Raw genomic sequence first — 57,671 nt, forward strand, 5'->3', positions numbered from 1 at the left:
TGCCAAGGCTATCGGAGATCTCTCTCGCAACTTTGGGATTTTTCGGTGCAAACACAATTTGCAGCGCATGGTTATCCATTAAGGTTTCAGCGCCATCGTGACCGTAGATTTCTCGCAGCTGGGCTGGAGATTGAATAATGGTGAGTAGCCGTAATCCATAACCTGCGACATAGCTAATGCCTTTGCTTAAGATGTTGACTTTGCCAATGGCTGCAAACTCATCGAGTAGCAATAATACTTGATATTTCAGCTGTGGGTTTTGCTCTGGTAGTTCTCTAGTGTTGAGGTCAATCAGTTGTTGAAAGAACAAATTAATGAGTGGCGATAAGCGACTTAAATCATCAGGGGTGACGCCCACATAAATCGACATTTTTTGTTGGCGTATTTGGCGTAAATCAAAGTCATTAGCTGCGGTAACCGCATCTATCACAGGGTTGTAAAATAGCTCTAATGCCGAGCTGAAACTTTTACGCACTGAGCCGCGAGTACGCTCTGGTGTATCGAGATATTCTTTAAGGGCTAACAGGCATTGACTGGATAAGCTGACATTAGAATCCAGTCTTAATTCTAATTGTTGAGCCAGATATTCATCGCCTTGGGTCAGTAATCGTAGTACTTCTCCCATGGTTACTTGCAAAGGCGGTGATTCAATTAGATATAAGACTAAGCCTAGCCACAATGATCGAGCTGAGGCTTGCCATACTGGGGCTTCGTTATCGATATTGGGAAACAGCATTTGGCCGATTTTCTGAATATCGTTAATGCGAAAGCTTGGATCATTAGAAATGTAATACAGTGGATTCCAGCGATGGCTTTGGTAGTTTCTTGGAGCAAGATTTAACAAAAAACATTGCTGGCCGTGGCCGTTACGAAAGCCTGCGCTGATGTGCCAGTTTTCTTGTTTGATATCTAACACTACTACAGAGTCTTGCCAGCTGAGCAGATTAGGGATCACCACTCCTACGCCTTTACCACTTCGTGTTGGTGCAGACATTAATACATGCTGCTGGCCTGCAAACTGTAGATATTGCTCTGACAAGCCAAAGCGTTTTTTACCCACAACAATGCCGGACTTAGCCAGTAGCCCTGCCTGTTTGATTTGTTTAGTATCGGCAAATTTTGCATCACCATAAAGTGGCTGCTTTTTTGTTTTGAGCTTCTTGGCAATAAAACCGATAACAGGTGCAAAGCCGATGATAACGGATAGAATGAGGTAGAACTGAGTGATGTGTTGATGGCCAAAATAATAAGCGTATTTGAAAATGGTTAACGGACTGGATTCTTTGACATTAAGGTTGGCAAACCACAAGAACAATACACCACTGAACCATAGGCTTGCGATTAACACGCTAATGATACTTGATAAAATAATCCAGCCACGTTTGCTCATTCTGCTTTCACCTCCTTTGGGTTAAAGAACACTTCGCTGACAAAGCGCCTGCCGTTAGCTACCTGCAACTGCACAATTACATCCACACAAAGATGCAGAAGTTGTTTAATGTCTTCTCTGGATAATGACGACCCTGCTTGGCTTTCTTTTAGCAGTAACATCAACTGCTCTAATGCCAACTTAGGGCTACCAGCGTGCATGGTGGTGATGCTACCCGGATGCCCTGAATTGATATTGCGAAGAAAGTAAAAGGCTTCATCACCACGAATGAGTTCTGCGACAAACATCCTGTCGGGCTTCATACGAAGGCTTGCTTCTAATAGTTGCTTTTGAGTGATATTGGCGATGCCTTGATTTCCAGCTGAATAGAACAGACTGACGGTATTGGTATGAGTGTTATACAGCTGCAATTCGTCAACGTTTTCTATGGATATTAGGCGTTCTGAGTCTGGAACTTGTTGCAGCAATGACCGCAAAAAGGTGGTTTTACCTGAGCCTGTGGCACCAGAGACGATGATGTTCTTTCTAAGCTGAATAGCCAGTTTCAGAAAGGCAGCTATGTCACCTTGTTGTTTGAATTCAATCAGCTGTTGTTCGCTTTGATGCTTGCTATCCACTTCGATATGTTGAGCATTGAAATATCCTTGTTTCTGATAATCATCCAAGCTGAACACCACACTCGATGGTTTGCGAATAGTCAGGCTAATTTTGCCGATTAAGGTCACAGGTGGAATGGCGATTTGGACTCGCTCACCATGAGGCAAGGTGGCTGATAAAATGGGGTGTGCGGCATCCAGATTTTGCCCTGAATAGGTCGCAATCAATTTGCTTAAGCGTTGACAATACTCCAATGAAATAGCATTGGATTTATGTTTATTCCAGCCTTTGTTGGATTCGGTTAATACTTGCTTAGGCTGATTAATCACAATTTCGGTAATACTGGGCTGCATCAAGAAAGCATTCAGCAATTTCAAATGTTCGAGCAATGCCAAAGAGCGACAAGCTTCGATTTTGTTCTCAGTTTTAGGCTCACGACTAGGCTCTTGAGTCGGGTTTCTATCACTGGCTAAGTTTAAGGTCATAGACACTCCTAAAATCTAAGTCTCTGGCCACAAACACATTGATGTGTTCCCCTTGGTTTTTATATAGCGTCGGTTTGATATGAATCGAATCTTGCAAAGCAATGGAGGCTAAGTCTTTGGTGCCGCCGATAGTGTCTCCGAATTGGATTTTGTTGTTATTTCCCTTAGATTTATTGGCGTAATACTTACCGATGTCACCGACCAGACTGAGTAACATGGCACTGCCAAATCGCTGGCCAAAATGACCATCAACATAGCCACTGTGACCACTCCGACCAAGACTGTCGGTTCCCGGTGAAGCTAAATCCAAGATCACGCCCGTTGGGGTTTCAATGCGATCCCACAACACAAATATTCGAGCCTGCCCTTGCTCTAATCCAGCTTGATACTCACCAACAATATGACTGCCTTTTTCGAGTAGTAGTACCTTGCCGTTGGTGGAGTAGATATCTCGACTTAACTGGCAACGGGTCATGCCTGCCACATCACTGCTGATAGCGGTTTCTAAGATGCAGTCAAGAAATGCGCCTTTGGTGATAAACAAGTTAGGGTCGATGATTCGACTGGCGATACTGCCTTGGATTTTAGTAGCTTGAAGTTGTTGATTAAGGGAATGACTATTGGGTTGTGTTTGGTTTATATCAGGTAATGATTCTTGTTGCTGAGTATTACTTTGAACCGACTGGTGTGAGGTGTTATTCAGTACCAATAAACCATCCAACTGTTTACGCTGCTGTGGCGTGAGTGTTTTTTTATGTCCGCTTAATCGAGCTAGGTGACCAAACTGCGGTGAGTTAGGTTCATCCAATTGCCCTGTATGAATGATTGAGCTTTTATCTGCGGTTGGTGTTGTCGCTTTAGTGGGGTTTGAGTGCTTATCAGGCTCAGGTGGCGCACCTAAATGATCAGCAATGGTGTAATGATGATGGGTTGCGTCTGTGTCTGATTGGGCATGGCTAAAACCGCCATTAATCGCCACTAACAGCACAATCATTAAGCCAGCAATGATAATCATAACGGCTTTGGTGAGCCATGAGCTACTTTCCACTCGATTACCTAACTCTGGAACGGGATTAGATGACAGTTCTTCAACTTGATTTGATGATGATTCAGCCATGCGAACCTCCACGCCTTTTAGCAATTCGCTTCACTTGTGGAATCTGCGTTTTGTGATAACTCGCAGGTTGTTCAGCATCAAAAGATTGGTTAAACAAACACAGAACTAATCGGCCTTGTCGTAGTACCAACCTTCTGACCATTCGCCTGATCACTATGGTGCTGGGAAAATCTGGATTGATATTGCTGTTAACCAAGCTCTCGCTGTTATCACTATTGACGGTATATATCGCAGGCAAGTCTTGTTTGGGATTAAACTTGAGGTAAGTAAAGCGGCCATCATCAAAGACCGTTACAGGCAATAAGGATTTATCACCTTTATAGAAATAATTCTGGTTGTTCACCTGTGGTGAGGTGTGACTATTAAGTTGATCATCAAGTAGCTGCTGTTGATTGTGTTGGTGTAACTGGGCTTTAAGATCATCAGGATAGATAAAATCTATCACAAACATCATATTGCGGCTTGTGGCTTGGTTACTGTTTTTTAGTTGCGAAGTATTTAACTCAAACTGATACACATGGCGATTAGTCAGCACCGTCATATTGGTGATGGCCTGCTGAGCTTTAGGTTTAATAAAGATGTGATTATCGACGGGAGTCACACTCCATCCAGCACTGTCGCCCATTGCAATCTGTTTGATGGTTTCTCCGTTGGCAAAAGCAATATCGGTGGCAAAACCATAATGACCTACCAATTTCACCACTTGCTGCGGATTGAAATTGATATGGCGAACTCGTTTATCAAAATGACCCATATGAGGGGTTTCAAGAGCTTGAGTTACAGAAGACAATAAAGATAACGTCATGCCTGCAAAGGCAGGCATCCAGTGACTTTTCTTTGTTATCTTAGATAAAAAGACGCTAGATCCCTGCCTACGCAGGGATGACCAGAGAGAAATTCTGATACCTTGCATCCTAATCCCCTCCCGTGGCTTGATCATTGCGATAACTCAGCACCTGAAAACCAAGCGGGTTCAGTTGTCTGTCGGCTACCGACATAGGCGCATTACGGTAAGTGAATGTGATGGTAGCAACCCAATGAGTCAGAGGATGGTCTTCACCAATTTGTTTGAGCTGTTTGCTGTAACGCACTAACGCAGTTGTGGTTGATTCCCCATTGTTTTTATCGTGAGCGATAAAGCTGATGGCATTAACCTTGATAAATAGCTCCGTTGATTGCCCATAAAGATTAATGGGCGCATTGGGAGTGGATTTGGGATCGGTTTGTAAACCGTACTCTTGTTGAACGTTTTCATCAGACATCAAGCCAATAAGTTTTCGGTCATAACTGCGAGTTTGCCACTGGTAGCCTTCTCGATGGCGCAGGTATTGAGCTAAAAAATATTTATCTAGCACTTCCTGAGCCTGTTGTTTGACTTGTCCTTTGCTACTTAAAGTCGATACCACATCCACAAAACCTGTGTTGTTATCGACTCGAATCACAAAGGGTTCGATGGATTTTAGCGGCATTAAGGTAATTAAGCTGATAGCCAAAAGAATGGCAAGTAGAGCCAATAACAAACAGCATTTCCAAGCACGTTGCTCCGATTGTTTGATTTTGACATTCAGCTCAGCGTCCCAACCTCTGGCTTCGGCAAAGTATTTTTGAAGTAGTTGCTCATCGGTAAGTTGCTGCTCAAGCTCAGCCATGACGTACCTCGACCGGAAGCACTTTTACTGGCAGAGTATTTACTGGCTGTAAGCCTTTACCATCATCTTTGCAGTGTGGTGGTTTGGGCATACTTGAGCAATGGGTTAGAAATAATATCAAGCACACAGATACCAGCCTTTTCATTGTTCAGACTCTCCCGAAATACTGTTGCTATTAAAGCGTTGTTGATAGGCTCGATAACCTGCGCCCACAGGTTTCATGGGCATGGATAACGCTTGCCCGGTGTAGTTCATGTCTCGTCGGATATTGCGATACTGATTACGCAGCGTAGTCGGACGCATCGCATTAACGCTGTTGGCAATTGCACCATGAGCCGCAATTGCGACACCGCCACCGAGAGCAGAAGCCATTGCCGGGATTTGCTTCATCACTAAAATGCATAACCCTAACACCACACACAGCATTGAACTGTCACTGAGAGTGGTTAACGTGGCGTGATTTTGAGAGATTTGTGACAGATACTTGGAGGCTACCGTAGTCATCAGCTGTCCAGAAGACACTCCTAGTAGCAAGATAAAACCAAAGTTGAGTACCATTCCCAACCAGCTTTCAAAGAATCGCTGAGTCGCTTGAAACAGAAGCAGAACAAAGAAGGCCGGACCGATGGCCAACAACACACTGACCATGACTTTGCTGAGCAAAATAAAGAAGGCGACTAGTAAGGTGAGGCAGCTGCCAATGATCAGTAACGCCATGGCTAAAATGTACATACCAAAGTTGCCATTCATCACCCCACCTTGTCGCCACGCATTATCGGCAAGAATGAAAATTTGCCCGTAAAGGTGATCTAACAGCTGTGCGGCATTTTGGGTTTTGGTGCCAGAGACAATGGCGGCCAAAAATTGCGGTGTTTCACTTAAAAAACGCACTACAGTTTGATTGTAATGACCAACGCTTAATCCAAGCGTCAGAATGAAACCAATGCGCAGTATTCGAAAAAAGCCTTCTTGTAATGGCTCCTGACTGCGGCCAAACATCGTTGAATAACCCCAAATCACTACCCATAAGATCATCATGCTGGTAAATACGGGGATCAGATATTGAATTAGCCTTGCAGAACCTTGTTGCACATAATTGTGCAAAGCTTGATCCACTAAGCTGAAAATACTGCGATACAAATTACTGGTGGCCGCCATTCTAATCACTCTTTGGGATGATCAAAGGTGATACGTGGCGGTACGGGATCACCTGCCACAATGTCATTCGCCGCTTGCTGAGCGTTGATGCATTCTGGATGCTTTCGAAATTTAGCCGGATTGCTACTGCATTGGGTTAAGGTTTGCATCAATATTTTCTGATGCTTTTTGAACCAAGCCACATCGTGAGCTTGGCTTTGATGGCTATGGTGATGACTCATTTTTGAGCAGCCTGTCATGACACAAAACAGGCTTGAAATTAATAGGATATTGATAAGTTTCATGCAGAGTCCTCATACGATAAGAGTTGTTCTGCCATCCGTGGTGGGTTAATTCCAATTCACATTAATCGGGTGTAACTCGCCAGCCGACTCAATGGCCATTTGGGTGATGCGCTGCTGTGCTAACGCATCACTGGCTTGTGCTTGAGTTTTCAGTAGTTGCAGTTTGGCTTGCTCATTAGCAAGCATGGCGTTTTCGGCTTGAATTCGGGCTTGTAAATCTTGAATGTCTTTTTGTTTTGGTGCTTGAGTGATCTTGTTGATAAGCCTAGTCAGTTGGTCATATCTCACTTGAGTTTCTTGTAGCGATAATTGGGTTTGGCCTAACCAACGTCCACGGTAGCGATTGATGTCATCAAACAAACTTGCGCTGTCACCGCCAAGCTTGAGCCATTCGCTGTTATGTAAGCCTTGTTGTTTAAGCGTGAGATTGGGGTCGACCTTAACCGCTACGTCATAAACAGAATCAATGGCATCACTCATTCCAGTAATACCGTTGATACTACTGAGTTGACGTTTAGCGGTATCGAGTTGCTGTTTTAGCGTGTCGATTTCTTCCAATAGGTGACGTATTTCAATGATTTTTTGATGCAGGTTAGCAATATCAATCACTGGGAAAGCGAAACAAGGTAATGGCAGTGATAACGTCATCAACAGCAATAATCGTTTCATGCTTCACCTCGTTGTTCATGCAAAGCATTGAAGTACTCAGGTAGCCAGTCTTTGGGGGCGCTGCCAGCGGTTTCTACAATCCGATACATCAAATTCACTTTATCGGTAGTGCCAGAGATCACCGCCAATTCATCATCAAAGCCATTTAAGTCTAATTTAGCGACGATACTTTCATGACCTTGCTTGATGATGAATTGACGAGAGTTAGGTTGTAGATCAGTGCTGATAAGCTCAAATTCACGTTCGGTAAGATGAAGACCGTCCATATAATCATCACGTCTAGCTTTAGGATTGGGCATCAAAATCAAAGTGGCGCATTGTTCAATTAAAGTATGAGCAATGGGAGAACTCAGAACATCTCTAACTGATTGAGTGCCATACACCATAATGCCATTTTGTTTACGAATAACTTTCTGCTTGTTTTGGGCTAGATCTTCAAAGTATTCATCAGCCAGTAACTTCCAAAATTCATCCATGAAGATTTGCAGCTTGCGACCATCTATCAGCTTTTCTATACGATAAAACAGATACATCACAATGGGTGTGCGGATTTCTTTAATATCCAAAAACTCAGTGACATCAAAGCCAAACAAAGTTTGGTTGGTAATAGATAGCTCATCAACCTCATTATCTAAAACCCAGGATAGTTCACCACCACAACACCACTTTTGTAGCCTTGAACTACAACCTTGTGGATCAACGGGGTCAAGAAATTCCAAACAACGACTTAAGCGGCGCTGAGGTTTAGGTAAACTCATTACGCCTTTAACTGCATCAGCCAAATCTTGTTGATGTTGGTGCAGTAGTTCGCCACCGCATAGTTTGGAAATCAAGGCTGTAATAAACAGAATATTGTCGGTGGTGGGTTCAAGCTGAAACGGATTAAAGCCTGTAGGTTTGCCCATTTGCATTGGTAGATATAATCCTTGAGTGGCACGAACGTAAATCTCTAAACCACGGTCTTTATCAAAGATAATTTGAGTCGGCTCATACTTTTTACTTTGGGAAATCAAAAAGCCTTGCAGCACCGTTTTACCAGAGCCAGAAGCACCAATAATTAAGGTATTACCTAGAGCGTGATGCTCATCCTTAAGCTTGTCATCCTTACCCGTTTCACGATTTTCATGAGCCTTAAGGACTTGGCTATGCGTATTAGACTCATGGAAATTAAAGTAATAGGGAGCACCAGAAGCGGTTTGTAGCACAGTTACGGCATTGCCCCATTGGTTACCGTTCAATTGACCAGATGGATAATTATGAAAACCGCAAAATCCGGCGAAATTGCGAGAAGATATTCGGGCTGGACGAGGACGAAAGCGACTATTTGCAGGAAGCTGTGAGTAGAACGCTGACTGAATCGATAAATCATCTCTGGTGAGAATAATGGCTTGATCGGCTAGCTCAGATTTTAGTGCTGAAAGATGCTTATCAAGGGCTTCTGTCGTGTCAGTCAATACGGTTAGCACCAAATGATGTTCACCATAAACCATGCGACTAGCGGTTAAATCATCAAGACCAATATCAATGGCATCCACTTGAGAATGGGCAAAGTCACCAGTAGCTGTCAGGCGTTTTTGTTGGCGTAGTAAAATTTCTGTAGCCACTGGCTTTGAGAGAAACTGAAAGCTCTGTGTTAACACCAACTCAAAGGGTGCCGATAAAAGTGCATTAAGCAAACCCGCTTCGGTGTGTTCAGGGTACTCCTTAATACTTAAACACGCGCCCAAACGGGTTTGCGTAATGCCTTTCAGTGCAAAGGTGTTATCAGAAAATAACGGTCTGTTTCTTGGCAACGAAACAGAGATATCTTTGGTGGTTATAGCTCTGGGTTGCCACTCACCATTAACGAGATAATCTAAAAGTGTTAATAGCTCACTGTAGAATACTTTCCCTTTTACTTTCACTTTTCCTTTATTGATAACGTCCTTGGTGTAGATCCCTAACCGTTGAGGCTGATAGCTTTCCAATGATGATATAACCGTACTAACAACGTCATTTAACACTGATATCACTTGCTTTTGTTCGGCAAGTAACTGTTCAACAGTGAGGGACTTGACCTTTAACTTTGATTTAAGCGGCACATTGGCATCACGGTAGATAACGGTTAGGTAAATCTCATTCACCATCAACTGACTCTGGCAGATCTTATCGATGTACTTCTGATTAAGCTGCTTATCAAAATTAGCTTTAAACTCGCCTTTGGGAACAATTTTGGATTCACGACGAATAAGATGCGTCCATAAGCACACATGAGGGCTGGCGATATTTCGCAGCATCAAATTGAATTGCTCCTTCCAGAGATTGACTTGCTCAGGATCAGCAGATTCATGTGCCATACCTTGCAGCTTGATAATCTGTAAGTAATCACCGCTATGAGTTTTGATGGTGTGTTCATCCACATGCGTTTGGTAAGGAATAAACTCATCGACGGAATTTTCTCGTTGCCACTTCTTAGTGATCTTTTCGATGGCTATTGCACTCATAACATTAGCTCCTTGTTGCGGGTATTAGCAACAGGACTGGCACTAGCGAATCCTAAATCATGCCAACATACTGACTTGGCTTTGGTATTCATCCATAACTTGAGCAAGCGAAACATCATAGGATCACGTAAACACAGTGAATACATCAGTGCATGAAGGGGAAAATACAGTAATAAAGCAAAGGGGTTTTTAGTGGCTATCATCAGTACTGTAACAACAGCAGCAACAATGATAATGCCGTCTAAAGTCACGCCCCATTTCATCGCCGGGCGAGTAACAGCGACCAACAAATGATCTCGAAATTCAGTTGAAGACATAACTATCATTCCTCTACTTCACGGCAGAAATGATCAGGTCAACAATAGTCGAACCACCAAAGACCAGCACGATTCCGGCAATATACTTACCGCAAGTCTCACCTGTAATGCGTCCAAACCATGCTAGATAACCCAAAATCGCAATCCCAATAATCGCGGCACTACGAGCAATACCATTGGTGAGTAATTGCATCACCCAATCTACACCTTCAGAAATGGGATCGGCAAAGGCAACTTCTGGAGCTAGCAGCAAAATAGAAATCAAAAAAAGATGGGCGACCAGCGCCCGAGATCTGCTTGATTGAATCGAATTAGTAGCAGTGGTGTTGAGTGAATTTACTTTCATTGTCTACTCCAAACGTATGCCCTACATGAGGGCTAGAGCTGTTTATGAAAGACACTTCACGTCCTTGAAAGCATCAGATATACAAAACTAATGCTGGCAAAATCACACACGTAAAATCATGTGTAAATACTTGTCATAAAATATATTTTCAAATGAGCTATTCTCGATTCAAATGAGCCAAAATGAATCAAAATGAGCCAATGCGGTATGATTATGTGTAGAAATTGTCTGCGTAAGAATGAACATCAAGACGATATCTGCACCAAGATAAACTGTAACTAGGTTACTTTACTGTTACACATATAATTACAGTTTTATTGGTTGCTAAAAACCATTTCTAATCGTTTACAGAAGCCGTTAGAATCTCTGGTTACACAAGTTACGCTTATACCGCAGGTGGATATGTTCTGTGATACCAAACTTTCGGAAATCATTGCTTCAGAAGAACTCTTGATGGAAGGGCTTGAGAAAAACTTTTGGAGGCTCATCAAACTTTATCAAGCTGAAATTTGGGAAAATATTGATGAAAGTGGTGATGAATACCTTTGGGTTATCGCAATTTTTGGAGAATACTGTATTGTGAAAACAGCAACAGGCATTGGGTTTAAGCTCGCCCGTTACGATAATTTTGGTGAGGTCGACGCTGAAACGGATAAGCCAAAACCTCTGGGCGATATTGTGTCACATATTATCAATTCCAGATTTAAAATCTGACTTTGTTGATTTTGGCATTAAGCGACAATAAGGACTGCTTTTTAATACCTTATTGTCCACTTAAAGATTCAGCTAGATACCGTCTACCATATTAAAATTATTCATTGGCCATTGTACGTTTACTTTGAATTTGTAAACAATGAGATGAATATCAGTAACATGAACGGCAAACGGACTTTGGACTTCTTTTTTCTTTAATTGAGCGAATTTTTCTAAATCAAAGCCTTGGTAAGCAGGAAAAATCAAATGCACGATTTTTCCTTCAAACTGGCATCGACCATTTTTATTAACCAGAAAATGGGTATGAGGCCTCTTCAGTTGATTAACTTCTATTTGTGCATTGCAGTTAAACCTTCTTCCATCAATGTTTTTGCCATTATGTGAGGCTGCGTGAGCAGGAACAATTGAGGTTAAGAGTATAAGTAAGACCTGTGACACTTTCGAATTGACCATAAAAGGTCACTCCCTACAGCAATATTGGAGTTGATCAATATATAGTAAACTCCCTGACACCAGTAGCGCTTTGTCTAAACAACTACTGCACTCGCACTGATGCAGGCCTAGATTACTTATCAAAGAATAAGTAATTCGTTTTAGGAATAGAAAACTTATTGTGTATGACGCAGTGTATGACTGGATTCCCACAAAACATTAAAATCTATATAAATCAACAGATTAAATCACAAAGCAGACTCCCACCTTCACCGCCAAATTCAAACCCTAGCAGAAATGCTGGGGTTTTTTCGTTATAAACCAATGGAATAGTGACTTTCCTCACAATTCTAACCATGGTTTCGTACCGAATTGTACCCGCTTAACCCCGAAATTTGGTACAAAATCTAGGTCCAAAGCTATGGTATTAAGAATGTCTTCTCCAGTAAAAAATTCCAATGGTGTTTACAATGCACGATTGGGTGTTCCTGCCGCACTCAGAGGCATAATCGGTAAATGTGAACTCAAACGTTCGCTTAAAACTAGAGACCCAGAAGAAGCCAAATATAATTATAACGGCGTAATGTCTGAACTTCGTTCTCAAATAAAAGTTGCACGTATTAAGTTAGAGAGTGAATCCAAACTGACTGATTCGATCATCGACTGCATTATTTTTGAATGGCGTAGACAGGTAGCGATCAAGTTAGGCTCTGCTCCACATGCAGCTAATCCGTATCTAATACAAGGAGATGGTCTCATTGAAGAGAACAACTACCCTGTAATGATGCTTCTTGATGATCTAGAAAATATGAAATCGGACAAATCGTTGAAAAACGATAATCCACGCTTAGTCAAGAAGTACGAGCAACTTGAAAGCTTGTTGAAAGAGCTTTTTCAGCCCTCGCTTGATAAGTACCAACTTGATCCTTCACTAGATGGCTCTCAATACAGAAAACTACTGACCAAGTTTGCTATTGCTTATCTGGATATGACTCGTGCTGCTTTATATAAGAAGACATCTGACATTCAATTAGCCAAACATGGTTTCGATGCTAACGCTGAGACCGTACAGGAATCAGAAGAAATTATCGAAGAAGGCACTACGATGAAAGAATTGTGGAAATCATACTCTGATGCTGTGAAGTTGAGAGAACCAGATAAAGCCAAAGTAAGACTGATGGATTACGGTACTGCAATTAATCGCTTTATCGCCATGTTCCCTAATAAACCTGAGATCTGGTTAAGCCAGCATTAAATTATTACTTTCAAGTAAGTTGAACTCATCAGCAGTTAAATCTAATGTTGGCTTATCATGTTTCAAGCAATAGGCAATCAGTCCGCCTAATAGATTGAGCATAAACCCATGCATACTACGGTGTCTGGAGTGTTCTATATAAGAGATGTTTTTAAGTTGGTCATTCACCGTTTCGATAATAAAACGTTTCTTAAGCATGGCTCTATCCCATAGAGACAAGAATTTTTTCTTCATGTTTTTTCGAACTGTAGTGATTAGTTCAACCCCTTTATCTAATAATTCACCTGATAATGCTTTGCTAATGTAGCCCTTGTCACCGTAGAGCTTTCCAAAAATGGACTCTGCCATTTCAGTAACTGGTTGGCGGTCATCAACATTACCTTTGGTAAGTTTAAGGGAAAGGATCTCCCCTAAATGATTGATTATCAAATGAAGCTTAAAACCATATGACCAGCCCATTGTACCTTTTCCATGCGTTGCTACGTCTTTGAAAACTTTATTTCTTTTGGCTCGGATGATATGGCAGACTTCGATTTTTGTTGAGTCAACAAACTGAATCCCAGTTGGCTTTCCAAGCCTTGCCGTCAGGTAACTGCACATGGGGACAAGCACGCTTTCAGTCACGCCTAAAAACCTTGTGTAGCTTAATAAATTTGGGAAATAGCTTTTGAGATGTTTGCAAACATAGTGGAGATAATAGTTTTTGAAATCTCGATAATGAGATTGATGGAAGTGTATGATAAACGTCATTATTTCAGCAGGTGATAAGCGGCAAGCTCTTTTACGTTTTTTGTCCCCATTTTCAATCAAGGTTTTTTGCCATTGGGCTATGAAAAGCTTACAAAAATCATCGACATCACAGAAGGTTTCAACTAACTTATCAGACATGCTCGTTCCTTTTGGATAATTCTTTCTTGGTCGAAAGATCTGATCTTGGAACGAGCTATTTGTTCCCTAAAATTTCGATTTTCTTATCCAGAACTCAGGTTTATTAACCTAGTCGAAATTTGTCGTTACAGTTAATTCAAAGTAGAGTTCTCCAACGCCTCAACTACCAAGTCACGATAAGCACTGACAATTTGATAATCACTCTTTTGAGCACCGCTGCCATCACCGCCGCCAAAACTAATAACTTGACGTAAATGTGGGGTTGATTTCTTGGTTAAGAACTTGGAGATTCCACTTAGATAGCTCCCAGCTTTACCGACGCTGTCGCCAATACCATTTTCATGAAGGTACTGTTTAATTTCTTCCCGGGAAAAGCTTCTGTCCTCAGCAAGTAAGATAGAAATGAAAGCATGGAGTCGTGGTGTTAACTCACTGTCACGAGTAAAGGACTTTATAAGCTCACTTTTTAATTTTTCATCATCATAATCTGAAACTTCTAGTGAGAATGAGCTTTGCTTTGTCGTTAAGCTTTTCTCTTTCGCCTTAGTTTCTTTTCTTTTGACGTAATCGGCTGCTTCAGGTAACGGTATGATCTTATTAGCGTTAAGAAATAGATTATCTTGAGTATCAGTGAATGGTTCCAACTTGACACACTGTACGTCAATACTGAAGTCTCTTAACCAAAGTACCGATGAAATCACATCTGAGTGAAACTCTTTGGATGCAAGAATGATCCGTTGACTTTCGTTCAGTTTATCCATTTCTGTATCGATAAATTCTTCAACTTTTAGTTCTGCTTCACTGTCACTGATTCCTTCATATTCAGCGAACATATTAAAGATTTCATCATTGGTAAAGCTGGATAAGTAGGACGCATAACTGATCCCTTGCATCGCCATAGCGTTACCAGAATTATCTCGTTTCAGCTCAATGATAACGATGTTTGCTTGTTTATCTACGGCCAGTAAGTCCAAACGTGAACGAGATGGCAGCTCATATTCTTTAGCAATAATAAGTAAATCTTCACCTAAAATTTCAGGTGTTTTACTTACCCACTCTTGAATATCAAAGCGTTCTTTTAAACCTAAATCGCTGAAAGTTGCATTATCTAATTTCGTTAAGGATTTATTATCTACATCTACTTGGTACATTTACTACATTTCCAAATATAAACTTAATTCTGAAATTGAACTGAATGTGACTTTGTCGCCTTTTCTTGCTTCATCAGATAGATATGTGAGTGTAAAACCTTGTTCACTACAAACCAATTCATAGGCCGGAATACCATCTATGATTGCTGTAAAGGCGTTACCTTCGACAAGAACGCTTTGAGCACCTTCTTTTTCAAACAACCTTCTAATATCAAACTCTAAAATGACCTTCTTGATATTCTTGTCTACAGCTAGTTGCGTGAGCTTGTTAGCAACATTTTCAGATACGGCATCGAGTTCACCCCCGAATACACCACCTGAAAAATAATGTTCAGCCATGCAAAGCAAATAGGTCTTAATAACAACTTGTTCAGAGTTCATAGCGACTTGTGCAATGTCGTTGATGTATCGGTCATATTCATCTCGACAACCCTCAATGCCATTCACACCGCAAATATCCCAATCTTGCCAAATGATCTTATTTACAGCATCAACATACTGCTTAGCCTTTGGGTTGTTCACGACATCAATAAAGCCATTGGCATATTGGTTTTCTATCGAATCAAGTTCCTGCTCAAAATTCAACGCTACTCCCCATCTACAATATCTGCAATCCTGCTTACCAACGCTGCAATGGTGCCATCCCGTAAAGCGCCTGTAATAGTCCCACTACAAAAGCGCTCTCCACGAACTAGAGCTGTAAAAGCACATAAGCAATCATTAAGTGCCGCTGTTTTTGACCACTCAACACCATTCCCTCTAAATTGCTCTAGGTGTTCCCATGTCATCCAGTCGAAAACAGGCACCATATTGCACTCATCTGCTAGCATAATGAAATGTGAGTCAGCACGACCATTTTTTGAATCTTCAATTATTGGCTGTATGTTATCGAGAAATGCTTTTATTTCATCTTTAGATGCAAATTTGATCATGGTGTTACCTTTTTAATTCCCATAATGTATTCGTCATAGGCAAGCTCTTTGTTGTTCTGAATTACTTGCCTTAATGCTTGGATATCGGTGTCGGATTTAATCTTTGAAAGCCCCAATTTTTTGGCTTCGTTAAGAATAGGGGCAGCTTGATTCAAGGCTTCAGAGTCTGAGAAGTCATATACCATTGATAGTAGCCTTGAGCTCTCATCTTTATCAATCGTAAATACCTGCTTGTCACCTTGAAATTTACTTTCAAAGGAAATCACTAACTCGATATCATCAATAGAAATAGTGTTGGTTACTGAGGCGATATCAATCATTGCATCAGGAATAAACTTTCCATCTCCATCGGTAATAGGGTGAAGTTGATACCCCCAATATTCGAATTTCAGTTCACCAATTTTGACATCTGATTCATTCAGCACAAAGACCTCCTTTGTAAAAGAAAGTGATTATACAGGTAGTAAAGTAGAAATAGTGTTACCACTCTAACTTTTTTGCAGTCATATATTGAGTTATTTTCAAGAGAAGAATCCGAGAACTAAAAGCATAAAGATTTTGTGACTTTTAGCTGCTTCAATTCACTTTTGAGATGAACATAAGTTTTTATTGCGGGTGGGGCATCAAATAGGTAGAATAAAGCCTTAACTGCTGGTGCAAATCTTTGGTACAAAGCCAAACGATTTTTAGTACAAAGCGAGTGAGAAAAGAATCGTAACTTATTGATTTATATAGATCACTAAAAGTATTTTTCGATTCGTGGGTTCGACTCCCACCTTCACCGCCAAATTTTATTTATTTCCATATTTCCAGTATTAGATATTCGGTTACATTAACCACAAATGACATTTATATTTTCAATGAAGATTTGTAAAGTTAATTAACTCGGAACCAACCTACTTTTCATATCTGCTTTAAAGATTTGATGCTGTTCAAATAAAAAATTTTGAAACAATTTAACAGCGACTTGAAAGTCTTCATCGGATTGGGATTTATTCCAACTGTTTATCGCTTTCAATAGCTTTTCTGATATGTTTTTTGATTTGATTTGGCTAGCCGTAACCATAAATTCTTGGTACGCATTGGACTTTGTATTTTGTAGATTAGTAAATAACTTCTTTAACGAATTCTGATTCTTATATAAAAAATCAAACCAATCATCACGGCGCTTCGAAGTTCTACAACCATTATATACCGTTTGCCAATAACCTAAGGTGTTATTGCCTATCCATTCTGCTACTGGGTGGGTAGAAGAAGCTGAAACTGACGCACCGACATTAACGCCATGGGTGGAAAAACCTCCGCTCAAGCCCCGCTCTTTGGTTTGATAAAGCCTGATATATTCGATATGAAATTTTCCGTCTTCACCCTTGCCGAACACAATTTCTACTGATGCACCAGACAATGAGGTCACTCCAACGGGAACCTGCAATACAGCATCACCTAAGTCTAAGCTGGCCTCTGACAATACAGAGCCCAGTTTTGTCGGTTTCAACTTTTTAACAATTTTAGTGAGCACTTTAGAAAAATCAGCAAGTTTTGCACCGTCTGCTTCTTGTGATACAACAGCAGCTACTTTAGCCCCTGCTCCAGATACAGGCAATGTTGTTTGCATTGAGACAACTAACTCTTCACCATCGTTGTCAGGGTTTATGTCATTAGAAACTTGACTGTATGTAACCCCAACGTTGCCAATCGTTAACCCTGCAACAGGTACGCCAACCTCGACTTCGGCAGACACTTCAAATGCAGATGCTTCAACTGATGAAGAAAGCGTTAAATACTTTTCAATGTCTTTTTGCTTAATGAACACTTCTGGCGCTGACAGTTTGTCTTCCATTTCTGCGAGGTAATAACAAAATGGAAGTTCACTGTCTTTCAAATCAATATCAGTGCCTTTTGCAAAACTCAATTGATATAACTGTTTCAAATAAACATGCGTGCAAATCACTGCTCTTATGTATTCTGCACGACCATTTGCTCCTCGATTTTTCTCAAAAAGATGTTTGGTTTTTCTTAATCTATTTTTGTCTGATTTACTACTGTCATAGCGATTAACTGTATCTATATAAGCCAAGTATTCTTGATGCAGATAAGCCATCGACTCTTTCACTTGTTTTCGCATATTAAGTAGGTCTCGTGACAATTCCTCCGGATTTTTTCTCCCCTTTTTGAGCCATGATAACTTCTGATCCATTTCAACAGCATTATGGCGTAACCAGTGATATCCACTTGCTCCTTGTTTTATGCTTCGATCGCTTAACTGAAAGGTATAATAGTTGCAATTACGAGCATTAAGTCTAGAAGGTTCTTGGTTTAATTGGCTGAGTAAGCCTAACCGTTTGCAATAAGTGGTTCTTCTTAATTTTGCTTTACCAGATATTGTTGCAGAAACCATTGATTTAACATCAATTCCAGCTGAACCCGAGATACCCGCCAGCTTTGTTAAGGATGTTGTGGAAGGCATATCTTTTCCATTGTCTTCTAAATCAATGCTGTCTCCTTTAGCTATCACCAGTGATCTTCTTAAGCTTTCTTGCAATTGATGGTTTCGGGACTTTACTTTGTCTTCTAGCCGACTAATGTGGCGGGTCTGAGCCACTTTAACGACATTAGGCAGGCTCTTTTTTAAAGGGCCAGCTAAGATACAAACTAAATCGTTAGAATGGTAATCAATCATCTCATCAAGACTTTTGAATACTTGAGCGTAACCGACGCTTGAAAATGCTTTCCCTTGAGCAGAAACAAGTTCACCGCCAGCTAAACTCGCACCGGTTGTTACCTTGTGCACCACAGATATTTTTTTCGTATCGGTTGCGGTAATACTAAATTCGTATGACACAGAGACTTTGGCAGATACCGCGTCTAGTTCGAACAGTGATAATGCAGGGCCAATCGATAAATTTACAGAAAAACTTTTACTTTCCCCACTTTGCTTAAAATCTTCCAACTGTAGTCTTAAATCTTGTTTGAACTTTTCACGAACAAGCTTAAGTCCTTCTACTTGTATTTGTTTGGCGACCTCTTGTAATTGAAAAGCAGCTTCTTTCTTAGTCTCAACATCATCGGCTTTAATACGCTGAGAAATACTCATAAGTAATTTATATGTAGAAGCATATAACTTTATATTTTCAGAATTTTCTTCTAATTGCGTTAGCGCATCGTAGGCTAATTCATAATCTTTTTTCTTTATGTGTTCTTCAAAAAATAGAGTGTCAATAAGTTTTGTGGCTAGCTTGATATCCCCACGTTTATAATTGGTTCCTAACGAAGCGTTAGCCACTCTGTTTAATAAGCGTAACTTATGCTCAGATAACTCATCATCTGTAGAGAAATAACTTTCCAGCATACCCGCTGTAACCAATAACTTTTTTGCTTCTGCATGAGTAAATGGTTGCTTGTGATTTTGAACAAATTCAGTATCAGAAATCACTCGACGAATCGTTTCAGGAATGGCGTACCACTGAACACAGTACTTTTCAGGGATTTTATCTGAAGCAACTTGTACACTGGTAACGCTTGCAGCTAATGAAGTTGGAGGCAACGACTCGGTTGGTTCATGCAATTCAATGTCGATCACATCACTTTCATCTGAAATAGCCAATCCTCTCTTAAGAGTAATCCTACCTTTAGGGCGAGAGCTTGAACTTACATCATCTGACGATGAAGAGGTGATATTTTGACTGACTGTTGAAGCAGAAATTCCTTTTAACATAATCCATTATTTCAAATGTATATTTCGCTGAGGGATAAGTTCAGTTTTAAGTACCTCTTGTTTCCAATAATTAAGCGCTATTACAAAGTCATTGAGGATCCGTTCAAGTTCTTCTTTCTCATTTATCAAGCAAGGCTTACCTAGTACAATACTGTTATCATCAAGCAATGAAAGGGTACTTCCTAAAGTTGAACGCCACAGAAAATTTGCCTTTAATAACGAGATAGCTATTTTGGGATCAGATAACTCGCCTACATAGGCATAAATTGAAAGGTCGGGTTGTTGATAAAAAAAATTGATGTAGTGTGTATCGATTTCAACAGAGGTCACTTTTTGTTCATCAAACTCTATCGTTTGTTGAACAAGTTTCGACAAAGATATTTCCCACTCAGATTGTGCTTCCTGCATCATATACCTTTAAAGTAATCCCTCATTAAAGGTAGCAAAGAATTAAAGGGTCTAATAACACTTAATAAAATAAGCAAATGACCATTTTTCAGGAACAATTATAATTTTTGAATTGAAATCAGCTGATAGCAACCGAATTAATCCAATATTGGTTATACTCGTGATACCTGAAGATGCAGGATTTCAGCGAGAATTAATTGCCATTTAGACAAGGCACTTATCCGCAGTAAACAAAGTAACGACAGTTTTGTATGTCGGTCATAGTTGCTCTATTTCAAGGGTAAGTAACACAGTCTAAATGGCAATTAAACTCGCACTGTGTGGGCTTTCAGCGTTGATTCTTCTTTGTTGTGAAAGCTTAAATTAGCCCGCTAGTTCTTCACTTTCACGCCTCGAATAATTCAACGCTGAAAAAGCCCTGAAAGTTGCATCTTCAAGTATCACGAGTATATATGTTAACTTGGCCAAGATGGAACCAGTCATGCTCCATCAATTAGCGAAATAACAATTTCACGATTACTTTCCTACTTAACCTGAGCTCTGTATATAGAAATCAGTGCTGTAGAGGTTTGCTTATGCAGAGCTCAGGTTACTTAATCAGGCTATTTGCCCAAGGAGAATCTGGTAACGGCGTTTCAGATTTAGGCTTTGCTACCTCACAACCAAAAGTATCAATGTACAGTTGCTCGACTTTATCTCTCGCCCATTGTTGTTTACGCAAAAATTTAAGGGAAGACTTGATAGAAGGTTCACTTTTAAAGCAATTAATGTTTACCCTTTGAGCAAGCCCACTCCAACCATATTTATCGTGAAGTTTTACTAGTAAGCTCTCTAACTTAATGCCGTGCAGAGGATTATTAGGTTGTTGATTCATATTTGTCTCAAAGTGATAACATATGTGTATTTCAATAGAGGACCTGCGTCCCATTGAAAACGAATCGGTGCAAGATAGTGAAATTGATTGTAGTTGTAAACTGTTACTTTCTTTAGCTTGATAATGGGAGTTCTGACAATACTTATAATTGTAAACTGTCCCTACCTCCCCTTTTTTCTTCCTTACACCCAAATCTAAGTGTAAACACGTAGAAAAAATACGTGTGTTTGCGGATTATCCTTCGTAAAGAAGTTTTCTATTGTATTGCCTGTAAAGAAACGAAATAAGCCTGAATAAAATTTTTGAACCCTAAAGGCTGATTTCAACAACTACAGGTGACCAATATGAAAACAATAATAAGATCTGGTTTAGTGTTGTCGGCGTTATTCTCGGCTTCTTCTTTTGCAGACTATACCCTAAAAATTAATGACCAACAGTCAGTATCCCTCGGCGGTTATTTTAAAGCGGATCTTCGAAGTGTAAGCGGAGATTTAGCATACCGTGACTTTTGGATCGCAAACAATGCAGTTAAAAAAGATACCGATGAAACTCGACTCAATATTCGTGAGTCTCGGTTTAACATCAAGTATAACTACGATGATTTTAAAGCTGTGTTGGAATGGGACTTCTATGATGACCAACAACCAACAGGTGCTAATGAAACCGTTACTGGTGGTCATTCATTAAGGCTTCGCCACGCCTACGTACAACACAAAGAGTGGTTAGTGGGTCAAACATGGTCAACCTTTATGCCACTTGTGTCTATTGCAGAAGCATTAGATTTTGGTGGTGCACACGTTGCTCAAGTTTTCGTTCGTCAAACTCAAGTTCGATACACCAAAGGTGGGCTTGAACTTGCGCTAGAAAATCCGTCTACTCAAGACGGCACAAGCCAAAAAATTCCTGACGCTGTAGCTCGTTACACCTTCAAGGGTGACTGGGGACAAGTCGCTGTAGCGGGTCTTGTTCGTAATCTAGATAACGGCGGTGATATTAGTAAAGCTGACGGCACTCAATTTGCCTATAACATCAGTGGTCGCATTAAAACCTTTGGTAAAGATGATTTCCGATTCTCATACAACGGTGGACGTCCGGGACGTTATACAGGCCCAGCTGCAAACATTGCCGATAAAAACATTGATGGAAAAATCTATGATGTTCAAGCTTATACCGTTGCCTATCGTCATTTCTGGAATGACAGCTATCGCTCAAACATTTATTACGGCGCATTAAAAATTGATGATCAAATTGGTAAAGACGGTAAGTCAACCGACCGCTCTCACATTGCTATTAACCTTCTAAAAAGCATCAACCCAAAAACAACGGTTGGTATTGAAGTTGGCCAATACAAAACAGAATCAGCCGATTCAAATTATCTACAACTTTCTTATAAGTACACACTGTAACGCATAGGCTCAGAGGATTTTATTATGAAAAAGCTACCATTACTTATAATGACTGCGTTGGCAACAGCGAGTGTTTCAACGGCAGCATTAGCCGAAAAGAAAATCATGCTTAAAACGCCTGTGTATTACAACACGGTATTGCCGGGCTTAGGTTCTCCAATTAAATATGTTGCCGATAACATTAAAACCTTGAGTGGCAATTCACTTCGAATGAAGATTTATGAGCCAAACAAGTTGGTTAACCCTAAGGAAATTTTAGGGGCTGTTTCGACAGGTAAAGTACAAGCAGGTTTTGCGACGGCTGGAAACTGGAGTGGAAAAATCCCTGCTGCACGTTTATTTTCTGCAATACCGTTTGGTCCTGAAGCCCCTGAGTATTTAGCGTGGTTCTATCAAGGCAACGGCAATAAGTTACACCAAGAACTTTACGACAAAAATAACCTGAATGTAAAAGTGCAAATTTGTGGTGTATTACCACCAGAGACATCAGGTTGGTTCAAAAAAGAGATCAACAAGCCAGAAGATCTTCAAGGTCTTAAGATGCGTTTCTTCGGGCTTGGTGCTTTGGTCATGGAAAAGCTAGGTGTGAGCACTGTAGGTTTACCTGGTGGTGAAATCTTCCCTGCGATTGAGAAAGGCGTGATTGATGCGACTGAATTCTCAATGCCAATTGTTGATAAGCGTATTGGTCTGAAAAAGGTGCTGAAATACAACTACTTCCCGGGTTGGCACCAACAAGCAACCATGATGGAGCTGATCATCAATAAGAAAGTATGGAACAAGATGAGCGATCGCCAGCAATCTGTGATTGAGCATATTTGTAAGTCTGCGACCTTAGATGCATTAGCTTATGGTGAAGCAATCCAATCTCCAGTCATCAAAGAAAACGTGAAAAGTGGCGTGATCAACAAGTATTGGTCACCAGAAATGCTAGATACCTTTAAAGCGAAGTGGGAAGAAGTCGTTACTGAGCAATCTAATGCTGATCCTGAGTTCAAACGTATCTACGCTGATCTTGAGCAATTCCGTAAAGATTATGACTTATGGGAAGCCAATGCTTTCTTACCACGAGTCAAACCTAACCTTTAATCCCTTTATCACCCCTTGCACTGCTCTTTGATGTTTAAAGAGCAGTACACTCTCAAAATTGAATTAGGAGGATGTATGACTAATTCAAATTCCCATACTCCCAGTGCTGCTCGTACAGGATTCATCAAATTAGCTGATATTTTTGAACAAGTCGTATTAAAAGTTTCAGCGGTATGTTGTTGGTCTTCGGCCTTATTAATAGCTGTCATTATTTGTAACGTCATCATGCGTTACGGCTTTAACAATGGCTTAATTGTTTTCGAAGAAATCCAATGGCATTTGTATGCGATCGGCATCATGTTTGGCCTTGCTTATGCTGAGATAACAAACTCTCAAGTACGTGTTGATGTAGTAGCATCACGCTTAAAGCCAAAGACAGTCATTAAGTGGGAAATCTTTGGAACGCTGTTTTTTGTGTTTCCAACCCTCTTTGTCATTCTTTTCAATAGTTTTGAATACGTTGCAGATTCGTTTGCACTGTCTGAACGTTCTTCTTCTCCTCTTGGCTTACCTTTTCGTTGGTTAATCAAAGCGGCGATCCCAGCCAGTTTCATCATGTTAACGCTAGCGGTTACGAGTCGTTTGATCCGCAACGTTGTTGCCCTTACAGAGAAGGAGGCATAGTCATGGAGTTCAATGAAATCCTCGTTATCGGAATGTTTCTGACATTCATTGCATTTTTGTTTACCGGTATCCCGATTGCTTATGTACTGGCTGGTGTGGGTATTTTATTTGGCGCTATTGGTTATTGGTCAGATATCTACATGGATACCTTTACTGGCCTTGATTTGAATGTACTTGGGATCAGCGTTTCTCGAATATTCTCATTAATGGAAAACTGGGTGCTGGTGGCGCTGCCCATGTTCATCTTCATGGGATTAATGCTGGATAAATCAGGCGTTGCTGAACGCATGATGATGGCGATGCAGCAACTGTTTGGCCGAGTTCGTGGTGGTTTAGGTATCACAGTTACCTTAATCGGTATCATCCTTGCGGCATCAACGGGCATTATCGGAGCTTCAGTAGTGTTGCTTGGCTTGCTGTCTATCCCTGCAATGATGCGCCAAAACTATTCTAAAACTTTTGCTACAGGCATTGTTTGTAGTGCTGGCTGTTTAGGAATCTTAATCCCACCAAGCATTATGTTGGTGATTATGGCCGATCAGCTGGCCTTGTCAGTCGGGGATTTGTTCACTGCGGCGGTCTTCCCAGGCTTAATGCTGGGTGCGGTTTATTTGGTTTACATTCTTGGCTTGTCGTTCTTTAAGCCGGATGTTGCGCCAGCTCCTGAGGATAGAAAGCCCTTTGATTGGCATGTACTTAAAGAAGTCTTTAATGCCATCTTTCCACCAATTGTGTTAATTGTTGCGGTGTTAGGCTCAATTTTTGCGGGCATTGCAACACCAACAGAAGCCAGTGGTGTTGGTGCATTAGGTGCAACCATATTGGCGGCGGTGAATAAAAAGCTGAACCTGAAAGTTTTTCATGAAGTCCTCATGTCTTCATTTAAAACGACAGCTTATATTTTTGCGATTTTTATTGGCGCGACCATTTTCTCGCTTGTACTTAGAGAGCTTGGTGGTGATGAGCTAATTACGAGCTTTTTAACAGGATTACCTTTTGGTCCTTACGGTGTGCTGTTGGTTATTCTGGGGATCGTATTCCTGCTAGGTTTCTTGTTGGATTGGATTGAAATCACCTTGATTGTATTGCCACTGCTTGCTCCAGTCATTGGAGAGTTGGACTTCAATATCGCTCAAGGCGCTGGATTGGATCAACCTGTCCTAGTCTGGTTTGTTATGCTGATTGCGGTAACGCTGCAAACGTCATTCTTAACACCTCCAGTAGGTTTTGCCCTATTCTACTTGAAAGGCGTATGTCCACCAGAAATTAAACTGACGGATATCTATAAGGGTGTCATTCCATTTATTCTGCTGCAACTGTTAGGTCTTGGGGTATTAATTCTATTCCCTGAAGTCGCATTGTGGTTGCCATCAGTGGTGTATGGGAATTAACTTTTAGTGAGGTTGAGGGCTAGTACATTACTAGCCCTTAGCGCAAAGAGGGAGTTATAGCTTACTTCTTGGTTTGTGAAATTGTCTTGATTGATCAAGCAAAGAAGTCGATAGATCATTATTACCGATATGATAAATAGAGCCACGTGCAACAAACCTTGCCACTTCAGTTCCTTTTATATGATAATATTTTGAGCCGTCAGTAAGATTTTCTGTAATAAAGCCTTCTTGCTGTTTGGAGCAAAAATCAATCAAATTTGAGATATCTGTTTGACTTATTATGCTTGCCATATATCGCCCCTCATAAACTTCAATTATTTCTAGATGTGGAAGTGCATAATAAAACGAGATTAATCAATTGATTAATCTCATTTTTTTATAAGTTATATTTAATTCTCACTCGTTTGCTGGCTTCGTACTTAATCTGTATAAAGAAATCAATATCGTTTTGTTTTTACTAACCAAGCCAATCGTGGTTTCAGCATCATACAGGGGTGGGATGAAGTTACTCACCTTTTAAGGCTTCTTGAGTTTTTTGTAATCCCAGAGACTCAGCTAAACCTAGTGCCGTATAACTTTTGCCTGAAGTAAGCCTCGAATCGTTTCCCGAATAAGTAAAACGGTCTGATTTCCTAGCCCCCATTTTTAGTATCCAGCTTATGAATGAATAATTTCCATAATATGCTGCAATGAACAGTGGAGAGGCTTTCCCCCCTATACCTCCCTCATCGTAAGTCATGTTGATACCGTCAGGTGAAGCCTCTGCCATGGACTTGGAACACTCCAGCATTCCATGATGTATCGAAAGTGCCATTAATGATGATTGTTCAACAATAGTGGTTGCTAAACTTGCCTTATCAGCCACTCTTTCAAGAATAATCTCTGCAACTTCAGAATTTTTGCTTTTAAGAGCAGCTGCTAGCACCTGAGATTCGGTCATAAATTCACTATCCAGTAATGTATTGATAATATCTGCACCCTTTCCTTTCATGCCTGAACCTTTCTTAACTAAACCTCCTAATGCCAAATCAGATAAGCAATAGTTCTTAAAGTGTCTAACTGCTCCGCCTGTCCATAACCGCTTGAAACACTCATCTTTGCCATTTTCCACAGCTCGTTGAATAGGTGTTCGTTGCACCCTAAAACTATATTGCGGTGAGTAAGATTCAGCGACGTTTTCAAGTGAAACACCATGCTCAATTAACACTGAGAGCGCGTCCAATTTTTCGTGAGTGATGGCTAGGTGAACCATGTCTTCGCCAGACTTGGTGACTGCATTTGTATTTTCGATCGCACCACATTGGAGTAAATGAGTTAATGTTTGAATTCTGCCGTAGATCACAGCCAAATGCATTGGTAACAGGCCCTTACCATCAACGGTAACATAAGACACTGATTTGGTGTTGAAATTGATCAATTTCACAGCAATGTCTTCATGGGCATCAATAATGGCTAAATGTAAGGGCATAAAACCTTTATTATTACTACTACGTATTGATACATCTCTTTTTATTAAAATTGTGACACAGTCTATGTCACCTTTCATCACAGCAAGATGCAAAGGTGTATTATTTTCTTTAGTGAGAAACTGTGCATTGGTGATTGATAGGAGTCTTTCTAGCAGTACAGTGTTGCTGGTGTCTATAGAGGTTACAACCAAATTTTGTTTTGCTTTTTCGGTTAATAATTCCCCTAATATGTCCTGTTCGAGTTGATGAAGAACAGCTGCATTTTGTAACACAGGATGATTCGAATACGGTGTGCCTTTAGTTATAGAGGCAGAAATTAATTGAGCGCAAACTTGTGGTTCGAGTTCACTCAGTAAGGCGGCTTCAATAAATGATTGAGAGCAATCAGGTGATGTTAAAATGTCATTTATTTCTGCATTAAATTTAGGCAGTTTTTGCCACCAACACAGCTTTTGAATTAATGTAACTTTTATCGCTCTTTTAACTTCTTCAGCTATCTCTTGGTTTTCTACTAGCAGGCGATAGGTTTGTTCAGCTTGCTTTGGATTTTCTGTATTGCAAATCATTTGGTTTGCAATATCTACTTGCGCCTTTTGTTTAAGGCTTGTCCATGCAATTTTAGATATAAATTGAGGCCCGAAAAAATCTAAGGCCTCACCATTACGTTGTAAATAGATTAAATTATTTAGACAAACGACTTCCCAACTAACACAGCCACAAATGGGAGCTGCAGTCTGATGACTTCCTAACAGCTCATCTTTAACAAACGACAACAATATGAAAGAACCTTTACTCTTAGGTGCTGAGAAATGTCTAGCATCTGCAATTTCTTGCCCATATTCACAAGATTGCGTCGGCTCTGAAAACTGGATAGTCATTCCTTCTCTCCACTTCAGTTTTTCAGCATTTTGTTGCTGTAATTGTTCGAGCATGATGGTTTGTGTTGAAACTGAGAAGATAAGTTTCGCGATATTTTTTAATAGTACTGCATCACCTGGAGATAGTGAAACAGACCGATTTATTGCAGGAGCTTCTGAAAGCTTATCTAAGAAACAAAGCTCGGTAGCAAGATTTTGCTGTAGCCATAACGTAAGCTGCTCGACGCTTAAATGGCTTTTTGTTTCACCAATAAAAACTTTTGCGATAATTGTCAGTTGTTGCTGATAAAACACTTCAACCAACTCTTTTGGTTCCAATAAGTGGTACATTAAAACAACAACGCCTTGCTCAAGTCCCTTTGGGTTGTTTGGGTTTGAGTGAAATCCAGTATTTAATCGAGTCAAAACCAATTGTTTGACGTTATCATCGACATGTTCTGATACAAGTTGACTGATGAGCCAATTCAGCATAGCGATACTTTGGACTGCAGAGGTATCGCCATCGATAGCCAATAGGCTATATTCCCTAATGGTACTTTTGAATTGTTCCAGTTGAGTTGTCAGCATTGAACCTTTTCTTTTCTCGCAATAAGCTTCGAATATGTTTTGATTTACGGCAATAGCAACTTGAATATATCCGTCTTCATCCAATATTTTTTGCTTCGATAATGCGTCTCTTTCAGTGCCTTGAACTATAGATGAACTCAGGTCAGTCGATGCTACTGATGCTGCCATAATATTTGTGCTCAATAAATTAAGTTATTTACTTTATGATTCTGCAAGGAATGTAAGTTCAGAAACATGAATGAGGATTCATGTTTTCGATAAGAAGGTTTAACATTGAATTTAGAAGGTAGATTGAAGTTGTAATCTTTACTCTGTATGTGCTGATAACTTACAGAGCAAGATTAAGATTGATATAGAGCTTGGAATGTTTAGGCGTAACAAAACCAAAAACTTCAATTGAGGTCGCCTTTTAATCACAAGGAACTTGAGGCCAAATAAAGTTATTTGCAATATGGTGGTGACCTTGTTCACGAGCAGCACCTCTAATTGCATTCTGTTTATCCAAGTCACTCATATTTTTTGTTTTAGGTAAATTTAACCATAGGTTCAATGCTGCTATAAAGCAGTCTTCTTGTTGACCCATATTATTTTTCTTAATTGTTTGTAATCCCGAAAAATCTGAAGTTAGTATTACAAAGAAACTACACCACTTTGGATATAATTCTTTTAAACTAGTCAATAATTGCGGTATTTCTCTATGCTCATCTTGCCCTTTTATCGCTGGAAATTTGGATAGTAGCCCATCAATGTTTGTACCATTTTGAATAGTAGCTGACCCACTAACATGAAAGCCTGTTAAATGAGAGTCGGGATTCAATTCAAATACTAATAAAGCTTTACCATTTTTTGGTTCTAAAACATTAGCTATGCCAGAAACCTTATTTCCACTCATATTTACTAATAAAGCTAATAAACTTTCATGTACCAAAGTATTACTTGCGGCTGATGTTGCCATATCAATGACTTCCTAAATAGAACAATATTCGTAATTGTCTTATAGTCATCCTTAATCAATACTGAGTAACCATCAGATTTTATTGAGCATTATTTATCAAGCCCATAATCAATCGCATATCTCACCAAGCCAATGGTCGTTTCAATATCCAATTTTTGTTTGATATTTCGTTTATGGGTTTCGACTGTTCTAACACTGACATTCAACTCTTGAGCAATGCGCTTATTACTGAGCCCTTGAGAAATCAATCGCAAAACCAGTTGTTCACGACGAGTCAAAATAGCTTTTTGTTCACCCGAAAGTTCATTGGACAAAATCTCCGTAACTTCAGAGCTAAAGTAAGATTTCCCTGAAACCACTTTCTTAATGGCTGCAATCAATTCACTGCCGGGAACATCTTTGAGTATGTAGCCGTTTGCGCCGTGACGCATTGCACCAAGAATATATTCTTTGTCATCATGCATGCTTAGCATCAGCACTTTGCAATCTAAACTCTGTTCTTTGATGAGCTCTAATACATACATGCCATCCATTTCTGGCATATTGATGTCCATTAGCACCAAATCAAAGTCATCCTTATTTAATAGCTCCCATGCTTGCTTACCATTCTCGGCTTCAGCGCTGATCTCTAAATCTTCTTCAAGACTTAACCTTGCTCGTAATCCCTCACGGAAGAGCGGATGATCATCAGCTAATAAAATTTTATACATTGTTCTCACCTATTGATGGTGTTTCACTTGCATTGTTTGCCACGTATCTCAATTGATCTTGTGGGATTTTTGCAATCACCTTGGTTCCAGTTTCTTTTGATTTGACTTGAAGCTCACCGTAATAAAAACTCAAACGCTCTTTCATATTTCTAAGGCCAATACCCTCACTGCGTTTTTCGTTTTTATCGCTATTTTCATAGCATGCATGGTTAAAGCCTTTGCCATTGTCGGCAATCGTTAGCGTTAGCCAGCCCGGTGTTAATTTTAATGTCAGGGTGACTTTTGATGCGTTGGCATGCTTTTCCACATTGGTTAATGCTTCTTGTGCGATACGGTAAAGCGTTGTTTTTACATTCGGTGAAAGAATATTTCGGATCGATAAACGAGTCACATTCACTTCTATTCCCGTACGGTTAGAAAAGTCACGAGCAAGTTCTTCTAATGCTGCACCCAGACCATAATCTTCAAGTACACCGGGATGTAGCTGATGAGAGATACTACGAATATCTCCCATGATTTGGCTGATTAGCTCCATCGAACGCTCTAATTCTTGTTCTGCCGACATTCGTTTTTGCTGCTTTAATAATGCTGTTTCTAAGGAAAATTTAGCTGCAGCGATGGTTTGGCTAATACCGTCATGCAACTCACGCGACACCCGTTTGCACTCTTCTTCTTGAGTTTGGAATATACGCTCATTGAGCTGCCTAAGCTTTTTGTTCGCCAATTTACGCTCACTAAAGCGAATAAACAGGCCTGTGATGAAGATGGTAATAATTGAAATCAGTCCGATGACAAGCGTGAAAATTGATGTACTTTCAATATGCTTACTGATATTGGTATTAAGGGTCGTTACTTCTTGATCAATATCATCAAGGTAGACACCTGTGCCTAATACCCACTGCCATTCATCAAGAAAGGTTGAATAAGCTAATTTTTTACTGACTTCGCCACCTTTCGAGGGTTGATTGAATACATATTGTATGTAACCACCACCTTGTTTAGCTTGCTCTATCAAACCCTTGATGATTTTGACACCATTTTGATCTTCCATATCCATCCAATTTTTGCCGACACGCCACGGTTGGTTTGGAAGCACAAGGTTAGTGCCATCAAGTTTATAGGCAAAATAGTATCCATCTTCACCAAATCGCATATCATTTAAAATCTGTTTAACGGCTTTCTGTGCTTGCTCTTTTGATAGGCTTTTGTCTCGATAAATATGAGCAATTGCACCTTCTGCAAGCGAAATATAATTTTTTAGTTCTTCTTTACGATGATTAATCACACTGCGCTGGTATTCATTAGTGGTTTGCTCAGAAAGAGATTGGTATTCGACTTGAGTGACAATCAGTACCGCGCTCAGGGCTGCGATAAGCGGCAAGATGGTGACTAATTGCAGCTTGATATTTATGTTCATGTACAACTCCGATTATCTAATAACCTTGCCTCCTGCAATTAAAAATGGGATTGAATCAAAAATGTGATCCAAATCCCATGATGTAAGACAAAGAAACAAGAAAAAATTGGTCAGGTGTTTATTAACAAGACAATCAGTTCTTTAGGGCCGTGAGCGCCGTAAGCTAAGGTTTGTTGAATATCTGCGGTTTTTGATGGCCCCGAAATAAACACAATATTGGTTGGCATGTTTTGCTGCCACTTTTGTTTAATCAAGGCATCTGAAAAACTGGAATACAACTTTTTAGCATCAACAACCACAAAATGGACTGGCGGCACCAGAGACAAAGTGCGAGGCTCATTTTCATCTGGCCAAAGTACAATAGTGCCTGTTTGGGCTATTGAACACAGTGATGTCGTTAATGATGCAGGAACCTCATTGAATAAATAAGGCTTATGCTTCTCTATGTTAAAATCGTACTCTTGCACCTCTATTTGCGCACTTAATCCGTCTTTGTATTCAGAATTGGTGCCGATAAGAAGTTGATTTAGGTTTCTTTTACTTAGTTCCTCAACAACGATTTTCTCAATATTCTCTTTTGAGGTATTTATGACTTGAGCATGGTTTGCAGTTAGATTGTTGGTAAATAATTCCAATTGTTGCTGATGGCTGAGTTCTGGGTATTCATAAGTTTTTTCAACGGGTAACTTACTGTAATCGGCTCCAGATACTTGTGCTTTTAACTTTGCCAAAATGCTCGATTTTGACTGACTGCTAAGTTGTTGTAATTCAGTGTTAGTATCCATGCCCTTACCCTCTTTCTCTTAACCTTTCGTGTAACGTTTTCGCGGCTGGTTTAGGTGCCGTTCTCACACTTGTCCATCCACCAAGTTTGTTGGGGATCAGGAACCGAAAGCGCGTTATCATAAACATTGAGAATCGATATAATGTCGGTACTTTGTGAACCAGTGACCATGCTTTCCAAATATTGGCTTCAATGGTTGTTCTACCGCTGCCTTGACCTTTCATAATCACGGGTTGCTGTGATTTAGGTTTGACATTCTCCTTCCGGAGTCTAAGCAGTAACTTAGGAATAGGAATTTTAACAGGACACACTTCGCCACAAGCACCGCATAAACTTGAAGCCGTTGGTAAATTACTGGTGGCTTCCAACCCGAGCATGTGAGGTGAAACAATTTTTCCGATCGGCCCCGGATAAACAGTGCCATAAGCGTGACCACCTATGCGGGTGTATACAGGACAATGGTTCATACATGCACCGCAACGAATGCATTGCAGGGTTTGTCTTAATTCATCATCAGCAAAAGCTTGGCTTCGACCATTATCCAACAGAACAAGATGTACTTCTTCTGGCCCATCTTTCTCGCCTTTTTTACGAGGTGATGAAATCATATTGAAGTAGGTCGAAATGATTTGTCCCGTTGCACTTCGGGTCAGCAGGCTTAGCAAGGGAGGTACATCAGCCATTTGCTCAACGACTTTTTCAATTCCTGTAATGGCAATGTGCAAATCAGGCACCGTCGTACACATGCGCCCATTACCTTCATTTTCAACAAGGCAAAGTGTGCCTGTTTCTGCAACCGCAAAGTTCACGCCTGAAATACCGACATCGGCATTGCAAAACTTTTCACGCAAGGTTTTTCGCCCTTGTTGAATTAAGGCGTCAACGTCGGTGGTATGCTTGAATTCATCAATGTTGTCAGAAAATAGATCGGCTACCTGCTTTTTGTTTTGATGAATAGCAGGCATGATAATGTGGGAAGGATGCTCTTTTGCTAATTGAACAATGAACTCTCCCATATCTGATTCAAGACATTCAATGTCTCTTTGTTCGAGGTAATCATTTAAAGCGGTCTCTTCCGACACCATAGACTTACCTTTAACAACAGATTTACCTTTTTTACTGGCAATCAACTGAGCAATGATTTCATTGGCTTGAGCTGGTGTTTCAGCCCAATGAACGTGAATACCATTGTTGGTAAGATTTTGCTCCAACTCCTCCAACAAATGCGGCAACTTGAGTAAGCAACGTTGCTTGATAAGTTGAGCTTGTCGTCTGAGAGTTTCTAATTCATCTTGCTCTGGAAAAGCACTCTTACGCTTATCCATTAGATAATCCATAGCACCACGAAAATTACTACGTAACTCTGGATTCGCTAAATCTCGATCTACGTTTTGCCTAAACTTTCGAGCTGAATCGGCGTACTTACTTTCTTGCTCATGAATATTCAACATTATGAACCTCTTTGAGCCTTGGTTCGTGACAGTAAATAACTTGCAATATGCTCACCACGGAGAGATTGCTTTTGATGCTCTAATGAGCCATTAATATTCATCATACAACCGTGATCAGCACTGACATAGCGCACAACATCAGCATTAAGCAAATTCTTAGTTTTATCTCCAACCATTGCAGCTGAAATATCGACATGCTTTACAGCAAACGTACCACCAAATCCACAACATTCACTCTCGTAATCATGTTTTATTACTTCAACATTATCTAGTTGGTCAAGTAATTGATTACCTGTGATATGTACGCCCATTTCACGTCGTGCTGCACAAGATGTATGTAACGCAACACGCTCTGGCGAACCTTTATCTTCTAATCTGATATGCAGTGAATGAACAAGAAATTCCGTAAATTCAAAAATGCGATCGCAAAAGTCTTTGATTTCGGGAACGTCACCCAAAAGCTCCAAATAATGGTGGCGCATCATGCCGCCACACGAACCAGAAATAACAACAATCGGAATATCCAAAGGAAATTGCTTTATCTGCTGAAGTGCAACCGCTTTTGCTTCATCTTGATAACCAGAGTTATAAGCTGGTTGACCACAGCAAGTCTGTCCTTGAGGGAAGATAACTTCAATGCCTTGGTGCTCAAGAAACTCAATCGCATCCATGCCAGTATCAGGAAAGAGAGTATCGACAAGGCAGGTTCCATACAAATATACCTGTTTTGGCTTTTGTGGATAATGGCGGAGGTGTTGACTATTTAATTGGCTCATAACAATACCTTAATCTCTTAGGCCAACCTCAAAGTTTTTAACGTCTTGAGATCTTGCTCACGAATCGTGTCAATCTATACGCATAATCATTATTAATATATAGTGATGCAATTAATTTATTATTTCCAAAAAGCACATAATAGAATGGCAAATGCTAATGAATTGGCACTGTTTGCATTACTCGTCAATGCGAAATCGTTTAAAAAAGCCTCTGAACTTGCAGGTATTTCTCCTGCAGCGTTCAGTAAAAGAATCGCAAAGTTGGAACAGAGTTTAGAAGTTCAGTTACTTTACCGGACCACTCGAACATTACGTTTAACTGAAGCTGGTGAAATCTTATATCAACATGCGAAAGGTATAGATAAGCAAGTTAATGATGCAGTTAGTGCCGTTAGTGATTTTAGCGGAGAATTAACCGGTACCATTAAAATGACGGTCCCAACAATTTCAGGAGAGTTATTACTTGCAGAAACTGTAATGGAATTTTGTCAGCAGCACCCTAACCTTAACGTTGATATGCGATTAGAAAATGAGTTTGTTGACCTTATTCAAGAGGGACAAGACTTAGCCATACGTACAGGCGTTTTAACAGACTCCAGCCTGATAGCGAAACCCATTATTCAATCAAACTGGGTTGTGTGCTGCGCTCCAAGTTACCAACAAAAACATGGTACTCCCCAAATTCCTCAAGATTTAGTTAAACACAATTGTTTGGCTTATACCTACCAAGCAAAAGGGGCTCGTGAGTGGCGTTTTACCAAAAACAACCAAGAAGTGTGCATTAATATTAAAGGCAACTTTACAGCCAATAATGCTCAAGCTCTTAAAAAGGCTGCAATTGCAGGACACGGCATTGTCTATGTTCCCAAATGTTGTGTGTATGAGGATTTGCAAAACGGTGATCTTGTTGAATTACTTACTGATTATAAAGCACGTTCACTGGGGGTCTATGCCGTTTATCCCTTTACCAAACATCAAGCCCCAAAAGTTAAAATGCTGATTGAGTTCATCACCAAAGCGTACCTAGAAAAAGTTGAATATTTTTAACTTGATAAGTCCAAGAACCAGAATTGCTATTGATGTACTCGATGAGTTTTGACAAATACTGCTTAAATATCGAATTGAAAATCTAATAATAATACTTGAGCCAGATCAAAACGTGATTTTTTTATTTGATTACACTCCTTTTCCGTATTTTGTACTCTAACGTGGATATTTAAATGAAAGGGTTTTCTATCGGGATCATTGGTGCTGGACAAGCAGCGACGGAACTATTACAACAACTCGTTGCAGCTGAATTTGTCCATATTGTTGCTGTTGCCGACTTAAAAACAGACACTCCAGGAATCAAACTAGCGGAAGAGCACGGTATTCCAACTACAACCAATATGAACGATATTCTAAAGCTTGGCGAAGCAATTGATATTATTATTGATGTAACTGGTGTTTGTGAGGTTAGAAATCAATTAAGGCAATATATGTCAGAAACCAATAATAGACATACCGTTATAATGCATGAGCGTTTGTCTGCATTAATGGTTTCTTTGGCCAAAGGCACACTGGTTGATATGAAAGGCAGTGACGACACTTATTAAATTCGGGATTACTAACTGAATTGCTTTTTCAACACTTTGAACTAAACCCAAAAAAAATGCTCATATTCTCTGAACTTTAGGACTTACAATAATAAGGAGATTCAATGAAAAGAGTTTTTTTGGGTTTAATAATTTTAACCACCATTTTCTCTACAGCCTGCACAAATATACCACTAACCACTATGTATAAAATGATGTCCATGAAACCTTTGGATATCGACCCCCGGCAATTGATCATAGCTGTTGGCTCACCTCACGGGTTATCTGTGAAAAACGGGGATATAGTCATGGACTTTAGCTTCAAGGCACCTGCTAATGGTTTAAACCTAGACAACAAGTTTATGGTTGAGGTTAATAACGCATACCCTACTCCTACTGAATTGAAAGACGAAGTTGAAGATAATCGAAAAATTACATTTTTACAGCTTGATGAAAATGACGCTGAGACAATGTACCGAGCTCAACAAATAATCAAAAAGTACAGAGAAAGCCATGAGGATGGTGCAGGCTCGTTTTCTATTAAAATACAATCTGTTTGTATGAACAAAGCATTCAATGCAGACGATATGGAAATAGATTTGTTTGTAAAACTTGAATCAAACGAAAAATTTTTTACGTTTATGGAAGGACTTGATCCTACTGATTTTAAAAGTGATAAAAAGAAGTCCTCTAATATTATTCCAAAATGTGATTCATGATGTTTAGAAAGGTTCCTACACTGATGCGACTGGAGGAACTTTAATTCAACACCAAGGAGTTATCCACTCTCCACAAAATTATCATCCGTTAATTTTTTTTCACCACTCCAGCGGTAAGCCACTAAATCCCCACCTTTTGCTACACTGTAATCAACACAAACCGCCTTTGGAGATTGAATTTTAGGCTTACCTTGTAACCAGTAATGGCCAAAAAAGATTGGCACATCATCTTGATAAATAAATGAGTTAGGGATTTCAGAGTCTGGCAACAAGTGCATGTACTCCTCAGGTACAGTTAGAGCCAAATTTTTATAAGTTGGAGCAACACCTCCCCACCACTTTATTCGAATTTGATGTCTTGGATTGCCATCTTTATCTCTAAAGTAAACACCATCTGGTAAATCCTGTTCCACCGCTTTCATCACATTTTCAATTGCGTGATTATCGGGGTGTTCCGTATCAGATGCCGTAACATACATGGCTTCGGGTATTGTGCCGTCAGCGTTTAGCCGTTTGTTTAGATGATTAATGCTTGGGGGAAACCAACAAGCATGAGCGATACGAATATCACCAAGATCTAAAAATACAGGGAGAGTTTTAAACCAATCTAATGCTTCTTTGTGTTGCTCACTGCCCAGTGGAAACTCATTCAAAAATGTTTGATGTTGCAGGGTATGTTTCGCATTATGTTTACGAAGATATTCACCGCTTTTATCAGGATTTGCAGTGGCGTAGCATATAGCGTTGAATTCATGGTTTCCCATAATTGCCAATGCACTCCCCTGTTCTACCATAGCTTTGACTATTTCAATCGTTGCAGCATTTTCAGGGCCTCTGTCGATATAGTCACCGACAAATATGGCTTTACGAATCGGATGTTGAAAGGCACCATCAACCATGGCATAACCCATTTTAGTTAATAGATTAACTAATTTAGTCGCGTGCCCGTGGATATCTCCAATGATGTCGTATTCTTGCATAAGCTTTTTAGTCTTTGTAACCCCAAGGCGCAGCTGGCGGTGTTATTGGCTTGGTAAGGTCAAAGTCCACTTTAAATTCACGCCCTTGTCGAATGAGTCGATAAGTGTATTTTTCAGGATAGATGAAAATCTGCCAAATATTATTATTAGATTGAGGAATACCGTGCTTAACAAACAACTCTTTTGAGTATTGATCTGCTGGAAATGATTGAACATTTCCCCAACCAGCATCGATCGTATGACCACCGTACATAGTTGAAGCATCATACTCACCGTTTGCCATTCTGTGATCGTGCTTAAGACTCAAACCTGAACCCGTTTTGGTAATGATCCAAGTTCGAGATGCATCATTGCCAACATGAAACGGAATTTGCAGTTCAGTATCACTGCACTTTCTCACATGCATAATCAACTTTTTGCCACTAAAAGAACCATTGTCTTGGTTATCTACAGTCACCTTACCTTCATAAGCCTTACCACAATGCGCCCTTAGTTCATTAAAAAAAGCATCATGAGTTGCAGTACTCACTAATGGAGCAGGCTTAATGACAGGTTTACCTGTTGGCTGAATTGCAGAACCTGCATGGGTGTAGGTTGAAAATGCTGCCACTACTATTGCGGCACCTATCATGTATTTTTTCATTGTTGTTATTCCTTATTGATTACATGATTTTATAAGTTTATGAATTATATAAGTAGAAATAGAGTAATAGTATGGTAAACAGTTACTTATCAATACTCATATCAAAGGTCTTTAACCAAACAGTAAGTAGTGTGTCCCTTGGGGTAATCTGCTAATTCCCCATACACACGATAACCACATTTTTCATAAAACGGGCGTGCCTGAAAACTCAAAGTTTCTGTGCGCATATGAGTAAAGCCTTTTTCACGGGCAAAGTTTTCAGCGGCTTCCATTAAACGGCTTCCAACCCTTTGACCTCTGGTTGCTTCAGAAAGCCATAACAGTTCGATAAGGCAATAATCCCAGAATGCGACTGCCCTGATACCACCTTGCACATTACCCTCTTCGTCTCTCGCAAATACAGCGAATTTAGTATCAGGTTCAAACACGACGTCATCAGACATATGTTGTTGGTTGAAAGACTGAATACCTTGGCTAATGGTTTTTAAATCTTCTTTTGAGGGGGTCGAATTTACTTCTATAATCACGCTTAATTCCCTTTTACCGCAAAAAACTGTACTAGTTAATAATAAAAGGCACCAATATACGTGCCTTTTAAACATCAAGCCAGCGATTCATCACTCAACTTGAGTTATCTTTATTTGTTTTTCTCGATAGATAAAACGCTCACAACTATGAGTTCGAGCAGGGATCAAAGGTGGCATTTGGGGCTTTCTCCAAGTTGCAGGATGAGTGCAACGAAGCCCTAAACCAACACCAAGAAGATGAGAGTAGAAGCGGCAATGTAAACAGATTTTGTCATTTGAATTGAATCGAGACATGGTAGTTTCCTTAGTTTGATACCAAGGCAACAGCGAGGATTAATATGAAATAACGCTTTAGCTGGATTTATATACCGACCGCAAGTTGCCATTAAATCATCGGTTGTGTGTAACCAAATCATTATAGCCACCTAGCCGTCTACATCAAGTATTGTTTTAAGATTCTGGTCGGCTTGGAATACAAGATATAGTTCATTATCATGTGCACTTTAAACACCGAATGAGAACAGCTTTGTTAGATATTATTGCAGGTAAGACAGCATCAAAAGCCATTGAGCAACATGGCTTTAATCAAGATCTATTTAGTGCTTTTTTGGGCGCGAGTGGCGGCCCTAAGTGGTTTAGCCTATTTGGCTTAGATAAATACATATTCGGTGAATTTTTTAAAGGCAGAACTGAAGAGCTATACTTGATCGGCTCCTCAGCAGGAGCATTTCGCAGTGCTTGCTTCACTCAGAATGATCCCGTCGCCGCTATTACGCGACTGGCAGAATCTTATTCAGAAACGGTTTATTCGAGTAAAGTTGATGCTTCTGAAGTGTCAGCTAAAGCAATCGAGTTACTTGATTATATGCTAGGTGAAAATGGCATTGAGGAGATCATTAACAATCCTATTTTCAAGGCTCATTTTTTAGTAAATAAAGCTAATGGCTTAATGCAATCAGACTCAAAAGGGTTACAGCTTGCATCTTTGTTAAAAAGCTACATGCTCAATCGCATAGATAGAAAGTTACTTAAAAGCCAGTTTGATCGTTTTGTATTCCATCACCCTCAAAGTCAACTTGAAATCAATGACCCCTATGACTTTAATACGCAGCATGTGCAATTAACCACTGAAAACTTAAAACAGGCTTTATTGGCTTCTGGTTCTATCCCTCTTGTAATGGAAGGAATCAACAACATTCCTAGTGCTCCACAAGGAAAGTATTGGGATGGCGGCATTGTGGATTACCACTTTGATTTTGAGATAAATCATAATGACAAGTTGGTACTCTACCCTCATTTCAATCATCAACCTAAAGCGGGTTGGTTTGATAAAAACCTGAGTCGTAAAGTAATGAGTGAACACTACGATAATGTCGTTATGCTAGTGCCATCGACAGAATTTGTTGCTTTACTGCCCTACGGAAAAATACCTGACAGAAAAGACTTTGAAACTATGGATGCAGCCACTCGCATCAAGTATTGGAAAACGGTTTTGGCTGAAACAGAAAAACTAGCAGATTCATTCGAACAGTTTTTGGCTACTCAGGATTTGGGCAGAATCAAAGCTTTTTCATCGTAACTCAAGTTGGTGATTGCTAGGTGTTTATTACCACCTAGCAATACTCTTTCAAATTAAGACACTTTAAACTGGCTAATTCGTTCTGTTAGTTGAAGTGAAGCCACAGAAAGCTGTTCATTTAACTGCATAATTTCTGAAGCTACTTCTTTAGAACTCTGATAAAGATCATTTATTTTAATCGCATTAGCATTCACTTCTTCTGTTACACAGCTTTGTTGTCCCGTGGCTGTAGCAATTTGAGTGTTCATTTCATCAATAGTATTGACGTACTGAACAATATTTTTTAAATCTTCTCCAGCTAACTGAACTTCATGAACACTCTCATCTGCTTTATCCATTCCTCTAGCCATAGCTTGAACGGCTTCTGCTGCGCCACTTTGTAGTCTATCCGTCATGTTTTTAATATCTGAGGTTGACGCTTTGGCCCGTTGAGCAAGGCTACGGACTTCATCTGCTACTACTGCAAAACCGCGACCAGACTCACCTGCTCGAGCCGCTTCAATAGCCGCATTTAATGCGAGTAAATTGGTTTGCTCAGCAATGCCTGAAATGACATTTAGCACCCCTACTATTCCATGAATCTCATCATCTAGAGCATCGATAGTATTTGAAGCGGTTTGCATTTCACTTGCCAACTCACGTATACACAGATCCGTTTTCTCTACTTCGCCATTACCCTCTTGAGCTTCTTTATTGGCTTGATTTGAAGCTTGTGCAGCATCAGCAGCGTTACCTGCAATTTGACTGACAGTGGCACTCATTTCAGACATCGCTGATGCTACTTGTTCAGCTTCAGATTGACCAATTTGAACATCACTATTCATCTGCTCACAGCTGTGAGAGAGTACATCAATCGCTCGGGTAATACTTTCAGTGCTTGCTCTGGCATTAATAATAACTTGCTCAAACTCTTGCATCATTTTATTAAAGGTTTGCGCCAGAGAACCAAATTCATCCCTGCCTTCAACGAACATACGAGTTGTTAAATCGAGATGCTCTCCGGCAACCGAGACTTTCCTACTCACATTGGTAACCGTACGTTTCAAGTAGCCTGCAATACTTAATGTCAGTAATAAAACAGCGGTAAACATGGATACCAAAATGGCGAGATTGGTGATCAGTAAGCTCGAAGCCTGTTTCAGTTTTTTCTGGGTTAACACAACAATATTGGCCGATAACTGCTTTTCAGTTTGGCGTAATTTCTCAATACGGCTCGTCGCCACACTAAACCAATTTTCAGGTGATTGTTGTGAAATCACAGAGATGTCTTGATTAAGAATGTATTGACGATATTGCTCTACTTTCTTTATGGAATCTGAAGCCAGTAAGCTTTTGTATTCTGATAACTCATTTCCGCTTGATAATGCCATGAAGCGTTCTTGATACGCGTTTTGCTCTGCAATAAGAGTGACTATTTTTGCTAACTTTGTTGAATCTAATCGCGACTTGCCAAAAATTGAACTCGAAACAGCACGTTCGATTCCCGCCCGCTCCTTCATTTGCAAAAAAGCGCCAAAAGCGGTGACTTTATTTGCTATTCGAGCATCTTTAGTTTGCTTAGAAATGATGTCTATAACCGAAAGGAGCAGCCCATTTAATTGAGTATAAAATTTCACTTGCTCATGCAAAGTTATGGATAAAGAATCGACTGATTGCCTAACGCTTGATAACTTAGACAATTGAGACTGAATTGAACGAACTTGAGATTTTAAGGACTTAGGTATTTCACGCGTGCTCAGCTCACTATGAAGCTTATTGATTTCTTGATCAACTTTCAGCCGCTGACTAGGAATGACTTGTTGGAATATAGTACCAGATGAGCTTATGTAACCGGCACTCATACCCCGTTCTTTTTGTAACTGATGTACCAAATCACTGTTACGTTCAGCAATATTTGCCAAAAATTGGATTGAACTTAGGCTTTGTTTACTGTCGTACTCTTGTTTGATAACTGCCCCTGCATATATCAAACTACCAATCAATGCAGGACAAACAAGAAGATATAATTTTTTAGAAATGCCTAAATCAGCAACCCACTGCCAGCGCATAACCCCACCTATCGCTTATTAGTATAATTTGGGAGCGTAAAGTAATTGTTCTAGGGCATGTTGTAAACAGAGTTTGCTCTGATAACTTACTGAGCAACTAATTAATTATTGTGGTTTTGACTAGGATCAAACTGTAGTGAGTTTGTTTAATTTTTTGCTAAAGCTTTGGCAGTGTACAAAACAAAAAAACGTGTCATAAAGACACGCTGATTTTTAAACCTTAAGCTAATTTTTAGATGCGACAATTAGGGTTATTGCTAGATTGATTTTTAATCGAAAGCGCACTATTCATATGCTTTTGCAGATCTTTGATGCGAGATTCAGGTGCAGGGTGAGTTGATAGAATTTCCAAACTGCGCTTTCCGCTACTCGCTTTTTGCATATTTTTCCAAAGCTCAACTGACTCTTTTGGATTAAAGCCTGATTTGGCCATTAAATTCAAACCTATTTCATCAGCTTCCGTTTCTTGGATACGACTAAAAGGTAAAGTTACAGCCACTTGAGAGCCTACGCCAAGAGCCGACATAATAGCGTTACTCTGCTTTACGTCATTAGCCTTAAGCGCAGTATTTGCTACCTGTAAGCCAATACCGACCAAAGCATTATTAGAAACTCGTTCGTTTCCATGCTCCGCAATCACGTGCCCTACTTCATGCCCAATGACCGCAGCTAATTGATCCTGATTTTTAGCTACTTTCAACAAGCCTGTATATACGCCAATTTTCCCACCGGGAAGCGCAAAGGCATTTACTTGCTTACTGTCAAATACGACCACTTCCCACTTACCGCTAAATACATTTTTAGATACGTATGGAGTGATTGCATCAGCTACACACTGTACATAACGATTATATTTTGGATTGTGAGAGACTTTTTGCTTACCTTTGATTTGATCAAATGCCATAACGCCTTGTTGATCAATTTGACTAGAAGAATATAGCTTTAGTTGCTTCCTTCCCGTTGGAGATGTTGAACAGCCGGCTAATACTAGACTAGCCAAGCATAAAGCTATAATTGGGGAAAAATTTATTTTCATGGTTTTATTCCGTTAAATTCCAAGGCAGATTGCGGCTCAATGATAAGTACTAAGCCGCAAATTAAAAGTAAAATCAAGCGTTTCCTTTCACTTTCATGTTTAATTCTTTAGCAAAATTCAACATGCGATCAAGCGGTACTAATGCTCTATCACGAATAGTCTCATCGACAAAAATCTCGTGATCCAAAGTATCTGTTGCAGTTAATGCATTCTCAATCGCCTGAAGACCGTTCATCGCCATCCAAGGACAGTGAGCGCAGCTTTTACACGTCGCACCGTTACCGCCTGTTGGCGCTTCGATGAGTGTTTTACCCGGAGCTGCTTGTTGCATCTTATAGAAGATACCTTTGTCAGTAGCAACGATAAACGTATCGTTTTCCATCGTTTGTGCAGCTTTGATAAGTTGACTTGTTGAGCCTACAGCATCGGCCATATCAACAACACTTGCAGGCGATTCAGGGTGAACCAATACTGCGGCGTTTGGATATTCTTTTTTCAATTGAAGTAAAGCTTTTGATTTGAACTCATCGTGAACAATACATTCACCTTGCCACATCAACATATCGGCACCCGTTTCTTTGGCAATATAACTGCCTAAATGACGGTCTGGGCCCCAAATGATTTTCTTACCTTCGCTATCAAGGTGCTCAACAATTTCTAGGGCAATACTTGAGGTTACAATCCAGTCAGCACGAGCCTTTACTGCCGTTGAAGTATTGGCGTAAACCACTACAGTATGATCTGGATGGGCGTCACAAAATTCACTAAAGGTATCAATCGGGCAGCCTAGATCTAATGAACAAGTCGCTTCAAGATTTGGCATTAATACTGTTTTATCTGGACTAAGGATCTTAGAGGTTTCCCCCATAAACTTAACACCAGCAACAATCAACGTTTTTGCAGGATGATCACGACCAAATCGTGCCATTTCTAATGAGTCGGAAACACAACCGCCCGTTTCTTCTGCTAATGCTTGAATTTCAGGGTCGGTATAATAATGGGCAACAAGAACCGCATCTCGCTCTTTTAATAATTGTTTAATACGAGTTTTGTATTCTTGCTTTTCACTGTCTGATAATGGAACGGGTTTAGCAGGAAATGGGTAGTCAATTGTTTCGATTTGTGGTGCCGCTTGGCTCATAACGCTTCCGATGGAATACAACAAGTAATCCGAGCATTATATACTCTGTATGGCTTTTGTTGCAATTTGTCGGCTACTTCCTGTTCTTCATAGCTGCTCTTGTGGAGAAACAAGCCTCACTAGTTCTATAGCTATGATGCGAAGCTAACTCTTTTTGTTTTTGCGCATTATAAATTTGATATTCTTCTCTTGTCATTTGTCCGCTAACTTTATCAAACTCATCACTTACATCTGATTTAACGTAAATTTTTATAATTTTCTTTGGTTCATTATCTGTTTTATCACTTGTTTCTGCCCCTTCAGAAGAAGTTGCAATTTTTACTTTTTCTTGTTTTTTATCTTTTACTTTTTCTCTGTGCTTTGCACTTTTCCATTGTTTTTTATCTTGCTTGCTAAAGAAATCATCTAAAGTAACTGATTTTCCTTGGTCTGAAGCATCTTTAGCTTTGTATTCGCCAAGTTGAGAAGTTTTTTGTTGTTCAGGGTTATCACCCAAACTTAATCTCTGAATGGTTTCCTGTAACTCACCTTTACCTATAGTCCCACTTCCACCTGCAGCCATTATTCTAACTCCACAATTGTTTTTTATCGTTATATCAAAATTTTAAGCTCATGGAAGTTAAATAAATTTCATAAAAAAAGGGTGCCAAAATGACACCCTAGTTTTATATTAATAATTGAGAGTTATTTCATCGCCATCAACATATCTTGTGGTTGCTCAAGATATTGCTTCCATAAGTTACAGAAACGAGCAATAGTGCCACCATCAATAACACGATGATCACCAGACCAGCTTACTTGCATGATGCTACGAGCTTCTACTTCACCTTTGTCATTAAAGCGAGGTAGTTTTTGTACTTTACCTAAAGCCACAATCGCCACTTCTGGTTTATTGATGATAGGTGTTGCTACCGTACCGCCCAATGCTCCAATGTTAGAAATGGTGATTGTACCTTGCTTAAGATCAGCAGGAGCCACGCGACCACTGCGTGAGTCATTGGTTAAGCGGGTAATATCCGCAGCTACTTCTAAGATGCTCTTAGCTTGAACATCTTTAACATTAGGTACAAGCAGACCCACTTTAGAATCTACCGCCATACCAATGTTGTGGCTCGCAAGATACGTCAGTTCACTGCATTCTTCATTCACACGGCTGTTAACGATTGGGTATTCGTTAATGGCAAGTGAGAGCGCTTTCATGAAGAACGGCATCATCGTCAGCTTTAACTCATCTGACGAATATCTGTCTTTCATCTCTTTACGTAATGCCATCAAATCAGTCATGTCGATTTCATCGCAATAGGTAAAGTGAGGAATGGTCGAAACTGACTCTTGCATCATCTTCGCCATTACCGCTTTAACGCCTTTAATTGGCTCGACTCTATCTGCAGCTGTAGTAACTGGAACCATAGCGTGAGATGCATCAACTTCAGCCACTTGCTGTGCGACTGGAGCAGCCTTACCACCAGCAAGATGCACTTCAATGTCTTTCTTGTAAACTCGACCGTTTTTACCCGTACCTTTTATTGTACTGATATCAAGGTCGTGCATACGCGCCATACGACGAACAGCAGGACTTGCTAACGCTTTACCTTGACGAACAGGCTCAGAGTGAGTGGTTTGCGCTTTTACTTCGCTAGCAGCTTCAGTTGTTACTGATGCAGCTGCATTGCCCTCACCTTCAACCTCAATGGCAAACAGAGGTTGATGAACGATCGCAATTTCACCCTTCGCATAATACAGCTTGGCAATTTTACCCTGCTTCATTGCTGGAATTTGGACTAGGGCTTTATCTGTCATTACATCGGCAATAGGTTGATCTTCAATTACTTCATCGCCTTCTTCAACTAACCAGTCAACCAATTCACACTCAACGATTCCTTCACCAATATCAGGAAGTAGGAAGTCTTCGATTTGAGTTCCTGAAGCAACAACAGGCGCGGCTTCTACAGCTTGCTCAGTAGGTACAGGAGTCGATTCTCCCTCGCCTTCTACTTCAACTGCGTATAACGGCTGATGAACAATCGCGATTTCACCTTTAGCATAATAAAGCTTTACGATTTTACCTGGATTTGGAGCAGGAATTTGAACCAAGGCTTTATCGGTCATTACGTCAGCAATCGGCTGATCTTCAACAACAATATCACCTTCTTCAACTAGCCATTCGACCAGCTCACATTCAACAACGCCTTCTCCAATATCCGGCAAAATAAAGTCTTTGATCATGTCGGACTCCCTAGAAGTTCATTGTTGATTTTATTGCTTCATACGTTTTTAACGCATCAGGCATGTATTCTTTTTCGTGGATCAGTGGGTATGGTGTATCCAAACCACAAACACGAGAAATTGGAGATTCTAGATATAAGAAACATTCTTGCTGAATCGTAGCTGCAATCTCACCCGCAAAGCCACCAGTTAGCGGTGCTTCATGGTTAATTAATAGACGACCTGTTTTTTGAACAGATTCAGCAACCGTATCAACATCCCAAGGCGATAGCGAACGCAAATCAATCACTTCACATGAAATACCATCTTTTGCTGCCATTTCAGCGGCTTTTTCGACGATTTCCATCTGGGCACCCCAAGCAAGAACTGTAATGTCAGTACCTTGTTGTACCACATCAGCTTTGCCCAGTTCGTGTTCGTAATCACCTTCTGGCACTTCGCCTACAGATGCACGATATAAACGCTTAGGCTCAAAGAAAACTACTGGGTTTTTATCACGAATTGACGCTAACAATAGACCTTTCGCTTGCTCAGGGTTTCTTGGCACAACCACTTTCAAACCTGGAGTTTGAGTGAAGTACGCTTCTGGAGACTGCGAATGATAATGACCACCAGCAATACCGCCACCATATGGAGTACGGAAAGTAAGCCCACCTACATTAAATTCGCTACCACTGCGGTATCTGAATTTGGCTGACTCGTTTACGATTTGGTCAAATGCAGGGAAGATATAATCGGCAAACTGGATTTCAGCAACTGGAGTATGACCATTCGCCGCCAAACCGTTAGCAAAACCAGCAATACCTTGCTCAGTTAATGGTGTGTTGAAGCAGCGATCTGGACCAAACTTTTCTTTCAGCCCTGAAGTCGCACGGAATACACCACCAAAATGTCCAACATCTTCACCAAACACCAACATTTTGTTGTTTTTTTCCATCTCGATAGCAAGAGCATCGTTGATGGCTTGCAACATATTCATTTGTTTAGCCATTGCTTAGAATCTCCCTGCTGTCTTCGGATAAGCTTGTGGATATTTATTAACGTGTTCTTTAAGCTCTTTTAACTGCTTTTGAAGCAGTGGCGTTGGCTCGTCGTATACATCATTAATAAGTTCATCAATGTGTGGGGCTTCCACTTTTTCAGATACTTTAACTTGAGCAAGAACTTCTTCACGGTACTTAGCGTACAGTGCTTCGTCTTCTTCTTCGGTTAACCAGCCTTGAGCTAGCATCCAACTTTTGAAACGAGCAACAGGATCTTGTGCGCGCCATACATCTTCTTCTTCTTTTGAACGATAACCCGATGGATCATCTGAAGATGAGTGAGCACCGACACGGTAAGACATCGCTTCAATCAATACAGGCTTATTGTTTTCAACCGCAAAGTCACGAGCTGCTTGAGTAGCGGCTAATACAGCTAACATATCGTTACCGTCAACACGGATGGTATGCATACCATAGCCAACACCACGACTGGCAATACCATTACCTTTGAATTGCTCGTCTGATGGCGTTGAAATTGCGTAACCATTGTTGCGGCAGAAGAATAACGCTGGCGCGCTTAACGTCGCAGCCATATTCAAACCGGCGTGGAAATCACCTTCTGACGCTGCGCCCTCACCGAAGTAACAAATGGAAACGGCTTTATCATTATTCATTTTTAAGCTGTAAGCGACGCCTGTTGCTTGTGGGATCTGTGTGCCAAGCGGAGATGAAACAGTATGGTAGTTTAACTCTTGAGTACCATAATGGATTGGCATTTGACGACCTTTACCTAGGTCTTTTGCGTTACTAAACATTTGATCCATGAACTGTTCAGTCGTAAAACCGCGATAGCGCAACGCAGCGTGTTCACGGTATTGAGCTAAGATAACGTCTCTATCTTCTAGCGCAGCAGCACTTCCCACTACTGCCGCTTCTTCACCTGTACAAGTCATGTAAAAGCTAATGCGACCTTGGCGCTGTGCGCCTAACATACGTTCATCCAATACACGAATAAAAACGCAAGTGTCGTAGATGCGTTTTGCTGTTTCTTCATCGATGCTCGGCAAAACGGCATCTTTGTATACGCTGCCATCAGCTTGTAAGATTCTCAATGTTGGGATGTTTAGTGAATCCCTATCGAGAAAGCTGACGCTATGAACTATTTCATTACTTTGAGTTGCGTTGCTCATAATGTGCTCTGTTCTCCTTGAAATTGAATAAACTTCATTCAATTTCAACTATTCTTATCGGCGGTATGCACCTTACGTTAAGGTATATACCGCTCGCAAGATTTGAGTTGAGTCACACTACAATTTACGTTTAACTCACTTGTATATTTTGCTTTACACGAACATTTATCATTCTAAGATAGGTTCAGTGACAGGCAGCAACATAATTACCGCACGTTGCCCTACAGGGATATTGGCATTCGGGAATACGATCGCTTCTTCGTCATGCTCAATTTTAACTTCCTTTCCGCCCTCAGTGGCTAACACATACCCCTTAGGAAAAGATCTAAAGTTTTCAACGTCATTAGCAAAGTTAAATGCAAAGTCACCATGGTTTTTGTTGATCACTCGACACACTTGATAAAGGTTCACCTTTTCATTATCAAACTTTGACAGCTCAAGGTCAGCACCTGTAATTAAACGAGTAAGCATGGTATGAGTAGCAACAAAACGAGTCATATCGTTTTCGCCAAATGGACGCACTTTACCCAGCTCAACAGTGAAAGCATCGGCTCCATAGCCATTAGACGAAAAATAACTAAACGTCGTTGTTGGTTCGTGATGGAATAAAATGGTATCTACGCCACAGGCTTCTAAAAACATGATCTGTTCAGCCTTATGAGGCTTACCGTGGAGGAAAGGATAGATAGCAAATTTCTCGTGCTTAGACGCTCGAATCGCAGTATGCAAATCGTAATGAATGCGACGACGCTCACCTGTTACTGAGGTATAAAAACGATCAACATATTCTTCAAGCTTTTTAGCTCGAACACGTTCTTTATTTACTAAACCTTCACCGCTTGAATGATTACCACTAAATAAGCGATTCATGTTCTCTTCAACAAAGCGAGTACCGTTGTGAATTGCAGGCGGGTTACCAATCAAAAATAAGGTGCGGTGCTTTACTTTAGTGCTCTGCTCTAGCAATTCTTTAATTAACTGGTTGCAGATCTCGATTGGTGCAGTTTCGTTGCCGTGAACAGCACAAGAAAGCACGATATCTTTGTTACCTGCTTGCTTAGGTTCAAAAACAATGACACCTGTGTCCCAAACATGAACATCAGTGTGGTCAGCAAGTTCGAAGGAAAAGGGTTCTGAAATGGTTTCTGGATTTGCAAGGGTCAATGAAAGGAAGTCTTTAGACTGCAGAAGTGTTTGAAGCACGTTCAACTCCTAGTGTTTGTTTGTGTCGTCTTTGAAATAAAAAGACGACATTCGATTTCTTATATTTCTTAGTGAGCGATCCTAACACAAATCAAACATTGAACGATCGGAAGTTAATTTGAAAAAAACACTTGATTTCATAAATCACAAAAAGCAATATAGACGTCTAGACAGTTAGACATTTATTAAAATAGTTAGAGTGTGAGAAAAATGGCATTAGCGACTTTTGGGGCAGGCTGCTTTTGGGGCGTAGAGTACTTCTTTAGACAAATTGATGGCGTTATTAATGCCACCAGTGGCTACATGGGTGGCGACGTGAATAAAACACGCTATGAAGAGATAAAGTTCGGTGACACTGGTCATGCCGAAGTGGTACAAGTTGAATATGATTCATCAGTTGTAAATTACGAAGAGCTGTTAACCGTATTTTGGAGTAATCACAATCCAACAACATTGAACCAACAAGGCGAAGATGTTGGTCACCAATACCGTAGTGTGATTTTTTATCATGATAAACAGCAACGTGAATTAGCTGAAAAGTCAAAGCAAGAATTGATTGCCAGTGGTAAATGGGGCGAGCGTAAAATCGTTACTGAAATTGTCGGAAAACAAGAGTTTATTGCCGCTGAAGATTACCACCAAAATTATCTTATTAAAAATGACTTACCAAGTTGTCACGTGAGTTTTTAGATCTGCAGTATAAATAAGCAGTCTTAGAGCTTGATACTGAACAGTTAAGATAAATATCAAACAAATTATCATCGCTCCTGCGAATGCAGGAGCCTAGTGACTTTTATTCAAGAAAGAAAGTCACTGGATACCTGCCTACGCAGGTATGACGCTTTCAGATATATGATTGGCATTAGCTTTTAGAGCTGCTTATTCTCTTTCCTGTCAAGTTAAACATCAAACCTATCTGCATTCATAACCTTAGTCCAAGCAGCAGCAAAATCTTCAACAAACTTTTGCTTGTTATCGTCTTGAGCATAGACTTCTGCATAAGCACGTAGGATTGAATTCGAACCAAAGACAAGATCGACTCTTGTGGCTGTCCACTTTACTTCATCAGTAGCTCTGCTTTTGATCTCATACGAATTTTTCCCCGTAGGCACCCAACGGTAATTCATATCAGTAAGATTGACAAAAAAGTCGTTAGTTAACGCCCCTTCTCTATCGGTAAGTACACCAAGCTTAGAGCCATTATAATTAGTTCCAATCACTCGCATACCACCTATCAACACGGTCATTTCACAAGCGGTTAAGCCCATGAGTTGAGTGCGGTCTAACAGCATTTCCTCTGGCTTAACAAGGTAATCATCTTTCAACCAATTACGATACCCATCATGTAACGGTTCAAGTACTTCAAATGATTCTGAGTCCGTCATGGCATCTGTAGCATCACCACGACCAGCCGTGAATGGAACCTTAATTTCAACTCCAGCCGCCTTTGCCGCTTGTTCAATCCCAAGGTTACCTGCAATGACAATGACATCTGCAACACTCGCACCGCTTTCCAGCGCAATGGGTTCAAGTACTTTTAGCACTCTCGCCAATCTTTCTGGTTCATTTCCTGCCCAATTGCTTTGAGGAGACAAACGAATACGAGCGCCATTAGCTCCACCTCGTTTATCAGATTGCCTAAAGGTTCTAGCGCTATCCCATGCGGTAGCAACCATTTCATTTAAAGTTAAATCACTGGCTGCGATTTTGGCTTTTACAGCTTCAACATCGTAGTGAGTATTACCCGCTGGGATAGGATCTTGCCAAATCAACTCTTCTCGTGGCACATCAGGCCCAATGTATCTGGCTTTTGGCCCCATATCTCTATGGGTGAGCTTAAACCAAGCTCGTGCAAACACCTCAGAGAAATACTCAGGGTCATTGTAAAAACGTTCGGATATCTTTTTGTACTCAGGATCAATCTTTAAAGCCATGTCAGCATCTGTCATTACAGGGTTATGGCGAACACTAGAGTCTTCAACATCAACAGGTTTATCTGCTTCTTTGATATTAGTTGGTTCCCACTGCCACGCGCCTGCAGGGCTTTTCTTTAATTCCCACTCTAAATTAAGTAAGAGTTCAAAATAGCCGTTATCCCATTTTGTAGGATGCGTCGTCCATGCTCCTTCTAATCCACTGGTTACCGTGTTACTTCCAACACCACCCTCTTTTATCCAGCCAAAGCCTTGATTTTCTATACTTGCCGCTTCGGGCTCTTCACCAAGTAAAGACGCGTCACCATTGCCATGGCACTTACCAACGGTATGCCCACCAGCAGTTAGTGCGACGGTTTCTTCATCATTCATAGCCATGCGCTCAAAGGTAACACGCATGTCTTTTGCTGTTTTTAAAGGGTCTGGTTTTCCGTCTACCCCTTCAGGGTTCACATAAATAAGTCCCATCATTACTGCAGCTAACGGGTTTTCTAAATCCCGCTCTCCGGAATAGCGACTGTTTTCAGATCCCGTTGGCGCTAACCATTCTTTCTCCGAACCCCAATAGGTATCTTTTTCTGGATGCCAAATATCTTCACGACCGAAGCCAAAACCAAATGTTTTTAGTCCCATAGATTCATAGGCGATAGTTCCAGCATAAGCAATCAGATCCGCCCAACTTAACTTATTACCGTACTTCTTTTTTATCGGCCAAAGTAATCTTCTTGCTTTATCTAAATTGGTGTTATCAGGCCAAGAGTTAAGAGGAGCAAACCTTAAATTACCTGTACTCGCTCCACCTCGTCCATCAGCAATTCGATAGGTACCAGCAGCGTGCCAAGTCATACGTATCATTAAACCACCATAATGCCCCCAATCTGCAGGCCACCACTCTTGGTTATCTGTCATCAGCTCAATTAGATCTTGTTTAAGGCATTGGAAGTCTAACTGCTTAACTTGCTCACTATAGTGAAAACGCTCACCTAAAGGATTCGTTTTGGTGTCGTGTTGATGAAGAATGTCTAAATTTAAGTTTTTCGGCCACCAACTGACGTTAGATTTCCCTAATTCTGTTGTAGCACCATGCATAAAAGGACATTTACCTGAAGACATATGTAGGCTCCTTAAAAAGGTTAGAACTCTGACAGTGTGTTTTGAACGGATTTGTTTTTAGGTAAAACAAACAGTGATAAATGATAGAAAGTCAGGCAGATTAAAACTGACCTACCATTAGCTGCTTATTAAACAAACAATGATAAACACTATAGCTAACTTTAAGAGGTTTGAAGGAATAAAATTGATGGGAAAAGAGGCAATTTTTACATTGCCTCATAGATAAGGAAATTAAATTTCTACAGATGCAGGCTCTTCAGTATCATCTTGTTCAGAATACTTGATAACGTGATCATAACAAAGTGACAAAAGTCCAAGCTCAAATATAAAGACAATGAATTGCATTACTAAGCTTATACCTACTATATATGGGACTTCATATTGATGGGCAACTTGCAAAACCACACTCGTTATAGCAGGGATTGCTCCGACTAAAATAAACAGTGGGAAATGATAAGGACCAGTCAGCATCCAAGATCTACCAAGCCCAAGTTTTGTTTCTGCCGCGGCGGCTGGAAGAATAAGTAATACTCTTGCTAAGAAAAATGAAACAATGATATTGACGATAAAACCTAAAAACAGGGTTCCCCAAAAAGTTGCAATGAAAGGCACTTCACCCGATGCTTGTGCAAATCCACCCGTGATGAAGGAAATGAGCCCTGTAACAACCCCTGCTGCTAACGCTATTGGAATAAGGACGATAAAAATCAATAAGCTATTGCCAAAAAATTTTAGCTCTCGATTCTGTGGTAACAAGATAACCTTAAGGCTTGGCATTTCCTGATATAAAAAAACGCGATGATAAGAAACGATGGTTTTTATCCCAAAATACAGACTGAGCACGAACCCTAGTAATAGCAACTCCCATTGTAAAAATAGCTTTTGACCTACAGTTCCATAATATTCATCAGAATTATTGTAAGCATAAAACTCAATGCCAAAAATTGAAGCCCAAAAACCTAAAACAATTAACATTGGTATACTTGAAACAAGTATTGCAACTTTATTATGCAAAATTGTAGTTAACGACTGCTTCATAACTGCCGTCATCGATAATGAACTGTCCATAATTCACCTGTTCTAGTTATTTAAAGGCGTAAATTAACATGGTTTTAACAGCTGTAAAACTAAAAATTACTTGCTTACTTAAGTCATAACCTCTTATTTCTCATAGCTCACATAGTTAACAGCCTAACTAAAACCTAAGATTTAATACCCTTAAACTTTTGAGCATAAAAATGACTAACTGATTAAATCATATATAAATATTAATTAAGCTTAATTTGATGAACTGACTAAAAGCCGCCATTATTAATAGCGTAGGTAAAGACTTTTTACGGTTAGGAGTTCCCTTAGTTTATGGCAACTACAAACATTCCCAATAGCCAACAAATAGCAGTTCCTGAGGACTGTAGAGGGATGCTTGTACTTGAATTAGGCTGTAAACTATCAACCTTTAAATACGCTGACTTACATGTCAACTTTAAGAAAGATAAAGATGCGCTGAATCGGTTCAAAGTTGGCGCTAATACCTATGAGTTTGTACATGACAGCATCTGTTTTAAAGTGGATGTCGCCAGAGGTCAAATAAGCATCACCGCAGAAAGAACTCGCCTGTCTAAATTTTTTACTCAAGCACTATATAGAAGAGCCTACTACACAACAAACTTAGCGACTAATGAAAAATTAGCTCTAAGAAACTTTTCATATTATTCGACTAACCACCATCCAAACAAGCAACATCAAATACTTAAGCCCCTAAATCAATTCATCAATAAAGCACCAACAGCCATTGAAGCACTGACTCATTCTAGGCCAACTGACAAAAGATATAATGATCCACAATCGATAAAAGACGATATTCGTCAAGGAATATCACTTAAACAAGTAAAAAGAAGGAAAAAAGATTTAGTTAGATTATATGGACAGACTCCTAATACTATTCGAGAAGAAGATTTTAAAGCCTCAGATTATTCATGGCTATTTAAAGATCCTCAGTATGAAAAGCTACATCGATATAATGAGCATATTCGTCGACTGCTAAAAAAATTAGAAAAAAAAGATGCAATTGACTATGCAAGTAAACGCAGATGGGAAATCAAGCCATTCACGGATCCGTCTATAAATAATCCGGCACGACCTGCTGTTGAACAGCTAACTTTAGAAACTGAAACTAATCAAAATACACAACCTGCTCAGAGTGTTATTGAGGCAGAAGAAGAAACAAGCTTTAATCAAGGTGATCCTATTGGTCGTGAGTCACAGCCACAGCCAGTAAATAGACCTGTTCCTACACCAGCAACCCATACATCTAGAGAACCAAGAGTCGAAGAGCTTGCTATAAATAACCCACCATCAATTACTGTAATTGACTCAAGCGATGATGAAGCGATACCTGCGGCCACAGTTACTCGCCAAAGAACAAATCAGCCAAGGAGCCAAGCATCACCTCAAAGCACAACAGAAACAAGACCTAGTGTTGCGACACCTAACCTTTCATTGAGACCAGAAAACGCGAGCCCCCAACAAGCTCAACCATCACGTCCTGTTCGTACTCGAGTTTCTCGCCTTCAAGCACAAAGGCAAGATAACCGTAGAAAACCAAAACAACAACGAAGGGAAAATGGCAACTTACCTACTCAGAGACGTCGAACTAAACAAAATAGTAGAGGATCACAGTACCCGATTACAGACCCTAGCCATCCAAACTTCAAAGTTTTTGATAATTAACTAATGGCTTGAGCGATTAAGCCTATTACACCACCAAAGACACCGCCCCAGACCACTAGCCAACCCAAATGATTGCGGATCATCGTCTGAATAATATCCTTAACCATTTCAGGCGTTAATTCATCTAAGCGTTGATCAACAATTGATTCAACCTGAGCAGAAATATCATTAGTCGGAACGGCACCTTGCATTTCATTATTCACTAATTCAGCAAACTCATCAGATTCCGTAACCGTAACAAGAGAGTCTTTCAACTTGCCAATAAAGGGTTCTCTTAGAGGCTCTAATGCTTCAGTTCCACCAAACATTGATAACATGCCACCAAATGACGATTTTTCCACTGTTTCTAACAAGGCGTCAAATGCTGGTGACAAATCAACTTTTTCAATAACTGGTGATAATGAGTGGGAAGCTACGTCTGTCTGATTCCCTACAAAACGCTCAATATTTTCTGAAGTAAAAAACTGTTCCATTACCAGTGTTTTGATTCCTATTTTAAATTCATCAAATCTTGCGGGGATCACTCCCGAACCATATAACCCTGGCACTTTTTCAAATAACATGTGAATGGCTAGCCAGTTAGTTATTGCTCCCGACAATGCAAAAATGCCAATTGAAAAAAGATAAGGTAAATACAAAAAGTATCCCAATGCGACTGCAATTGCTGCAACTAAATTAGTGATCAAACTTTTATTCAAGGTTTAGCCTCCATAAAAAATATTTCGAAATTCTACAAGCATCAACAATCCACAACAAGTAAGTTAACCGTCCTTCTTTCAATCAATGCTCTGACTTTTCATTCAATTGATTTACAAAAACTCCTTGAAGGGGAAATTCTCATAAAGTAAAGTGGCGGGCTTTTGATAAATCAAAATTAACTTAGATTGAGATAAATCTCGTTGAAATTTAGGCTTCAACAACTATTCTGTTTTCAGGTTTCATATAAGCCCTTATTCTAAGTTAACAAGTTGGAATTGCGACTGCATGACAGTATCTAATTATCGCCAAGCTACAGCTTCGGAAGAAAGCTTACAAAGGATCTTTACTATTCCTGAAGATCCAAACTCAACTTTGGGTGTTATTGAGCAGAAGCTAACTGAAGATTTAGCCGGTTTTTTGGGTGATAACATTGTTGCGAAAGAACTGCCTCTGACTGAAATCGAGACTTGGTTTCAAGATCATCAGATCCCGCAATCTCCCAGTTTTGTTTCTCAATATACTGACGAAATAATGCAAAACTTGGTGGCACACTCTGTTCATACTTCAGCACCAACTTTTATTGGTCACATGACTTCGTCTCTCCCCTATTTTGTTTTGCCACTGACCAAACTCATGGCGGGGTTGAATCAAAATTTAGTAAAAATAGAAACCTCTAAAGCCTTTACGCCACTTGAGAAACAAGTGCTTGGCATGATGCATCACCTTGTTTATCAACAAGATCAGGCGTTTTATCAAGATAAAATGCACAGCGCAGATCATTCACTTGGTGCATTTTGCTCTGGCGGTACAATTGCCAATATCACTGCCCTATGGACGGCGCGAAATATCCTATTAAAAGCTGACGGAGACTTTAAAGGTGTTGCTCAACAGGGATTAATGGCTGGCTTACGTCATTACGGCTATCAAGACTTAGCTATTTTGACCTCTGAACGCGGTCATTACTC

General features: G+C 40.1%; 57 protein-coding genes (1 of these 57 running past the window's edge). 13 read left to right on the forward strand and 44 right to left on the reverse strand.

From position 1 onward, the window contains the following. From AC1EU0_RS15070 to AC1EU0_RS15125, 12 genes are all read right to left on the reverse strand, one after another. A partial coding sequence (locus AC1EU0_RS15070; protein WP_480303388.1) for a type IV secretory system conjugative DNA transfer family protein occupies window positions 1-1,390 on the reverse strand: 1,390 nt, incomplete at its 3' end. Further along, window positions 1,387-2,472 carry a P-type DNA transfer ATPase VirB11 gene (gene virB11, locus AC1EU0_RS15075; protein ID WP_480303389.1) on the reverse strand — a complete coding sequence of 362 codons (1,086 nt, stop codon included), beginning with the start codon at window positions 2,470-2,472 and terminating at the stop codon, window positions 1,387-1,389. The genes AC1EU0_RS15070 and virB11, both read right to left, overlap by 4 nt. Further along, on the reverse strand, window positions 2,450-3,589 hold the full coding sequence (virB10, locus tag AC1EU0_RS15080) for a type IV secretion system protein VirB10 (protein WP_480303390.1): 1,140 nt from the start codon (window positions 3,587-3,589) through the stop codon (window positions 2,450-2,452). The genes virB11 and virB10 overlap by 23 nt, the downstream gene beginning before the upstream one ends. Beyond that, complete coding sequence (gene virB9 / locus AC1EU0_RS15085; RefSeq protein ID WP_480303391.1) at window positions 3,582-4,502, reverse strand: P-type conjugative transfer protein VirB9; 921 nt, start codon at window positions 4,500-4,502, stop codon at window positions 3,582-3,584. Before virB9 ends, virB10 begins: the two co-directional genes overlap by 8 nt. Before the next feature lies 1 nt (window position 4,503). After that, a complete protein-coding gene (locus AC1EU0_RS15090; RefSeq protein ID WP_480303392.1) occupies window positions 4,504-5,238 on the reverse strand; it encodes a VirB8 family type IV secretion system protein in 735 nt (244 codons plus the stop codon). Continuing rightward, the gene (locus AC1EU0_RS15095; RefSeq protein WP_480303393.1) at window positions 5,231-5,383 is read right to left on the reverse strand and encodes a hypothetical protein; all 153 of its coding nucleotides are present in this window, start codon (window positions 5,381-5,383) and stop codon (window positions 5,231-5,233) included. The genes AC1EU0_RS15090 and AC1EU0_RS15095 overlap by 8 nt, the downstream gene beginning before the upstream one ends. Then, window positions 5,380-6,396 carry a TrbL/VirB6 family protein gene (locus tag AC1EU0_RS15100; RefSeq protein WP_480303394.1) on the reverse strand — a complete coding sequence of 339 codons (1,017 nt, stop codon included), beginning with the start codon at window positions 6,394-6,396 and terminating at the stop codon, window positions 5,380-5,382. Before AC1EU0_RS15100 ends, AC1EU0_RS15095 begins: the two co-directional genes overlap by 4 nt. Before the next feature lie 5 nt (window positions 6,397-6,401). Continuing rightward, window positions 6,402-6,680 (reverse strand): EexN family lipoprotein, encoded by a 279-nt coding sequence (locus AC1EU0_RS15105; RefSeq protein WP_480303395.1) that lies wholly within the window; start codon window positions 6,678-6,680, stop codon window positions 6,402-6,404. A 45-nt stretch (window positions 6,681-6,725) separates the two neighbouring features. After that, entirely contained in the window at window positions 6,726-7,349 is a 624-nt protein-coding gene (locus AC1EU0_RS15110) for a type IV secretion system protein (protein WP_480303396.1), read from the reverse strand. Beyond that, window positions 7,346-9,832, reverse strand: a complete 2,487-nt coding sequence (locus AC1EU0_RS15115) for a VirB4 family type IV secretion/conjugal transfer ATPase (RefSeq protein WP_480303397.1) — start codon at window positions 9,830-9,832, stop codon at window positions 7,346-7,348. Before AC1EU0_RS15115 ends, AC1EU0_RS15110 begins: the two co-directional genes overlap by 4 nt. Then, a complete protein-coding gene (locus tag AC1EU0_RS15120) occupies window positions 9,829-10,149 on the reverse strand; it encodes a VirB3 family type IV secretion system protein (RefSeq protein WP_480303398.1) in 321 nt (106 codons plus the stop codon). Before AC1EU0_RS15120 ends, AC1EU0_RS15115 begins: the two co-directional genes overlap by 4 nt. Window positions 10,150-10,162: 13 nt before the next feature. Then, entirely contained in the window at window positions 10,163-10,495 is a 333-nt protein-coding gene (locus AC1EU0_RS15125) for a TrbC/VirB2 family protein (RefSeq protein WP_480303399.1), read from the reverse strand. Window positions 10,496-10,897: 402 nt separating this feature from the next. Between AC1EU0_RS15125 and AC1EU0_RS15130 the strand changes: the two genes are divergently transcribed. Further along, entirely contained in the window at window positions 10,898-11,209 is a 312-nt protein-coding gene (locus AC1EU0_RS15130; protein ID WP_480303400.1) for a hypothetical protein, read from the forward strand. 72 nt (window positions 11,210-11,281) lie between these two features. Here the strand turns inward: AC1EU0_RS15130 and AC1EU0_RS15135 are convergent, their stop codons facing one another. After that, the gene (locus AC1EU0_RS15135; RefSeq protein ID WP_480303401.1) at window positions 11,282-11,662 is read right to left on the reverse strand and encodes a hypothetical protein; all 381 of its coding nucleotides are present in this window, start codon (window positions 11,660-11,662) and stop codon (window positions 11,282-11,284) included. Window positions 11,663-12,074: 412 nt separating this feature from the next. Here AC1EU0_RS15135 and AC1EU0_RS15140 point away from each other — a divergent pair, with 412 nt between their 5' ends. Continuing rightward, window positions 12,075-12,896, forward strand: coding sequence for a DUF6538 domain-containing protein (locus AC1EU0_RS15140; RefSeq protein ID WP_480303402.1), 822 nt, complete (start codon window positions 12,075-12,077; stop codon window positions 12,894-12,896). Here AC1EU0_RS15140 and AC1EU0_RS15145 read toward each other — a convergent pair. The 8 genes from AC1EU0_RS15145 to AC1EU0_RS15180 form a co-directional block, all read right to left on the reverse strand. Continuing rightward, window positions 12,882-13,784, reverse strand: coding sequence for an IS982 family transposase (locus AC1EU0_RS15145; protein ID WP_480303403.1), 903 nt, complete (start codon window positions 13,782-13,784; stop codon window positions 12,882-12,884). The two genes, AC1EU0_RS15140 and AC1EU0_RS15145, sit on opposite strands and share 15 nt — an antisense overlap. Before the next feature lie 131 nt (window positions 13,785-13,915). Continuing rightward, window positions 13,916-14,935 (reverse strand): endonuclease NucS domain-containing protein, encoded by a 1,020-nt coding sequence (locus tag AC1EU0_RS15150; RefSeq protein WP_480303404.1) that lies wholly within the window; start codon window positions 14,933-14,935, stop codon window positions 13,916-13,918. Window positions 14,936-14,938: 3 nt separating this feature from the next. Next, the gene (locus AC1EU0_RS15155) at window positions 14,939-15,520 is read right to left on the reverse strand and encodes a hypothetical protein (protein ID WP_480303405.1); all 582 of its coding nucleotides are present in this window, start codon (window positions 15,518-15,520) and stop codon (window positions 14,939-14,941) included. A gap of 2 nt (window positions 15,521-15,522) precedes the next feature. Next, entirely contained in the window at window positions 15,523-15,867 is a 345-nt protein-coding gene (locus AC1EU0_RS15160; RefSeq protein WP_480303406.1) for a DUF6508 domain-containing protein, read from the reverse strand. Beyond that, on the reverse strand, window positions 15,864-16,292 hold the full coding sequence (locus AC1EU0_RS15165) for a hypothetical protein (protein WP_480303407.1): 429 nt from the start codon (window positions 16,290-16,292) through the stop codon (window positions 15,864-15,866). Before AC1EU0_RS15165 ends, AC1EU0_RS15160 begins: the two co-directional genes overlap by 4 nt. A 455-nt stretch (window positions 16,293-16,747) precedes the next feature. Next, the gene (locus AC1EU0_RS15170) at window positions 16,748-19,582 is read right to left on the reverse strand and encodes a hypothetical protein (protein WP_480303408.1); all 2,835 of its coding nucleotides are present in this window, start codon (window positions 19,580-19,582) and stop codon (window positions 16,748-16,750) included. A gap of 6 nt (window positions 19,583-19,588) precedes the next feature. Next, a complete protein-coding gene (locus tag AC1EU0_RS15175; RefSeq protein ID WP_480303409.1) occupies window positions 19,589-19,957 on the reverse strand; it encodes a type III secretion system chaperone in 369 nt (122 codons plus the stop codon). A gap of 622 nt (window positions 19,958-20,579) precedes the next feature. Continuing rightward, complete coding sequence (locus AC1EU0_RS15180; protein WP_480303410.1) at window positions 20,580-20,864, reverse strand: VF530 family protein; 285 nt, start codon at window positions 20,862-20,864, stop codon at window positions 20,580-20,582. Between the two features lie 344 nt (window positions 20,865-21,208). Between AC1EU0_RS15180 and AC1EU0_RS15185 the strand changes: the two genes are divergently transcribed. From AC1EU0_RS15185 to AC1EU0_RS15200, 4 genes are all read left to right on the forward strand, one after another. Continuing rightward, window positions 21,209-22,270: a DcaP family trimeric outer membrane transporter gene (locus AC1EU0_RS15185; RefSeq protein ID WP_480303411.1), complete on the forward strand. Its 1,062-nt coding sequence runs from the start codon at window positions 21,209-21,211 to the stop codon at window positions 22,268-22,270. Between the two features lie 24 nt (window positions 22,271-22,294). Next, window positions 22,295-23,359 carry a TRAP transporter substrate-binding protein gene (locus tag AC1EU0_RS15190; RefSeq protein ID WP_480303412.1) on the forward strand — a complete coding sequence of 355 codons (1,065 nt, stop codon included), beginning with the start codon at window positions 22,295-22,297 and terminating at the stop codon, window positions 23,357-23,359. Between the two features lie 75 nt (window positions 23,360-23,434). Beyond that, window positions 23,435-23,983: a TRAP transporter small permease subunit gene (locus tag AC1EU0_RS15195; RefSeq protein WP_480303413.1), complete on the forward strand. Its 549-nt coding sequence runs from the start codon at window positions 23,435-23,437 to the stop codon at window positions 23,981-23,983. A 2-nt stretch (window positions 23,984-23,985) separates the two neighbouring features. After that, window positions 23,986-25,374 (forward strand): TRAP transporter large permease, encoded by a 1,389-nt coding sequence (locus tag AC1EU0_RS15200; protein WP_480303414.1) that lies wholly within the window; start codon window positions 23,986-23,988, stop codon window positions 25,372-25,374. A 54-nt stretch (window positions 25,375-25,428) separates the two neighbouring features. On the opposite strand, the gene AC1EU0_RS15205 is transcribed toward AC1EU0_RS15200, so the two are convergent. From AC1EU0_RS15205 to AC1EU0_RS15240, 8 genes are all read right to left on the reverse strand, one after another. After that, on the reverse strand, window positions 25,429-25,665 hold the full coding sequence (locus tag AC1EU0_RS15205) for a hypothetical protein (RefSeq protein WP_480303415.1): 237 nt from the start codon (window positions 25,663-25,665) through the stop codon (window positions 25,429-25,431). Between the two features lie 214 nt (window positions 25,666-25,879). Then, a complete protein-coding gene (locus AC1EU0_RS15210; protein ID WP_480303416.1) occupies window positions 25,880-28,456 on the reverse strand; it encodes an ankyrin repeat domain-containing protein in 2,577 nt (858 codons plus the stop codon). Window positions 28,457-28,697: 241 nt separating this feature from the next. Further along, window positions 28,698-29,243: a hypothetical protein gene (locus AC1EU0_RS15215; RefSeq protein ID WP_480303417.1), complete on the reverse strand. Its 546-nt coding sequence runs from the start codon at window positions 29,241-29,243 to the stop codon at window positions 28,698-28,700. A gap of 89 nt (window positions 29,244-29,332) precedes the next feature. Continuing rightward, window positions 29,333-29,953 (reverse strand): response regulator, encoded by a 621-nt coding sequence (locus AC1EU0_RS15220; RefSeq protein ID WP_480303418.1) that lies wholly within the window; start codon window positions 29,951-29,953, stop codon window positions 29,333-29,335. After that, window positions 29,946-31,370: a cache domain-containing protein gene (locus AC1EU0_RS15225; RefSeq protein ID WP_480303419.1), complete on the reverse strand. Its 1,425-nt coding sequence runs from the start codon at window positions 31,368-31,370 to the stop codon at window positions 29,946-29,948. The genes AC1EU0_RS15220 and AC1EU0_RS15225 overlap by 8 nt, the downstream gene beginning before the upstream one ends. Window positions 31,371-31,480: 110 nt before the next feature. Further along, complete coding sequence (locus AC1EU0_RS15230; protein WP_480303420.1) at window positions 31,481-32,155, reverse strand: LutC/YkgG family protein; 675 nt, start codon at window positions 32,153-32,155, stop codon at window positions 31,481-31,483. 4 nt (window positions 32,156-32,159) lie between these two features. Beyond that, window positions 32,160-33,605 carry a LutB/LldF family L-lactate oxidation iron-sulfur protein gene (locus tag AC1EU0_RS15235; RefSeq protein ID WP_480303421.1) on the reverse strand — a complete coding sequence of 482 codons (1,446 nt, stop codon included), beginning with the start codon at window positions 33,603-33,605 and terminating at the stop codon, window positions 32,160-32,162. Continuing rightward, window positions 33,605-34,381: a (Fe-S)-binding protein gene (locus AC1EU0_RS15240; protein WP_480303422.1), complete on the reverse strand. Its 777-nt coding sequence runs from the start codon at window positions 34,379-34,381 to the stop codon at window positions 33,605-33,607. The genes AC1EU0_RS15235 and AC1EU0_RS15240 overlap by 1 nt, the downstream gene beginning before the upstream one ends. Window positions 34,382-34,525: 144 nt before the next feature. Here AC1EU0_RS15240 and AC1EU0_RS15245 point away from each other — a divergent pair, with 144 nt between their 5' ends. The 3 genes from AC1EU0_RS15245 (at window position 34,526) to AC1EU0_RS15255 (ending at window position 36,674) form a co-directional block, all read left to right on the forward strand. Further along, a complete protein-coding gene (locus AC1EU0_RS15245) occupies window positions 34,526-35,428 on the forward strand; it encodes a LysR family transcriptional regulator (protein WP_480303423.1) in 903 nt (300 codons plus the stop codon). A gap of 173 nt (window positions 35,429-35,601) precedes the next feature. Continuing rightward, on the forward strand, window positions 35,602-35,976 hold the full coding sequence (locus AC1EU0_RS15250; protein WP_480303424.1) for a hypothetical protein: 375 nt from the start codon (window positions 35,602-35,604) through the stop codon (window positions 35,974-35,976). Window positions 35,977-36,080: 104 nt separating this feature from the next. Then, a complete protein-coding gene (locus AC1EU0_RS15255) occupies window positions 36,081-36,674 on the forward strand; it encodes a hypothetical protein (protein ID WP_480303425.1) in 594 nt (197 codons plus the stop codon). A gap of 59 nt (window positions 36,675-36,733) precedes the next feature. Here AC1EU0_RS15255 and AC1EU0_RS15260 read toward each other — a convergent pair whose 3' ends face one another. From AC1EU0_RS15260 to AC1EU0_RS15275, 4 genes are all read right to left on the reverse strand, one after another. After that, a complete protein-coding gene (locus tag AC1EU0_RS15260) occupies window positions 36,734-37,654 on the reverse strand; it encodes a metallophosphoesterase (protein WP_480303426.1) in 921 nt (306 codons plus the stop codon). A gap of 7 nt (window positions 37,655-37,661) precedes the next feature. Beyond that, window positions 37,662-38,297 (reverse strand): hypothetical protein, encoded by a 636-nt coding sequence (locus AC1EU0_RS15265; RefSeq protein WP_480303427.1) that lies wholly within the window; start codon window positions 38,295-38,297, stop codon window positions 37,662-37,664. 101 nt (window positions 38,298-38,398) lie between these two features. Then, the gene (locus AC1EU0_RS15270; protein WP_480303428.1) at window positions 38,399-38,824 is read right to left on the reverse strand and encodes a GNAT family N-acetyltransferase; all 426 of its coding nucleotides are present in this window, start codon (window positions 38,822-38,824) and stop codon (window positions 38,399-38,401) included. Window positions 38,825-38,914: 90 nt separating this feature from the next. Continuing rightward, entirely contained in the window at window positions 38,915-39,118 is a 204-nt protein-coding gene (locus AC1EU0_RS15275; RefSeq protein ID WP_480303429.1) for a hypothetical protein, read from the reverse strand. A 232-nt stretch (window positions 39,119-39,350) separates the two neighbouring features. Between AC1EU0_RS15275 and AC1EU0_RS15280 the strand changes: the two genes are divergently transcribed. Then, window positions 39,351-40,403 (forward strand): patatin-like phospholipase family protein, encoded by a 1,053-nt coding sequence (locus tag AC1EU0_RS15280; RefSeq protein WP_480303533.1) that lies wholly within the window; start codon window positions 39,351-39,353, stop codon window positions 40,401-40,403. A 53-nt stretch (window positions 40,404-40,456) separates the two neighbouring features. Here AC1EU0_RS15280 and AC1EU0_RS15285 read toward each other — a convergent pair whose 3' ends face one another. The 8 genes from AC1EU0_RS15285 to astE form a co-directional block, all read right to left on the reverse strand. Next, window positions 40,457-42,451, reverse strand: a complete 1,995-nt coding sequence (locus AC1EU0_RS15285) for a methyl-accepting chemotaxis protein (RefSeq protein WP_480303430.1) — start codon at window positions 42,449-42,451, stop codon at window positions 40,457-40,459. Window positions 42,452-42,683: 232 nt separating this feature from the next. Beyond that, a complete protein-coding gene (locus tag AC1EU0_RS15290; RefSeq protein WP_480303431.1) occupies window positions 42,684-43,487 on the reverse strand; it encodes a M48 family metallopeptidase in 804 nt (267 codons plus the stop codon). Between the two features lie 73 nt (window positions 43,488-43,560). After that, window positions 43,561-44,628, reverse strand: coding sequence for a quinolinate synthase NadA (nadA, locus tag AC1EU0_RS15295; protein ID WP_480303432.1), 1,068 nt, complete (start codon window positions 44,626-44,628; stop codon window positions 43,561-43,563). A gap of 73 nt (window positions 44,629-44,701) precedes the next feature. Further along, window positions 44,702-45,190 (reverse strand): hypothetical protein, encoded by a 489-nt coding sequence (locus AC1EU0_RS15300; RefSeq protein ID WP_480303433.1) that lies wholly within the window; start codon window positions 45,188-45,190, stop codon window positions 44,702-44,704. A gap of 122 nt (window positions 45,191-45,312) precedes the next feature. Then, the gene (locus AC1EU0_RS15305) at window positions 45,313-46,854 is read right to left on the reverse strand and encodes a dihydrolipoyllysine-residue acetyltransferase (RefSeq protein WP_480303434.1); all 1,542 of its coding nucleotides are present in this window, start codon (window positions 46,852-46,854) and stop codon (window positions 45,313-45,315) included. A gap of 10 nt (window positions 46,855-46,864) precedes the next feature. Beyond that, entirely contained in the window at window positions 46,865-47,845 is a 981-nt protein-coding gene (locus AC1EU0_RS15310; protein WP_480303435.1) for an alpha-ketoacid dehydrogenase subunit beta, read from the reverse strand. A 3-nt stretch (window positions 47,846-47,848) separates the two neighbouring features. Continuing rightward, window positions 47,849-49,027: a thiamine pyrophosphate-dependent dehydrogenase E1 component subunit alpha gene (locus AC1EU0_RS15315; RefSeq protein ID WP_480303436.1), complete on the reverse strand. Its 1,179-nt coding sequence runs from the start codon at window positions 49,025-49,027 to the stop codon at window positions 47,849-47,851. Window positions 49,028-49,195: 168 nt separating this feature from the next. Next, window positions 49,196-50,230, reverse strand: coding sequence for a succinylglutamate desuccinylase (gene astE / locus AC1EU0_RS15320; protein ID WP_480303437.1), 1,035 nt, complete (start codon window positions 50,228-50,230; stop codon window positions 49,196-49,198). Between the two features lie 210 nt (window positions 50,231-50,440). Here astE and msrA point away from each other — a divergent pair, with 210 nt between their 5' ends. Beyond that, entirely contained in the window at window positions 50,441-50,920 is a 480-nt protein-coding gene (gene msrA / locus AC1EU0_RS15325; protein WP_480303438.1) for a peptide-methionine (S)-S-oxide reductase MsrA, read from the forward strand. A 209-nt stretch (window positions 50,921-51,129) separates the two neighbouring features. Here msrA and katG read toward each other — a convergent pair whose 3' ends face one another. Together katG and AC1EU0_RS15335 are read right to left on the reverse strand one after the other, a co-directional pair. Further along, window positions 51,130-53,277: a catalase/peroxidase HPI gene (katG, locus tag AC1EU0_RS15330; protein WP_480303439.1), complete on the reverse strand. Its 2,148-nt coding sequence runs from the start codon at window positions 53,275-53,277 to the stop codon at window positions 51,130-51,132. Between the two features lie 231 nt (window positions 53,278-53,508). Further along, window positions 53,509-54,345 (reverse strand): hypothetical protein, encoded by an 837-nt coding sequence (locus tag AC1EU0_RS15335; RefSeq protein ID WP_480303440.1) that lies wholly within the window; start codon window positions 54,343-54,345, stop codon window positions 53,509-53,511. Between the two features lie 291 nt (window positions 54,346-54,636). Between AC1EU0_RS15335 and AC1EU0_RS15340 the strand changes: the two genes are divergently transcribed. Continuing rightward, window positions 54,637-56,007 carry a hypothetical protein gene (locus AC1EU0_RS15340; RefSeq protein WP_480303441.1) on the forward strand — a complete coding sequence of 457 codons (1,371 nt, stop codon included), beginning with the start codon at window positions 54,637-54,639 and terminating at the stop codon, window positions 56,005-56,007. Here AC1EU0_RS15340 and AC1EU0_RS15345 read toward each other — a convergent pair. Continuing rightward, window positions 56,004-56,705 carry a DUF445 domain-containing protein gene (locus tag AC1EU0_RS15345; protein ID WP_480303442.1) on the reverse strand — a complete coding sequence of 234 codons (702 nt, stop codon included), beginning with the start codon at window positions 56,703-56,705 and terminating at the stop codon, window positions 56,004-56,006. The two genes, AC1EU0_RS15340 and AC1EU0_RS15345, sit on opposite strands and share 4 nt — an antisense overlap. A 286-nt stretch (window positions 56,706-56,991) precedes the next feature. On the opposite strand from AC1EU0_RS15345, the gene panP reads away from it, so the two are divergent. Beyond that, a protein-coding gene (gene panP / locus AC1EU0_RS15350) for a pyridoxal-dependent aspartate 1-decarboxylase PanP (RefSeq protein ID WP_480303443.1) crosses the window boundary here: on the forward strand, window positions 56,992-57,671 show its 5' portion. 964 nt of this gene lie beyond the right edge of the window; only the first 680 of its 1,644 coding nucleotides appear in the window; its start codon is at window positions 56,992-56,994; its stop codon lies off the right edge, out of view.

This window comes from Parashewanella sp. 2210YD4-3 (genome assembly GCF_056591735.1).

Bases quoted from the DNA above. Each gene is read 5' to 3' on its own strand.
- virB11 (WP_480303389.1), bottom strand. From the start codon at position 2,472: ATGACCTTAAACTTAGCCAGTGATAGAAACCCGACTCAAGAGCCTAGT.
- virB10 (WP_480303390.1), bottom strand. From the start codon at position 3,589: ATGGCTGAATCATCATCAAATCAAGTTGAAGAACTGTCATCTAATCCC.
- virB9 (WP_480303391.1), bottom strand. From the start codon at position 4,502: ATGCAAGGTATCAGAATTTCTCTCTGGTCATCCCTGCGTAGGCAGGGA.
- AC1EU0_RS15090 (WP_480303392.1), bottom strand. From the start codon at position 5,238: ATGGCTGAGCTTGAGCAGCAACTTACCGATGAGCAACTACTTCAAAAA.
- AC1EU0_RS15095 (WP_480303393.1), bottom strand. From the start codon at position 5,383: ATGAAAAGGCTGGTATCTGTGTGCTTGATATTATTTCTAACCCATTGC.
- AC1EU0_RS15100 (WP_480303394.1), bottom strand. From the start codon at position 6,396: ATGGCGGCCACCAGTAATTTGTATCGCAGTATTTTCAGCTTAGTGGAT.
- AC1EU0_RS15105 (WP_480303395.1), bottom strand. From the start codon at position 6,680: ATGAAACTTATCAATATCCTATTAATTTCAAGCCTGTTTTGTGTCATG.
- AC1EU0_RS15110 (WP_480303396.1), bottom strand. From the start codon at position 7,349: ATGAAACGATTATTGCTGTTGATGACGTTATCACTGCCATTACCTTGT.
- AC1EU0_RS15115 (WP_480303397.1), bottom strand. From the start codon at position 9,832: ATGAGTGCAATAGCCATCGAAAAGATCACTAAGAAGTGGCAACGAGAA.
- AC1EU0_RS15120 (WP_480303398.1), bottom strand. From the start codon at position 10,149: ATGTCTTCAACTGAATTTCGAGATCATTTGTTGGTCGCTGTTACTCGC.
- AC1EU0_RS15125 (WP_480303399.1), bottom strand. From the start codon at position 10,495: ATGAAAGTAAATTCACTCAACACCACTGCTACTAATTCGATTCAATCA.
- AC1EU0_RS15130 (WP_480303400.1), top strand. From the start codon at position 10,898: ATGTTCTGTGATACCAAACTTTCGGAAATCATTGCTTCAGAAGAACTC.
- AC1EU0_RS15135 (WP_480303401.1), bottom strand. From the start codon at position 11,662: ATGGTCAATTCGAAAGTGTCACAGGTCTTACTTATACTCTTAACCTCA.
- AC1EU0_RS15140 (WP_480303402.1), top strand. From the start codon at position 12,075: ATGTCTTCTCCAGTAAAAAATTCCAATGGTGTTTACAATGCACGATTG.
- AC1EU0_RS15145 (WP_480303403.1), bottom strand. From the start codon at position 13,784: ATGTCTGATAAGTTAGTTGAAACCTTCTGTGATGTCGATGATTTTTGT.
- AC1EU0_RS15150 (WP_480303404.1), bottom strand. From the start codon at position 14,935: ATGTACCAAGTAGATGTAGATAATAAATCCTTAACGAAATTAGATAAT.
- AC1EU0_RS15160 (WP_480303406.1), bottom strand. From the start codon at position 15,867: ATGATCAAATTTGCATCTAAAGATGAAATAAAAGCATTTCTCGATAAC.
- AC1EU0_RS15170 (WP_480303408.1), bottom strand. From the start codon at position 19,582: ATGTTAAAAGGAATTTCTGCTTCAACAGTCAGTCAAAATATCACCTCT.
- AC1EU0_RS15180 (WP_480303410.1), bottom strand. From the start codon at position 20,864: ATGAATCAACAACCTAATAATCCTCTGCACGGCATTAAGTTAGAGAGC.
- AC1EU0_RS15185 (WP_480303411.1), top strand. From the start codon at position 21,209: ATGAAAACAATAATAAGATCTGGTTTAGTGTTGTCGGCGTTATTCTCG.
- AC1EU0_RS15190 (WP_480303412.1), top strand. From the start codon at position 22,295: ATGAAAAAGCTACCATTACTTATAATGACTGCGTTGGCAACAGCGAGT.
- AC1EU0_RS15195 (WP_480303413.1), top strand. From the start codon at position 23,435: ATGACTAATTCAAATTCCCATACTCCCAGTGCTGCTCGTACAGGATTC.
- AC1EU0_RS15200 (WP_480303414.1), top strand. From the start codon at position 23,986: ATGGAGTTCAATGAAATCCTCGTTATCGGAATGTTTCTGACATTCATT.
- AC1EU0_RS15205 (WP_480303415.1), bottom strand. From the start codon at position 25,665: ATGGCAAGCATAATAAGTCAAACAGATATCTCAAATTTGATTGATTTT.
- AC1EU0_RS15210 (WP_480303416.1), bottom strand. From the start codon at position 28,456: ATGGCAGCATCAGTAGCATCGACTGACCTGAGTTCATCTATAGTTCAA.
- AC1EU0_RS15215 (WP_480303417.1), bottom strand. From the start codon at position 29,243: ATGGCAACATCAGCCGCAAGTAATACTTTGGTACATGAAAGTTTATTA.
- AC1EU0_RS15220 (WP_480303418.1), bottom strand. From the start codon at position 29,953: ATGTATAAAATTTTATTAGCTGATGATCATCCGCTCTTCCGTGAGGGA.
- AC1EU0_RS15225 (WP_480303419.1), bottom strand. From the start codon at position 31,370: ATGAACATAAATATCAAGCTGCAATTAGTCACCATCTTGCCGCTTATC.
- AC1EU0_RS15230 (WP_480303420.1), bottom strand. From the start codon at position 32,155: ATGGATACTAACACTGAATTACAACAACTTAGCAGTCAGTCAAAATCG.
- AC1EU0_RS15235 (WP_480303421.1), bottom strand. From the start codon at position 33,605: ATGTTGAATATTCATGAGCAAGAAAGTAAGTACGCCGATTCAGCTCGA.
- AC1EU0_RS15240 (WP_480303422.1), bottom strand. From the start codon at position 34,381: ATGAGCCAATTAAATAGTCAACACCTCCGCCATTATCCACAAAAGCCA.
- AC1EU0_RS15245 (WP_480303423.1), top strand. From the start codon at position 34,526: ATGGCAAATGCTAATGAATTGGCACTGTTTGCATTACTCGTCAATGCG.
- AC1EU0_RS15250 (WP_480303424.1), top strand. From the start codon at position 35,602: ATGAAAGGGTTTTCTATCGGGATCATTGGTGCTGGACAAGCAGCGACG.
- AC1EU0_RS15255 (WP_480303425.1), top strand. From the start codon at position 36,081: ATGAAAAGAGTTTTTTTGGGTTTAATAATTTTAACCACCATTTTCTCT.
- AC1EU0_RS15260 (WP_480303426.1), bottom strand. From the start codon at position 37,654: ATGCAAGAATACGACATCATTGGAGATATCCACGGGCACGCGACTAAA.
- AC1EU0_RS15265 (WP_480303427.1), bottom strand. From the start codon at position 38,297: ATGAAAAAATACATGATAGGTGCCGCAATAGTAGTGGCAGCATTTTCA.
- AC1EU0_RS15275 (WP_480303429.1), bottom strand. From the start codon at position 39,118: ATGTCTCGATTCAATTCAAATGACAAAATCTGTTTACATTGCCGCTTC.
- AC1EU0_RS15285 (WP_480303430.1), bottom strand. From the start codon at position 42,451: ATGCGCTGGCAGTGGGTTGCTGATTTAGGCATTTCTAAAAAATTATAT.
- AC1EU0_RS15290 (WP_480303431.1), bottom strand. From the start codon at position 43,487: ATGAAAATAAATTTTTCCCCAATTATAGCTTTATGCTTGGCTAGTCTA.
- nadA (WP_480303432.1), bottom strand. From the start codon at position 44,628: ATGAGCCAAGCGGCACCACAAATCGAAACAATTGACTACCCATTTCCT.
- AC1EU0_RS15300 (WP_480303433.1), bottom strand. From the start codon at position 45,190: ATGGCTGCAGGTGGAAGTGGGACTATAGGTAAAGGTGAGTTACAGGAA.
- AC1EU0_RS15305 (WP_480303434.1), bottom strand. From the start codon at position 46,854: ATGATCAAAGACTTTATTTTGCCGGATATTGGAGAAGGCGTTGTTGAA.
- AC1EU0_RS15310 (WP_480303435.1), bottom strand. From the start codon at position 47,845: ATGGCTAAACAAATGAATATGTTGCAAGCCATCAACGATGCTCTTGCT.
- AC1EU0_RS15315 (WP_480303436.1), bottom strand. From the start codon at position 49,027: ATGAGCAACGCAACTCAAAGTAATGAAATAGTTCATAGCGTCAGCTTT.
- msrA (WP_480303438.1), top strand. From the start codon at position 50,441: ATGGCATTAGCGACTTTTGGGGCAGGCTGCTTTTGGGGCGTAGAGTAC.
- katG (WP_480303439.1), bottom strand. From the start codon at position 53,277: ATGTCTTCAGGTAAATGTCCTTTTATGCATGGTGCTACAACAGAATTA.
- AC1EU0_RS15335 (WP_480303440.1), bottom strand. From the start codon at position 54,345: ATGGACAGTTCATTATCGATGACGGCAGTTATGAAGCAGTCGTTAACT.
- AC1EU0_RS15340 (WP_480303441.1), top strand. From the start codon at position 54,637: ATGGCAACTACAAACATTCCCAATAGCCAACAAATAGCAGTTCCTGAG.